This window comes from Actinomadura rayongensis (assembly GCF_009831215.1).
GTDB classification, from domain to species: Bacteria; Actinomycetota; Actinomycetes; order Streptosporangiales; family Streptosporangiaceae; genus Spirillospora; species Spirillospora rayongensis.
On sequence record NZ_WUTW01000004.1, the window covers coordinates 57,672 to 114,700 of the forward strand.

The following is a 57,029-nucleotide window of genomic DNA, read 5'->3' on the forward strand; positions in this document are numbered from 1 at the left end:
GTCCACCCCGCCGACCGCGTCCACCACGCCGACGAACCCGCTGAACCCGATCTCGGCGTAGTGGTCGATGTGGACGCCGGTCGCCCCCTCGACCGTCCGGACGAGCAGCTTCGGCCCGCCGAACGCGAACGCCGCGTTGAGCTTGTTGGAGCCGTGCCCGGGGATCGGGAGGTAGGAGTCGCGCGGGAGGCTGACGAGCGTGGTGCCGCCCGAGCCGTAGTGCAGCAGCATCATCGAGTCGGTGCGGCGGCCCGCGGCCTGGCCCGTCCCGAGCTTGTGCCGCTGCTCGCGGGACAGGCCCGCGCGGCTGTCGGAGCCGACGATCAGCCAGTTCGTGCCGGGCGTGTCGGCGACGCGGCCCGCGTAGTCGGTCAGGACGTCCTCGCGCTTGAGCCGCGAGTCCAGATAGAAGTAGCCGCCGACCACGACCAGCACCAGCACGAGCGCCAGCACCCCGAGCACCCGGGGCCAGCGCCGCCGCCGCGGATACCCGGACGGGCCGTCGTAGGAGCCCTGCCCGTGCCCGCGGAGCTGATCCCCGTAGGCGTACGGGTCCTCCGGCGGGACGGAGGCGGACCTGCTGTGCGCCACGGGAACGACCTTCCTGCGAACCACCCGGCCCGGACGCCGGGAACGTCCCCCAACACTAGACATTCCCGCCGCGTGCCCGCGTCCCTCCGGCGCATGATTCACCGGCCCGTGACGTCATCTTCGCCGCCGACCCGCCACGGCCCGCCGTCAGACGAAAGGCGCAATCACAGGTAGTTCCCGGGTTCGAGGTCGCGGACCGGCGGGGAGGCGGCCAGGTCCTCGGCCCGCAGCTCGCGCACCTCGTCCGCCCCGGGCGTGCCCGCGCCGGTGATGCGGCGGCCCTGCTGCGCGATGGCCGCGTCCAGCAGGTTGCGGACGAACCGGGCGTTGCCGAACGACGCGCCGCGCGGCTCCTCCGCGATCCTCCGCCGGACGGCCGGCAGCACGTCCTCGGCCAGCGTGTACCCGTTCGCGGCGGCCATCGACTCGAAGATCGTGACCAGCTCGGCCGTCGAGTAGTCCGGGAACCGCAGCACCTTCGGGAACCGCGACGCCAGCCCGGGATTGGAGTCCAGGAAGGCGCGCATCTCCGCGTCGTACCCGGCGACGATCACCACGAGGTCGGACCGGTGCTCCTCCATCAGCCGCAGCAGCTCGGCGACGGCCTCGTGCCCGAAGTCGCGCCGGTCGCCGCCGGCCGTGCCGAGCGTGTACGCCTCGTCGATGAACAGGACGCCGCCGAGCGCCCGGTCCACCGCGGCCCGCACGCGCGGCGCGGTCTGCCCGATGTACTGGGCGACGAGGTCCGCGCGCGTCACCTCGACCAGGTGCCCGGACGACAGCAGCCCGAGCCGCAGGTAGACGGCCGCTATCAACCGCGCGATGGTCGTCTTGGCGGTGCCCGGGTTGCCCATGAACACCATGTGCCGGGTGGGCGTGCCGAGCGGTATCCCGGCGTCGCGGCGCATCTGCTCGGCGCGGGCCTCGGCGACCAGCGCCGCGACCTCCTGCTTGATCGCCGACAGCCCGATGAGCCGCTCGATCTCCGAGAACGGGTCGCCGGGGACCGTCTCGAAGTCGGGCGCGGGGCTGTCGGGGACGTCCACGAGCAGGATCTCGTCCAGCGACTCGGTCTCGTCCACGACCCCGTCGGCGAGGACGCGCCGCCCCTGCCGGGCGATCGCGCGGTCCAGCAGGCTGATCGCGAGCCGCGCGTTGGCGAGGCCCCGGTCGCGCGGCGCCGCGCGGACGACCGCGCGGACCTTCTCCAGGACGCCGTCCGCGAGCGCGAACCCGCCGTCGGCGGCGCGCGCGGCGAACAGCTCGGCCAGCTCGTCGTCGGTGAGGTCGGGGAAGCGCAGCGTCCGGACGAACCGCGCCGACACCTCCGGGTGCGACTTCAGCAGCCCGTTCAGCTCGGCCTCCGGCCCGCCGAGGACGACGACCAGCTCGTTGCGGTGCGTCTGGACGGCCGTGAGCAGCACGTCCAGCAGCTCCTGCCCGCGTCCGGCGTCGGAGGCGAAGGTGTGGGCGTCGCGGACGAGCAGCACCCCGCCGACGGCGCGCTCCACCACGCGCCGCACCCGCAGCGCGCTCTCGCTGCTGTACTCCCCGATCAGGTCGGCGCGGTCGACCTCGACCAGATGGCCGCTGGCGAGGACGCCGAGGTCGGCGTAGATGCGGCCGAGGATCCGCGCGATCTTGGTCTTGCCGGTGCCGGGGTTCCCGGCGAACACCAGGTGCCGGGACCGCTCGGCGATGCCCATCCCGGCCTCGCGGCGCATCCGGGCGGCGCGGGTCTCGGCGACGAGCGCGTGGATCTCCCGCTTGACCGGCTCGATCCCGACGCACGCCTCCAGCTCGGCGAGCGGGTCGGTCTCGACGGCCCCGGCCGGGACGAGCCGCTGCGGCAGGTCGCCGAGCCGCACCTCCGGCGGCACCGCGCCGGGCCGCGACCGCGCGGTGGCCGCGCACTCCTCGGCCAGGTGCTCCACGAGCCGCGCGCCGCGCAGGTTGAGCAGCGGCGGCGTCCGGCTGAGCAGGACCCCGGCGGTGCGGGCGACGTCGGGCGCGACGGTCGCGCCCCGCGCGGTGACGGCGCGGCGGAACAGCTCGGTGAAGTGGTCCTCGGCGAAGTCCACCGTGCGGGCGGTGCGGAACGCGCGCACGAGGGCCGGGTTCAGGTCGAACAGCCGCAGGTCGCCGTCGGGACGGCAGAGCGCGACGACGTCCAGCCCCGGGCAGCGGGCCATCAGGCAGCGCAGCTCCTCGACGGCCGCCGCGCCGCAGGTCTCGTGCCCGGCGAGGCGTTCCAGGTCGTCCACGACGAGCAGCAGCCGGCTCTCGACGCACTCGCGGACGCGCGCCTGCAGCCACAGGACGGCGTCGCTGACGGTCAGCGAGGCGAAGACCTGGTCGGAGATCCACAGCGCCTCGCGGACGGCCCCGGCGTCGACTAAGGCCAGCTCGACCAGCTCGGCGGCCGTCCCCTTGCCGGTGCCCTCGGGTCCCGCGATGAGCAGCCGGACGGGCCGGTCGGCCGTCAGCCGCTCGGTCAGCGCCCGCTGCAACGCGGCCGTCAGCTCGGGCTGCCCGACGAGCACCCCGGACCCGGCGTCGGGGGCGGCGATCTCGGCCGGGGCGGGCGCGGCCTCCTCGCGCGGCCGGGGCACCTGGAGCGCGGACGTCAGGATGTTCGCGACGGGCCGGTGCCCGAACAGCCGCCGCACGTCGAGCTGGAACGCCCGGACGGGCAGCGGGCTGCGCGGCGCGGTCGCGGCCTCGGGCAGCCCCTGGAGCGCGCCGATGACGCGGGTGCCCATGTCGAGCCAGGCGCGGCAGGCGTCGGCCTCCCCGGCGACGAGCCCGCGCGCGAGCCACGACCGGACCTCGCGCTGCCAGGTCTCCACGACGAAGCCGCCGCGCAGCGCGCGCGTCCGGTCCTCGACGGCGGCGTAGACGGCGAGGCCCGCGGCGGGCGCCAGCTCGGCGGGGACGGCGGTGAGCCCGGCGGCCAGCAGCAGCCGGGCGAGCGCGGCGTCGAACGCGTCGAACCCGCCGAGCGCGGCGAGCAGCCGCTCGTGCGCGGCGGCCAGGCCCGCGCAGGCCCAGCCGAGGTAGGCGACCGGCCCGGCCAGCTCGGGCAGGACGGCGAGGGTCTCGTCGGGCAGCCCGGCCGTCCACTCGTCGGCGAGCGCGGCCTGCGGGACGGTCAGCGCCCGCTGCCGCAGCACCGGGTCGGCGGCGCGCCGGTCGAACACCTCCAGCAGCGCGCGGCGCCGGGCGTCGACCGGCGCGAGCCCGGCGAACAGCTCGACGCCGTCGCGGGCGAGGTCGAAGGTGACGGCGCGCAGCTCGGCGTCGTCCCCGGCGGGCTCGGGCAGCCACAGGCCCGGCGGACGCCACCGGCCGCCCTGGGTGAACCAGGCGACGGCGTCGCGGACGGGCGGCTCCGGCGCCGCGAGCAGCCCGGCCAGCAGCTCGTAGTCGACGTCGCCGCGCGAGCCCCCGCGCACGGCGGCGGCGCCGAGCAGGAACGTCAGCAGCGACCATGCCTCCGCACCGGCGGCCGTGGTCGTCGGGGCGTAGATGTCGCGCAGCGACCGCGTGAGCCGGCGGGCGCGCGGATCCCGGTTATAGACCGCGACCCGCTCGCGCAGCTCCTCGTACAACCCGTCGGGGACCCGCCACGGACCGTGCGCGTACACGTCGAGCACGGGCTCGTCCGTGAGGAGCAGTTCGAGGTGGTCGGGCAGACGGGGAGCGCTCACCGATGGCAATCCTTCACGTGCGAGGGCCGCGGTACGTAGGTTTCTGGTGAGCAGATTACGACCCTCCGCGACCGGACACAGCCCCCCATGACGCGAAGACCGACCGCCTCGCGGCGTTAGTCCGCAATGGTCGTGCTGGAAGTTTCCGTACCGGCCGTCAGAGCGGCAGCGGCGTGGGACGCTTCGGCTCCCGCCCGTCCCCGGACGAGCGGCCCGTCGCGCGGCGGCCGATCCACGGGAGCAGGTAGGTCCGCGCCCAGTGGAGGTCCTGGCGGCGCTGGGTCAGCCAGTCGGGGGCCGCGCCCGGCTCGGGCCAGGGCTCGTGCCAGCTCCCGTCCACGTCGAGCCCGATGGCGTCGGCGACGCGCAGCGCCATCCTGCGGTGCCCCTCGGGCGACAGGTGCAGCCGGTCCTCGTACCAGGCGCGCGGGTCGTGGAACGCCGATGCCGACCACAGGTCCACGACCGTGCAGCCGCGCACGTCGGCGATGGCGCGCAGGTGCATGTTGAACGTGGCCGCCTTGCCGCGGATGCGCCCGCCGGCGCGCAGCTTGCCGGTGTCGAAGCCGGTGAAGATCACGACATGGGCGCCGGTGCCGCGCAGCCGCCGGACGGCGTCGTCGAACACCACCGCGAGCGCGTCCGGGTCGGCGCCGGGACGGATCATGTCGTTGCCGCCCGCGCAGAACGTCACGAGGTCGGGGTCCAGCGCGACGGCGCGCGGCACCTGGTCGTCCACGACCTGGCGGAGCAGCTTGCCGCGCACGGCGAGGTTGGCGTAGCGCAGGCCGGGCCGCTCGCGCGCGAGGTGCTCGGCGAGCCGGTCGGCCCAGCCCCGGAAACGGTCGGGCGCGCCGCTCGGGTCCGGGTCGTTCAGCCCCTCGGTGAAACTGTCACCGATCGCGACATAGGTCGTGGCCTGCTTCGCTTCCCTCATGACGGTCCCTCCGGGCCTGGTTCTATCACCACCGACGTAATGATGCAGTCTGCATACATCCTTACGCGACCGTAACTCCCGACCCGCGGCCCGGCCAGAATATTCCCGGGGTCAGCTCCAGCTCGGGGAAACGTTCCCGGACGGCGCCCGCGAACCGCCGGACGCGTGCAGCGTCAACGCGTGCTGCACGAGCGTGATCAGCACCCGCTTGGTGGACTCGCGGTCGCGCGCGTCGCACTCCAGCACCGGCACGTGCGCGCGGATCGACAGCGCCTCGCGGATGTCCTCGACGGCGTACTGGAACTCGCCGTTGAACCCGTTGACGCCCACGACGAACGGCAGGCCCAGCTCCTCGAAGTAGTCGACGGCGGCGAAGCAGTCCTCCAGCCGCCGGGTGTCCACCAGCACGACCGCGCCGATCGCGCCGCGCACGAGGTCGTCCCACATGAACCAGAACCGCGTCTGGCCGGGCGTGCCGAACAGGTACAGGATCAGCTCGCTGTCCAGCGACACGCGGCCGAAGTCCATCGCGACCGTCGTGGTCGTCTTGTCCGGGACGGCCGTCAGGTCGTCCACGCCCGCGCTCGCCGCCGTCATGACCGCCTCGGTGGTCAGCGGCATGATCTCCGAGACCGAGCCGACGAACGTCGTCTTGCCGACGCCGAACCCGCCGCCGACGACGATCTTCACCGAGGTCAGCTCGCCGCCCGGGCCGCCCGGCGGCCGGTCAGAGGTTGCGAAGTCCACTGAGCACCCTTTCCAGAAGCCGGACGTCCGCCTGCGCGCCCGGCGGACGCGACTGGTGCAGCCGCAGCAGTCCCTCGGCGGCCATGTCGGCGATGAGGACGCGCGCGACGCCGAGCGGCAGCCGCAGCAGCGCCGACACCTCCGCGACCGACCGCGCCGACCGGCACAGATCCATGATCGCCCGGTACTCGGGCGTGAGCACCGCCACGTCGCGCGGCGGGAAGGGCGCGGCCGTCACCAGCGCCTCGACCGCGAGGTCGTAGCGCGGCCTGGTCCGGCCGCCGGTCACCGCGTACGGGCGCACCAGGGAGCTGCCGTCGTCGCCGCCCGCGTCCGGCCCCGCCGGACCGCGCCGGCGGTGGCCACCTTGTTCCATCGCACTGACCTTCCGTCCTCCGGTCCGGGACCGGTTCAGTACCGGTTCCGGCCGGCGCCGAGATCGGGCAGCGGCCCGGCGTCCTCCGGGCCGCGCAGCGCCGGGGTCAGGACGCGCCCGACCCGCTCCACCAGCAGCGTCATCTCGTAGGCGACGAGGCCGAGGTCGCAGTCGGGCGCCGCGAGGACGGCGAACACCGACCCGTTCGCGATCGCCATGACGAACAGCAGCCCGCGGTCCATCTCGACCACGGTCTGGTTCACCCCGCCCGCCTCGAAGATCTTGGCGGCGCCCTGGGTCAGGCTCATCAGGCCGGACGCGATGGCCGACAGCTGGTCGGCCCGCTCCGGCGGGAAGCCCGCCGAGTACGCCATCGGGAGCCCGTCGGAGGACACCACCACGGCGTGCGCGACCTTCGGGACGCGGTCGGCGAAATTCGTCACCAGCCAGTTGAGATCCTGCCCGCTCACCGGGAGCCTCCTGTCTCTCCGTCGTGGTGCGACGGAACGTCGTTGTCGCCCTCCGCGCCGGCGCCGCGCGTCTCGGCCCGGCCCCGCCGCACGCCGCGCTGGAGGCCCGCGAACCGCTCGCGGACGGCCGCCGCGGAAACGCCATGCTCCCGCTCCGGCGGCGCGGGCGGCGCACCGGGGTCCTGCCGCGTGACCGCGCCGGGCACCCGGTTGCGGCCGGGGACGCGTTTGGGCAGGCCGGCGGCCGTCCGTCCGGTCCCGGCCGGGCTGGCGGCCGACTCGGCGGCGCGGAAGCCCGCGTCGGCCGGGGACTCCCAGCCGCGCGCCGGGTCGTCGCGGGGCGCGTCGGGACGGCGCAGGAACCACTCCGAGCGCATCGCGTCGAAGATCGGGGACCGGTGCCCGGGCGGCCCGGCCGACGCGGTCGGCGCGGTCGGTTCGGGCCGGGCCTCGGGCTGCCGGGGCGGCGGCGGTCCGTCGTCGGGGAAGGTCTGGAGCGGGCCGCTCTCCCAGGTGAAGGGGCGGGTGCGGGGCTCGGGCGCGTCCTGCGGCTCGGCCGGACGGAACAGGTCCTCGCCCGGCGTTCCCGGCCGGTCGCGGCCCGGCAGCCGCGCCCCCGGGGTGCGGACCGGCAGGTCGGACGCGGGCCGCCGCTCGCCGCCGGACGGCGCGGGCCGCGTCCCGTCCCCGACGGCCGGGAGCGGACCCGTGCCGAACGCGGGCAGCGGCCCGGTCGCCCCCGTCGGGAACTGGCCCGTGTTCCGCACGGCGGGGAACTGCCCGGTGTTGCTCGGCAACGCGGGAAACTGGCCCGTGTCCGACGGCACGGCGGGGAACTGGCCGGTGTCGCCGCGCTGCGCGGGGAAGCGGTCGGTGTCGTCCGTCCCGACGGGGAACTGGCCGGTGTTGCTCGGCAACGCGGGGAACTGGCCGGTGTCCACCGACACGGCCGGGAACTGCCCGGTGCCGCCGCGCTGCGCGGGGAACTGGCCCGTGTCCGACGACACGGCCGGGAACTGGCCGGTGTCGCTCCGCTGCGCGGGGAAGCGGTCGGTGTCGTCCGCCGTGACGGGGAACTGCCCGGTGTTGCTCGGCAACGCGGGGAACTGGCCCGTGTCGCCCGTCAGGGCGGGGAGCGGGCCGGTGCCGGCGGGCCGGCCGAGGGCGGGCGGGCCGCCCGTTCCGACGGACGTCCCGGACGCGCCGAGCAGCGCGGGCTCGGCCTCGGGCAGCCCGGCGCCGGTGCCGTAGCCGCGCGTCCCGGGCTCGGCCGACGCGATCACCGACGCGGGCAGCAGCACGAACGCGGTCGTCCCGCCGCCCTGCGCCGCGCGCAGCTCCACCCTGATCCCGTGCCGGACGGCCAGCCGCCCGACCACGAACAGGCCCATGCGGCGCGCCGCCGAGAAGTCGATGACGGGCGGGCTGGCGAGCCGCCGGTTGGCCTCGTCCAGCTCGTCGTCCGCCATGCCGACGCCGTTGTCGGTGATCTGGAGCATCGCGCCGCCGCCGCTGAGCTGCTGCCCGGAGATCGTCACCTTGGTGCGCCGGTCGGAGAACTCGGTCGCGTTGTCGACCAGCTCGGCGAGCAGGTGGACGAGGTCGTTCACGGCGGCGCCCGCGACGGTCATGTCCGTCCGGACGGTCAGCGCGACCCGCTCGTACTGCTCGACCTCCGACAGCGACGCGCGGACGACGTCGATGAGCGGCACGGGCTTCGTCCGCCGCCGCACCTGGTCCTGCCCGCCGAGGACGAGCAGGTTCTCGCAGTTGCGGCGCATGCGGGTGGCGAGGTGGTCGAGGCGGAACAGGTGGGCGAGCTGGTCCTCGTCGCGCTCGCCCTGCTCCAACTCCTCGATGAGCTGGAGCTGCTGCTCGATAAGCGTCTGGCTGCGCCGGGAGAGGTTGACGAACATCGCGTTGATGTTGCCGCGCAGGACGGCCTCGTCGGCGGCGAGCCGGACGGCCTCCCGGTGGACCTCGTCGAACGCCCGCGCGACCTGCCCGATCTCGTCGGCGGTGTGGACGTCGATGGGCTCGACCTCGATGCCGCCGCTGGCCGCGCCCGGGTCGCGGAGCTGGTCCACGAGGCGCGGCAGCCGGTTGTCGGCGACCTCCAGCGCGCCGACCTGGAGCCGCCGCAGCGGGCGGACCAGGGACCGCGCGACCGCGAGCGTCGCGAACGCGGCGAGCACCAGCCCGACGAGCAGCAGCGCGGCGTCGGTGAGCGCGGCCTGCCAGGCGTCGTGCTTGAGGCCGCGGCTGCGGTCCACCAGCGACTGGATGACGCTGCGCTCGGCCGTGCGCATCTGCTCCAGCCGGGTGCTGCTGGCCTTGACCCACTGGGCCGCGTCGCGGGGCCGCAGCGGCGCGACCGACAGGTTCGGCGCCGTGCCGGACCGGATCATCGCCTGCTGGTACATCAGCTCGGTCTGGCCGATGTCGGCGCCGGTCACGACGTCCTCGTAGCGCCGCCGCTGGGCGGTGGACGCCGTCTCGCCGAACAGGGCGATCTGGCTCTCGCGCTGGGCGTGCAGGGACTGCAGCGCCTCGCGCTCGGTCGGCGTCGCGAACCGTCCGGCGAGGATCGCGACGTCGAGCCGCGCGCGCTCCTGCGAGGCGAAGTCCTTGGCGCGGGCGAGGGCGGCGAACGCGCGGGCGTCCTCGGCGAGGACGGCGTCGGGGCTGCCCTGCGCGACGAGGTCGTCCAGGTCGACGAGGGAGCCGATGAGCTGGCTGTAGACGTCGAGCGTCAGCGTCACCGACCTGCTGTCCCGGCCCGACTGCCTGCGCACCGTGCCGAGCGTGTCGAGCCGGTACCGCAGGTCGCGCAGCCGGGCCCGGGCCTGCTCGGAGTAGTCGCCGTCGTGGACGGGCGCGAGCGTCGACCGGACGGCCGCGGCGGCCCGGTCGGTGGCGCGGACCTGCTCGTTCAGGGCGGTGAGCGCGGCGGGACGCTTGCGCCGGGACAGGCTGAGGTACTCGACCGTCAGGTCGCGTTCGTCCTCCAGTTCCTGGACGAAACCGGCCGTTCGATCACTGAGCGTAGCCAGCCGCTCGATGCGCGTGTAGACGGCCGCCTCGGTCATCGCGTCCCGCAGGCGCAGCCCGGCGAGGGCGCCGGCGACCACTCCGGGAATCAGGACGAGCAGCACCAGGCGCGTCGCGACCCGGCGGTCGCCGAGGCGCAGACCACGTCCGCGCGGCCGGTGTTCGGGCTGGTAGACGGGGTCGTCGCGGAGGGGATCCGCGGCTGGTCCGGGGACCTGGACCCGTTCCGTGGCCGGTCGCACTTCCCTCCATCACCTTTCCTGGCGTCGGGCCGCGACGGGGGATCTCGCACGCGGCCCGGCCCGTCGGCGCCCGTGACCCTCGAAGCCTCCGGGGGCTGGGTCATTGGAGCACAGAGTAATCCCTGCGACCAACCCGAAGTCCGCCATTCCACACATTGACAACGTTGACAGAGTTTCGGACTGTTTAACGCTGTGTGTCCGAATTGGATCCGACCTGGATAAACAGCGACCTTGGAGCGGTTTACGCTCCACCGGGCCGCGTCGGCGTCGTCGGCCGGTTACTTGGCGTCGGCATAGCAGTCGACCACGGACGCCTCCATCGGGAACACGACGGGCGTGCCGGGGAACAGCAGGTCGCGGGCCTCGTCCGCCGCCGCCGGGACGGCCGCCGCGACCGCGTCCGCCAGCTCCGCCGGAGTGTGGACGATCACCTCGTCGTGCTGGAAGAACACCAGCCGGGGCGGCCCGAGCGCGGTCAGCCGGCGGCGCAGCGCGCCGAGCAGCGCCAGCGCCCAGTCGGCGGCGGTGGCCTGGACGACGAAGTTGCGCGTGAACCGCCCCCGGCCGCGCGTCGCCGCCGCCGCGCGGTCCCCGCCCGCCGACGTCAGCGCGCGCCACTCGGCCGACGGCGGCGGGCAGGTGCGGCCGAGCAGCGACCGGACGAGATGCCCCCGCTCCCCCGCCCGCGCGGCGGCCTCGACGTACTCGAACGCGTCCGGGAACCGCTGCTTGAGGACGGCGAGCAGCCCGGCGGCGTCGCCCGTCCCGCCGCCGTACATCGCCGAGAGCAGCGCGAGTTTGGCCTGGTCGCGCGGGGCGACCGCGCCGCCGGACGGGAAGGCGCCGGCCAGCGCGGCGTACAGGTCGCCGTGCGCCGCGGCGGCGGCGAACGCCCGGTCGCCCGCGAGCGCGGCCAGCACCCGGGGTTCGAGCTGCGCGGCGTCGGCGACGACGAGCTTCCAGCCGGGATCGGCGACGACGGCGCCGCGCAGCGTGCGCGGGATCTGGAGCGCGCCGCCGCCGTGCGTGGCCCACCGGCCCGACACGACGCCGCCGACGATGTACTCGGTGCGGAACCGGCCGTCGCGGACCCACGCGTCCAGCCACGCCCAGCCGTGCGCGGTGTGCAGCCGCGCCAGCTCCTTGTACTCCAGCAGCAGCGGCACCGCCGGATGGTCGGTCTGCTTCAGGACGTGCGCGCGCGTCGACGTCACCGGACGGCCCGCCGCCGCGAACGCCTTCACGAGCTGCGCCGGGGAGTCGGGGTTGACGCGGCTGCCGAACGCGGCGGCGATCCGGTCGGCGAGGTCCTGGAGGTTCTTCGGCCGCATCCCGGCGGCCGGACGCGGCCCGAGCCGTTCGGTGAGCAGCGCGTCGTGCCGGGCCGCCGACCAGGGCAGGCCGTCGGCCGCCATCTCGGCGGCGACCAGCGCGCCCGCCGACTCGGCCGCCGCGAGCAGCGCGAACCCGGGCAGCCCGGCCATCCGGCGGCGCTGGTCGGCGTACACCTCGACGACGCGGTCCACGTCGTCGGGCTCGGGACCGGTGTCGAACAGCGAGCGCTGCGGACGTTCGGCCAGCGGCGGCGGATCGTCCGGGACGGGCTCACCGCGCAGCCGCGCCGACGCCGCCGCGACCGAGCGCGGCTCGCCGTACCGTCCGGCGTGGCCGAGCAGCAGCGCCTCGGTCAGTTCCAGGTCGTGGCAGCGCGCGACGCGGACCCCGGCGCGCAGCAGCGCCGGGTACAGCCGGGCCGTGGCGGGCCACACCCAGCGCGGCGCGCCGACCTCGCGGGCCGCGACCGCCGCCGCGAGGTCGGGCACCGGCTCGGCCGGCCCGGCGGGGACGCCGTCGTCGGCGAGCGGGCGCAGCACGCCCCCGCCGTCCGGCCCCGCCGCCACCGCGATCCTCATCCGCGCATTGTCGCGCGGGGGTACGACGAAAACACCGCCGAAAACACCGCCGGAAACGCCGCGGCCCCGGCGTCCGCGCGGGACGCCGGGGCCGGGAGGAATCGGATCAGGCCGCCAGCGGAACCTGCTGGCCGGGCGCGGTGCCCGGGTAGCGGTCCACGACCTTGTTCAGTTCGATCTGGTAGTACAGCACGCCGAAGCCGAAGATCCCGAGCAGGAAGGCGAGCCCTCCGTTGCAGGACGGCTGCAGGCCCGCCGCCCGCTGCGCCTGCGCGATGCGCCCGGCGAGCTTGACGTACATGATGAGCGGCCAGATGCCGAGCGTGATGAAGCCGAAGATCAGCGACAGCAGCGCGTTGGTCGCGGCGTCGCCGGTGCGGCGGTCGTAGTTGAACAGCTCGGCGTGGACCTTGTAGAACCACACGAGGCCGTAGATGCCGAACGTGATGATCGGCAGCCCGAGCCAGGCGCCGAGCGGGTTGCGGCGCTTCATGCTGTAACCGGCGGCGACCGGGGCCGGCGCGTGCTGCGGCGCCGGCGCGGGGGCGTATCCGCCCTGGTAGGCCTGCTGCTGATGCGGCTGCCCCTGCTGGGGATGGCTCATTCTGTGCTCTCCTGAGACGCGGTCATAACGCGGCCGACCGTCCGGTGTCGCCGGGTCATCCTTCTTGGGTCGAGGGACGACTGTAGGGGAGGCGGCCCGGCTTGTCCGTGGATTAAGCAACAGATTCGGGAAACCGCCTACATTTCGTTATCTAGCGGACGTACCCGGAATCAGAGGGATTCGCACCTCGTCCTCGACCGGAGGACGCCGTTCGTGATCGGCGCAGCCCGTCACGCCGAAACAGCGAATGCGCAGCTCACCGGCCGTGACGTCGAGCCGCAGGACGCTCTTGAAGAACGGCGGCGAGTCCCAGTCGGCGAGTTCCGAGCGGAACCACTGCGGCACCTTGCGCACCGGCAGCCGCAGGAACCGCGACCGGCGCCGTCCGCCGCGCGGCACGCCGAGCGCCACCGCGACGAACCGGGCGCGCAGCGACGGCGGCACGTCGTCGTAACCGCGTCCGGGCCGGATGCCGAGCCGGTGCCGGACGGCGGCGGTCGCCTCGCGCGGGGACAGCTCGAACAGGCCGGGCATCCGCGTCCACTGGCCGTACAGCTTGGAGTAGCGCGACAGGGAGTCGCCGCGCAGCGGGTAGCAGCGGAAGTCGTCCTCGGCGACGGTCCTGGTGCGGCGGATGACGTGGGTGGCGTGCATGAACGCGCCGCCGCCGCCCGCGACGACGTACTGGATCGTCCGGTCGCCGACCTTCACCGGGTAGCGCTGGTAGTTGTGGATGTCGCCGCCGATCGCGGCGACGTAGTTGCAGGCCGGGTCGCGGACGATCGCGTCGACCGTCCCGCCGCCCTCGATCGGCCCGGGACGGTGCCGGTCGTCCACCACCAGCGGCTTGCCGGTGACCAGCAGCTTCGGCTTCGGCCCCGCCGACACGCCCCGCAGCCACGCGCCCTGGTCGCGGTCCAGCGACCCGTCGATGCCGGTGTCGATGCCGACGATCCGCAGGTGCGGCGTGTCGATCGCCCAGTACGGACCGGGCTGGACCGACCGCTGCGCCGACGACCCCCGGTAGGCGTCGCGGGCCGCGTCCAGGACGCCCTCGTCGGTCTCCCCCGCCGCGCGCCACAGCAGCCGCGCGGCCCCGGCCAGCGGCCCGCCGAACGCCGGCCGCGCGTGCCCGCCGCCCGGTTCGTCGCGCAGGTCGCAGAAGACCCGGACGAACCCGCGCAGCCCGTCGTACCAGTCGTGGTTGCCGGGCACCGCGTAGATCGGGCCCGGGTAACCGCAGTAGGGACGGAAGAACTTCTCCGGGTAGTCGGCGGAGTCGCCGGTCGGATAGATGACGTCGCTCGCGATGACGAGGAAGTCGGTGCCCGCGCCGATCCGCTCCAGCGCCGGGACGACCGCGTACTGCGACCGGTCGCCCTCCCCGGTGTCGCCCATGAGGACGAAGGAGAACTCCTCGGCCGTCCGCTGGAGCGTGAACGCCGCCGGGGTGCCGCGCTCGGCGAGGGCCGCGACCCACGCGCGGCGGATCTCGTTCGACGGGTCGCCGAACAGCCGGGCGACGACGTCGTTGCGCGACCGCCACAGCGTGGACGGCCGGTACCAGAACAGGCGCCGCGTGCGGGGCGGGACGAGCGCCTCGAACGAGCCCAGCGCCGCGCACGTCCAGCCCGCGCCGGCCTCGGACGTCCGCGAGTTGCCCGACGCGGGCTCGGGCTGGGCCGCCACGGCGGATCGTCCTCCGAGAGGTGCGGAACGGCCGCCCGCAGGAACGAGCGGGCGGTACCCGGACAGGCCGGGCACCGCCACTGTATTTCAAAAGCCCCGGCCTGCGGGGCTCGCCTAGCGGCTCGCCCCGCAACCGTGACTTGGGCGAGTGCTGCATCGCTTCGCGATCTTCCCGCCCGTGGGGACTCGCCTTCGGCGTCGTCCCCACGGGCGCTCAGTTAACGCACTCGCGCGACGGCTGAGGCGGCTTGCCATGAGCCTCAGTGCGCTCCCTTTCCGGTGAGGGCGCGGACCTCCAGTTCGGCGAAGCGCTCGTCGGTGCGGGCGCGGGACAGGACCGTGCCGAGGTAGGCGCACAGGAACCCGACCGGGATGGAGATCAGGCCGGGGTTCTGGAGCGGGAACGGCGCGACGGTGTCGGCGCTGAACAGGGCGTCGGGATTGCCCTTCGGCAGCGTGTCGGACGCGCCGCCCCAGCAGATCGGGCTGAGCAGGACGAGCCCGACCGCCGCGACGAGCCCGCCGTAGATCCCGGCGACCGCGCCGCTCGTGTTGAACCGCCGCCAGAACAGCGAGAACAGCAGCGTCGGCAGGTTGGCCGACGCGGCGACCGCGAACGCCAGCGCGACGAGGAACGCCACGTTCAGCCCGCGCGCGAAGATCGACAGCACGATCGCGACCGCGCCGATGACGAGCGCCGACAGCCGCGCGACGCGGACCTCGTCGCGTTCGGTGCTCGTCCCGCGGCGCAGGACGCTCGCGAAGATGTCGTGCGCGAACGACGAGGACGACGCGAGCGTCAGCCCGGCGACGACCGCGAGGATCGTCGCGAACGCCACCGCCGCGATGACCGCGAGGAACACCGCGCCGCCGGTGGTGCCCGCGCCGCCGCCGAGGTGCTCGGCGAGCTGCGGCGCGGCCGTGTTGCCGCCCTTGTCCTGCGCGGCGATGGCCTTGCCGCCGACGAGCGCGGCGGCGCCGAACCCGATGACCAGCGTCATCAGGTAGAACACGCCGATGATGCCGATCGCCCAGTTGACCGACGCACGTGCGGCGCGGGCGTCGGGGACGGTGTAGAAGCGGATGAGGATGTGCGGCAGCCCGGCGGTGCCGAGGACGAGCGCGAGCCCGAGCGACAGCAGGTCCAGCTTGGACCAGGCGTCGGTCGCGCCGTACTTCAGGCCGGGCTCCAGGAACGCGGCGCCCTTGCCGCTGCGGTCGGCCGCCGCGCCGAGCAGGTCGGACGGGTTGAACCCGTACTTGGCGAGCACCCAGACCGTCATGACGAGCGCGCCGCTCATGAGCAGGACGGCCTTGACGATCTGGACCCAGGTCGTCCCCTTCATCCCGCCGACCGTCACATAGAAGATCATCAGCGCGCCGACCAGCACGATCGTCCAGACCTTCGCGGCCTCGCTGGACGTCCCGAGCAGCAACGAGACGAGCGCGCCCGCGCCGACCATCTGCGCGAGCAGATAGAAGATCGACACGACGATGGTGGAGATCCCGGCCGCCGCCCGGACGGGCCGCTGCCGCATCCGGAACGCCAGCACGTCCGCCATCGTGAACCGGCCGGAGTTGCGCAGCATCTCGGCGACGAGCAGCAGCGCGACGAGCCAGGCGACGAGGAACCCGATCGAGTAGAGGAACCCGTCGTAGCCGGACAGCGCGAACATGCCCGCGATGCCGAGGAACGACGCGGCGGACATGTAGTCGCCGCCGATGGCCAGGCCGTTCTGGAGCGGGGAGAAGGAGCGTCCGCCCGCGTAGTAGTCGGCGGCGGTCCGCGTCTGCCGGCTCGCGCGGATCGTGATGTAGAGGGTGATCGCGACGAACACCGCGAACAGCACGATCGAGATCGTCCGGTGCTCGTTCTCCGAGGCCGCGAGGACGTGGGGGGCGCTCATGACGCGTCCTCCGTCGCGCCGACGGCGGCGGCCAGTGGTTCGAGTCTGCGGCGCGCGTATCGCTCGTACGACCAAGCGATGAGGAACGTCGAGACGAATTGCAGCAGCCCGAAGACGAGCGCCACGTTGATGTTGCCCACGACCTTGGTGCCCATGAAGCCGCGCGCGTAGGCCGACAGCACGACGTACAGCAGGTACCAGACGAGGAACGCCGCCGTCATCGGCAGGACGAAGCGGCGGAACGCGGCGCGCAGCCGCGCGAACTCGGGGCTCTCGGCGAGGGAGAGGAACGCCGCTTGATCGGGAGCGGGCGGTGTTCCGGGCGAATCGGTTGTCACATGCACCTCCGGCGTAGGTCGCCATCGGCGTCTACCCGGACGGGAAGTCGGTCACACCGGGTGACGCCGTGCGGACCCTTCGGGTCCTAACGGCCCATCAGAGCAACAACCGGCGCGGTCCGTGGAGGGTGGGAGATGAGACCGAAGCGGGGACGATGCCGAAACGAGACCCACGTCACACTGGATGCGCTCCGCGCGCGTGTCCCGGACGCGTTGAGGCGCGGCCTCCGCAGCGGAGGCCGCGCCGGGATCCGCGCCGCTCGGCCGCGCCGGAGCGATCGGGTCAGCGTCCGCCGTCCGGCCGGCCCCGGTCCGCGGCCCGCGCGGGGAGCCGCCGGACGGGAACGGGCCCGGCCGCACGCGGCGGCCGGGCCCGGATGAGCGTGGCGGGCGCCGGCGCCACCCCCGTCGACACCGGCGCCACCACGGCGGGGTGGCCTGCGGGCATCATGAGTCCCCCCAGAACGGCGTGCGTGACGCCTCTCATGATGCCTCCAGCAGACGACCCGAAAGCCCCCAACCGGGACTTACCAGGAACGCTACCGAGGCCGTTGTCATGGGGGCGTAAACCGCCATGCCGGTGGCCGCCAAGCTTTCACGGCGCGAGGATCGTCAGGGCCCCGGGCAGCACGCGGACGGTGACGGGCAGCGTGCCGGGCAGTTCGCCGTCCGCGCCGTAGGGCAGCGCGCGAGCCGCCTCGATCCGCACCTCGCGGCCCCGCACGACGCGCACCTGCGGGCGGTGGACGTGGCTTCCGTCGGCCAGTTCGCGCATGACGGAGAAGAACATGGTCTTCGGGCCGTCGCCGACGATCACGACGTCGAGCAGGCCGTCGTCCACGCGGGCGTCGGGCGCGATGCGGCGGCCGAAGCCGTAGTAGCCGGAGTTGGCGGCGACGACGGTGTAGCCGCGCTCGCGGTACTCGACGCCGTCGACCGTGACGCGGTAGTCGGCGGGACGCCAGCCGAGCACGGCCCGCAGCGCGCCCGCGTAGTAGGACGCCGAGCCGCGCAGCAGCCGGGACCGGTTGGCGTGCCGGCCCGCGACGGCGTCCACGCCCGCGTAGACGCTGCCGAGCACCGGGACGCCGTCGGCCTCGATCGCGTCGACCGCGCGGGGCGCGCCGGTCAGCAGCAGCGGGGCGAGCGCGTCCGGCGCGGCCGGGATCCCGAGCTGGCGGGCGAAGTCGTTGCCGCGTCCGGCGGGGACGATCCCGAACACCGAGCCCGTCCCGGCGAGCGCGCCGCCGACCGCGCCCGCCATGCCGTCGCCGCCCGCCGCGAGCGCGACGCGTCCGGCGCCCGCCGCCGTCCGGGCCAGCTCGGCGGCGTGCGCGAGGCCGCGCGTGTGCTCGACGGCGACGTCGGCGCCCGCGTCGCGCAGCCGCCGGGCCAGCGGGTGGACGGCCGCCGCGCCGCCCGCCGCCGGGTTGACGACGACCGTGAAGCTCCGCGCGCCCATCACGCGTCCCCGGGGATCAGGATCCCGGGGTTGAGGATCCCGGACGGGTCCAGCGCCGCCTTCACGGCCCGCAGGACGTCCGCGCCGAGCGCGCCGATCTCGCGGCCGTACCCGGCGCGGTGGTCGGTGCCGACGCCGTGGTGGTGGGAGACCGTCCCGCCCGTCGCGACGATGGCGGCGGTGGCGGCGTCCTTGGCTTTCGCCCAGTGCGCGACGGGGTCGCCCTCCCCCTGTGCGGACACGACGGTGAAGTACAGCGATGCTCCGGTTTCGTACACGTGCGAAATGTGGCACAGGACGAGCGGCGGGGTCCCGGACTCGGTGAGCGTGGTCGTCAGTGCGTCCCGGACGGCCGCGTACAGCGCGGGGATCCGGGACCAGAACGCGGCGGTCTCCAGCGTCTCGGCGAACGCCCCGGCGTCCAGCAGCGCGTCGCGCAGGTAGGGCGCGGCGAACCGGCCGCGCTCCCACTTCTCCCCCGGCTCGGCGCCGAGCGGTTCGCCGCCCGCCTCGGCCAACTGGGCGCGGGCTGCGGCGCGGGCGGTGGCGATCTCCGCGTCCGTGCCCTCAAAGCCGAGGACGGCGAGGCATCCGGCGGCGGCGTCCAGTGAGGCGCCGACCGCGGACGGGTCGGCGAGCCCGACGAGCGTCTCGGTCTCGTCCGACAGCCGCAGCACGGCGGGCCGGGGGCCGTCCTGGGCGAGGCGGCGCAGCGCGGCCGTGCCCGCCGCGAAGTCGGGGAACCGCCAGCCCTCGTAGGCCGTCCCGGCGGGCCGGGGCCGGATCCGCACGGTCACCGACGTGATGACCCCGAACGCGCCCTCCGAGCCGAGGACGAGCTGGCGCAGGTCCGGCCCGGCGGCCGAGCGCGGCGCGCGGCCGAGGTCGAGCGTCCCGGCGGGCGTGGCGACGGTGAGGCCGACGACCATCTCGTCGAACCGCCCGTACCCGGCGGACGCCTGGCCGCTGGACCGCGCCGCCGCGAACCCGCCGATCGTCGCCCACTCGTAGGACTGCGGGAAGTGGCCGAGCGTGTAGCCGCGCGCGTTCAGCAGCGCCTCGGCGGCGGGGGCGCGCAGACCCGGCTGGAGGACGGCCGTGCGCGACTCCTCGTCCAGTTCCAGCAGCGCGTCCATGCGGCGCAGGTCCAGCGCGACGAACGGGCGGTCCCCGCGCGGGGCGAGGCCGCCGACGACGGACGTCCCGCCGCCGAACGGCACCACGGCGACGTCCAGGTCGGCGCAGGCGCGCAGGACGTCCAGGACCTCGTCGTGCGCGCCGGGCAGCACGACGGCGTCCGGCGCGGCGGCGGCGTCGCCCGCGCGCAGGCGCAGCAGGTCCGGCGTGGACTTGCCGCGCGTGTGCCGGACGCGGGCCTCGGCGTCGGTCCGGACGTGCGGGACGCCCACCACCGCGACCAGCGCGGCGTAGGCGGCGTACTCCAGCCGGGACGCGGGCGGCGCGACGTCGGCGAGGTCGGCCGGGGGCGCGGCGGCGGGCCGGACGCCGAGCAGGTCGCGCAGCAGCCCGGCCGCCCCGTCCGGCAGCGGCGCGGCGGCGCCGGGATCGCCCCAGCCGCGCCACAGCATGTCCTGGGTCATCGTTCTTCCTGTCCGTCGGATGTGCTTACACTGTGACACGTGACGTCGAATCGTAACAACAGGACGGACGAGGACGCCGTCCTCGACGCCGCGCGCGACTGCGTGCTGGCCGTCGGGGTCCGCCGCACGACCCTCACCGACATCGCGCGCCGCGCGGGCGTGTCGCGGATGACGCTGTACCGCCGCTGGCCGGACGTCCGGACGATCGTCGCCGACCTCATGACCCGCGAGTGGACGGCCATCCCGGTCGAAATGCCGACCGGGGGCGACGCCCGCATCCGGCTCGTGGACGCCCTGGTGGACGGCGTGGCGGCCTTCCGCGCCCACCCGCTGCTGCGCAAGATCCTGGAGGTCGACCCCGAGCTGTTGCTCCCCTACGTCCTGGACCGGCTCGGCGCGACGCAGCGCCGGTTCCTGGAGCTGTTCGAGGACGCGATCCGCGCCGGGCACGCCGACGGGTCGATCCGCGCGGGCGACGCGGCGCGGCAGGCGCGGGCGCTGCTGCTCGTCGTGCAGTCGTTCGCGCTGTCGGGCCCGGCGGCGACGCGCGACGCCGACCTGCCCGCCGACGGCCTGGACGACGAGCTGCGCCGCGTCCTCGACGGAGCTCTGGCCCCGTGACCGGGCCTCGCGCGTCCTCGCTGAACGCCGCGCGGCGCGCCCGCGAGCTGGCCGCGCTGCCCGGCGAGGTCGTGGACGTCCTCGTCGTCGGGCTCGGCGCGACCGGCGCGGGCGTGGCGCTGGACGCGGCCTCGCGGGGCCTGTCGGTCGCCGCGATCGACGCGCACGACCTGGCGTTCGGGACGTCGCGGTGGAGTTCCAAGCTGATCCACGGCGGGCTGCGGTACCTGGCGTCCGGGCACGTCGGGATCGCGCGGGAGAGCGCCGTCGAGCGCGGGATCCTCATGACCCGCACCGCGCCGCACCTCGTCCGGGCGCAGCCGTTCGTGCTGCCGCTGACGCCCGCCGTCCCGCGGGCGCAGGGCGCGCTGGCGGCGGCCGGGCTGGTCGCGGGCGACGCGCTGCGGGCCGCCGCGGGGACGCCCCGCGCCGTCCTGCCCGGCCCGCGCCGTCTGCGGCCAGCCGCCGCGCTCGGGCTCGCCCCGGCGCTGGCGGCGGCGGGGCTGCGCGGCGGGCTGCTGTCGTTCGACGGACGGGTCGCCGACGACGCCCGGCTCGTCACCGCGATCGCCCGGACCGCCGCCGCGCACGGCGCCCGGATCCTCACCCGCTGCCGGGCGCTCGCGCTGGCGGGCGACGGCGCCCAGGTCCGGGACGAGCTGACCGGCGCCGAGTTCGGGATCCGCGCCCGCGCGGTCGTCAACGCGGCCGGGGTGTGGGCGGGCGGGCTCGTGGACGGCGTCGCGCTGCGGCCCTCGCGCGGCACCCACCTCGTCCTGCGCGCCGAGAGCCTGCCGGGCCTGCGCGCCGGGCTGCACGTGCCCATTCCGGGGGCGGCGAATCGGTTCGTGCTCGTCCTGCCGCAGGGCGACGGCCGTGTGTACGTGGGCCTCACCGACGAACCGGTGGACGGGCCCGTCCCGGACGTCCCCGAGCCCGCGCCCGGCGAGATCGGCTTCCTGCTGGACGTCCTCGGCTCCGTCCTCGCCGCCCCGGTGCGCCGCGCGGACGTGGCGGGCGCGTTCGCGGGCCTGCGCCCGCTGCTGGACGCCGGCGGATCCACGGCCGACCTATCCCGCAGGCATGCCGTTCTCACCTCGCCGAACGGGGTTGTCACCGTCGTGGGCGGCAAGCTGACCACCTACCGGCGCATGGCGCAGGACGCGGTCGACGCGCTGGTGCGCGCCGGGAGCGTCACGGCCCCGCCGTCGCGGACGGACCGGATCCCGCTGGTCGGCGCCGGGGCCGGCGCAGGGGCCGGCGCAGGGGCCGGCGCAGGGGCCGGCGCAGGGGACGCGCCCGCCCGGCTCGTCGCCCGCTACGGCGCCGAGGCCCCGCTGCTGGCCGCCGATCCGGAGCTGCTGGAGCCGGTGATCCCCGGCTCGCCGGTGCTGCGCGCCGAGCTGGACTGGGCCGTCCGGCACGAGGGCGCGCTGTCGGCGGACGACCTGCTCGACCGCCGCACCCGGCTCGGGCTGGTCGCCGCCGACCGGGCCGCCGCGCTGCCGACCGCATCGGCCCTGCTCGCGCGCGGGTGAGGAGCCCGGGTCCTGCGGGTATGGCGTGTCTCACCCGGTGCCGGTGTGACGCGAGAGGTGAGGCTAGCCTAACCTCGTGCTGACACCGGATCACCGGTGGAATCGACGGGGGGAAGGGTCTCGTGACGCGCGACAACGGCTGCGACCACTGCCCGGGCAGCCACTCGGGCGAGCGGCCCTGCCTGGCGAGCGCCACGACCGGAGCCCGGTCCTGGCTGCTGGTCGAGCACCCCGGGCCGTGGCCCGAGCGCATCGAGGACCTGCCCGCCGGGCCCATGGGCGACGCCGTCCGGGCGGCCCGCGCCGCCGGGGTCCGGCCGCAGCTCGTCCGGCGGCCCGGACGGCGCCGCGCGGTCCCGCCCGTCCAGGTCTACGCGGGGTACTCGGCGCCCGGCGCGGACGTGTGGCTGGAGGGCCGCGAGCTGGCCGACCCCGCCGAGCTGGCCGGACTCGACTTCGCCGCGCTCGCCGCCGGGCGCAGCCCCGGGCTCGGCGACCGCGTCCCCGAACCGCTGCTGCTGGTCTGCACGCACGGCCGCCGCAACGCCTGCTGCGCCCGCACCGGCGCCCCGCTGGCCCGCGCGCTCGCCCGCCGCTTCTCCGACGCGGTCTGGGAGACCACGCACGTCGGCGGGGACCGGTTCGCCGCCAACCTCGTCTGCCTGCCGCACGCCCTGTACTACGGCGATCTCGGCACCGCCGAGGCCGTGGCCGCCGTGACGGCCTACCAGCGCGGCGAGGTCGCGCCGGCGCGGCTGCGCGGACGCGCCGGGCAGGCCGAGCCCGTCCAGGCCGCCGAGCACTTCGTCCGGGCGCGGACGGGCGTTCTCGGGATCGACGCCGTCCGCGTCGAATCACTGACCGGGACTTCTCCGTATGAAGCGGTCGTATCGGCCGGAGAAGCCCGTTTTCGGGTCGTGTTCGAGCGCGCGAAGGCCGCCGCTCCGTGCGGGCCGGACTGCCGGGAGAACCTGGAAACCTTCATTGTTAGGGACCTCACCCTTCTCAACGCCGCCGCCCTCGTGTAATCTCTCGAAGGCCCCATTCGTTGGGCTTCCCTGTCGCACGGCCCCAGCTTCCGGATCACCGGGCGGGGAACAGAGCGGCAACTTCAGACGTTGGACTATTCGGCGCTTCGGACGCATCACGGGCGAAGCACGTCGAGCGTCCATGTCCGCAATTGCTCGGTAAAACCAATCAAGGTGGGTGTTCCATGGCTCAGGTACGTCGGCAGGCAAACCTCCCTCGTCCCTCATGGGGCTGGCAGGACGCCGCGGCGTGCCGGGGAGAAGACCTCGTGCTCTTCTTCGGCCCCGACGGTGAGCGCCAGCCCGAACGTGAGATCCGCGAGCGCAAGGCCAAGCAGATCTGCATGGGTTGTCCCGTCCGCTCGGAATGCCTGGACTACGCCGTGTCCCGTCCCGAGAAGTACGGGACGTGGGGCGGCCTGAACGAGGACGAGCGCGCCTCCGAGCGCCGTCGCCGGATGCGCCGCGCGAACGCCGCCTGACGGCTCGCGCGGCGGACGCGGTCCCTCCGGCCGCGCACGCATCCGCACGATCACCCCGGCACGCCACCGGATCAGAAAACGTCACGGCCCCGCTCGCGCGGGGCCGTTCGCGTCTCCGGGGAAAATCGGCACCGCGCGGGACGCACGGGCCGGAAGAAAGATCACGGGAAGCGCTTATACCGCACGGCCTACTGGCGCGTAGGCCATTTCACGCAATCGCAAAGAACGGCTTTCGCGGCGCCGCTCACCCGCGCAGCGCGGCGACCACCTCCGCGTCGGTCGTCTGGGTGAAGTCGTCGTACCACTGGCCGACGGCGAAGAACGGGACGGGCTCGGCCAGCGTGACGATCTCGTCGGCGTCCGCCCGCAGCGCCCGGACGGTGTCGGCCGCGCCCACCGGCACCGCCAGCACCAGCCGCGCGGGCCGCCGCGCCCGGACGGCCCGCAGCGCGGCGCGGGCCGTGGAGCCCGTGGCGAGGCCGTCGTCCACCACGACGACCGTCCGGCCCGCGATCTCCGGCGGCGGGCGGTCGCCCCGGTAGGCGGCCACGCGGCGGTCCAGCTCGGCCCGCTCGGCCTCGATCACCGGGGCCAGGTCGGCGGGCGTCAGGCCGGCCTCGGCGAGCAGGGCCGGGTCGAGCGCGGGCTCGCCGCCCTCGGCCACGGCGCCCGCCGCCAGCTCCGGCTGGCCCGGCACCCCGATCTTCCGGGTGACGAGGACGTCCAGCGTTCCGTTCAGCGCCCGCGCCACCTCGGCCGCCACCGGCGTCCCGCCGCGCGGCAGCCCGAGCACGAGCGCCCCCTCCAGATTGCGCGGGACGAGACGCTCGGCCAGCTCCCGTCCCGCCGTGACACGATCGGCGAATGGCGCACTCACGCCCGCGCCCCTACCCCGCAGGTGTCAGTTCTCGAACCTTCAGGCGGCGGTGAGCCAGCGGACGGGGTTGTCGCGCAGGATGCCGTCCAGCGTCGCCTCGTCCACCCCGGCCGCGCGCAGGGCGGGCAGGAACGTCGTGAACAGGTAGCCGAAGCCCGGGCCGCCGTAGCGGGTGATCTGGCCCATCCGGGCGACGCCGGTGCTCAGCAGGATCCGGTCGGCGTGCCCGGCCTCCAGCAGCTCCATGACGGCCCGCACGCGCGCGCCGATCGCGGCGGCGTCGTCCCCGGCGAGGACGAGCGACCCGAACGCGACATAGGCGCCGCTCTCGGCGATCTTGCGGGTCGCGCCCGCGTCGTCGGCGCGGTCCTGGCGGCCGACGGCGATCCGGGCGGGATTCGTCCCGGCGGTCGTGAGGATTTCCAGCTCGGCGAGCCCGGCCCGGCCGTAGGTGGCGATGGCGAGGCCGGAGTAGCGGGACGCCTGGGCGGCGGCGCGCAGCGCGCGCTCCTCGTCCCGGCTCGGCACCTCGTTCCAGGTGCCGACCTCGCCGATGACGCCCGGCAGCGAGCTGGTGCCGTCCATCCCGAAGCCGATCTCGGCGAGCAGCCGCTCGGCGAGCCGGTCCACGTCGGCCTCGCGGACGTAGGCGGGGTGGAACGGCTCGACGAAGAACCCGGTCGCGGAGACCACCGGGACGCGGGCGCCGGCGCTGATCCGCGCGAGCGCGGCGGCGTTGCGGCCCATCCCCCCGCAGGTGAGGTCGATGACGAGGCCGAGGCCCCGGTCGGTGCGCAGCCGCGTCAGCTCGGCGGTGACGGCCTTCTCCTCGTCCAGCCAGCGGCCGGGGTCGGACGGCGTCGCCGCGGGGCGCGAGGGCCAGCGCAGGTCGAGCTGGAGATGCTCGTGCGCCAGCACCGGGCCGGTGATGGCGGACGTCGGAATCGTGCCCGTGACGGTGCGCAGCCGCCCGGGCTCCTCACGAGGGGTCATGTAATCCGACATTACGACATGTTTGGCCATTTCAAACGGCGTATCGGGTTTGTTTTACCCTAGATCGGGGAGGCGCCGCCGTCCGGGGTTCCGGCGGCGCGGACGGCGCGGGCGCGGGCCGTCCCGGCGCTCGGCCAGCGGCGGTCGATCTCGGCGTTGAGCGCCGCGCCGATCAGCACCGCGAGCGCGGCCACGTACAGCCAGCCGAGGACGGCGATGGCCGCCGACAGCGACCCGTACACCGACACCCCGCTCAGCGAACCGGCCAGGTAGGTGCGCAGGAAGAAGCTGCCGAAGACGAGGATGACGAGCGCCAGCACCGCGCCGGGGACCTCGCGCCACCAGTTCGTCCTGACGGGGACGCTCATGTGGTACAGCAGCGCCAGGAAGAGGACGGTCAGCGTCACGACGACGGGCCAGTACAGCAGTTCGATGACCAGGCCCCCGTCCGGGACGGCCCGGCGCGCCAGCGACGGCCCCGCCACCAGCAGCGGGATCACCACGATCATCACGACGAGGCCGACGAGGTAGAGCAGGAACGCCCGGACGCGCGTCCGGATCATCCCGCGCACGCCCGACAGCCCGTAGGCGATCGTGATCGTGTCGACGTACACGTTGGTGGCGCGCGATCCGGCCCACAGCGACAGCAGGAACCCGACCGAGACGAGATCCGGCCGGCCGCCCTTGATCACGTCGTCGACGAGCGGCACGACCACGTCGTGGACGGCCGACGGCGTCAGCACCCGCTGCGCCTGCTCGATCAGCCAGGCGCGGCTGTCGGCGATCGTGTCGGCGCCGAGCAGCCCGGTGAAGTGGCCCATCGTGCCGACGAGCCCGATCGCGAGCGGCGGCAGCGACAGCAGCGCGAAGAAGGCCGCCTCGGCGGCGAGCCCGGTGACCCGGTGCCGGAACGCGGTCACGGTCGTCCCCCGCACGAGCGCCCAGCCCGTCCGCGCGACCCGCCGCACCCCCACCGGCAGAGAACCCCAGCCCCGCTCGACCCACCGCCGCACCGCACGCGCCCACCCGAAGCCGCCCCGCACCGCCCCCGGCCGATCCGCACCCGCCCGCTCGGCACCCGCCGACTCGGTGCCCGCACGCTCGGCGCCCGCACGCTCGGCGGCCGGGCGGTCGGTGTCCTGCCGGTCGGTGATCTCGTCCCCCCTGGTCGCGTTCCGGTCGGCGGCGCCGTCCGGACGGTCCGGGTCCGGTGGGCCGGACGGCGGACCCTGCGGGCCGGGTGTTCCCGAAACGGTGGTCACAGCGCCTCACGGTAGGGGGTCTGCTCGCGGTCTACCCGCTTTGACGGCGCCCACCGCGATCCGGATCATGATCGTTTCGCGGGACGGGGGGCGCCGTTCCGGACACCGGGGACGATCGGCGACAATGGACCCATGATCTGTGTCGCCTGCCGCGAAGGCCACCACGGCGAGTGCCGCGGCGGTTCGTGGTGCGACTGCCAGCACCAGCCGCCGGTCACCGAGCGCGACGACGCCGCCGCGCCCGCCCCTGGCGGACGAGAGGCCGCCCCGGCTGAACCTCCGGTGAACTGGAGGCGGCAGGGATGACACTTCTCACCCGTCCGCATTCCGGACACAACTGGACAGTGGACGGATCCGCATGTCAGAGTCGACGCATGACTGCTGCGGACCCCCTGCTGGTGATGCGCCGGCACGTGGACTTCCTGCGCGTCCGCAGCGCGATCTGTCTGTGACGCCCCGACCACGCCCCCACCGTTGAATCGCGGGCGCGTGGCGCATCGGCGTCACCCGATGACACCTTCCTGCTCAGCGTCGAGCCGGCCGTCAGCGAGCCGCCGTGCGCTACGCGTCCTCCACCCACCTGGATTAGGACGCGCGCCGTGCCACCTGCGACCAAGCGCAAGCGAGGCGAGGGCCAGTGGGCCCTCGGCTACCGCGAACCCCTCAACAAGAACGAAGAGAACAAGAAGAACGACGACGGGCTGAACGTCCGCCGCCGGATCCTCGACGTCTACTCCAAGGCCGGCTTCGACTCGATCGACCCCGCCGACCTGCGGGGACGGTTCCGCTGGTTCGGGCTCTACACGCAGCGCAAGCCGGGCATCGACGGCGGCAAGACGGGCGCGCTGGAGGACGAGGAGCTGGACGACCGCTACTTCATGCTCCGCGTCCGCATCGACGGGGGCCAGCTCGACGGCGCGCAGCTCCGCACGCTCGCCGACATCTCGGTGAAGTACGCGCGGGGCACCGCCGACATCACCGACCGGCAGAACATCCAGTACCACTGGATCCGGATCGAGGACGTCCCGGCGATCTGGGAGGCCCTGGAGGCGGTCGGCCTCAGCACCATGGAGGCGTGCGGTGACACGCCCCGCGTCATCATCGGGTGCCCGGTGGCCGGGATCGCGGCGGACGAGGTGATCGACGGCGGCCCGCAGATCCGCGACATCTACGACCGCTACATCGGCTCCCCGGAATTTTCCAACCTGCCGCGGAAGTTCAAGACGGCCGTGAGCGGCTGCACGGCGCACTGCACGGTCCACGAGATCAACGACGTGGCCTTCGTCGGCGTGGTCGACGACGAGAGCAACACCGGCTACCAGGCGTTCGTCGGCGGCGGCCTGTCGACCAACCCGATGTTCGCCAAGAGCCTCGGGGTGTTCGTCCGGCCCGACCAGGTCCACGAGGTGTGGAAGGGCGTCATCTCGATCTTCCGCGACTACGGGTACCGGCGGCTGCGGCACCGCGCCCGCATCAAGTTCCTGGTCAACGACTGGGGCGCGGAGAAGTTCCGCGAGGTGCTGGAGAAGGACTACCTCGGGTACGCCCTGCCGGACGGCCCCGAGCCCGCCGCGCCGCTGCCGAACCGCGACCACGTCGGGATCCGGCCGCAGAAGGACGGGAACTTCTACGTCGGGTTCGCGCCGCGCGTCGGCCGCGTCAACGGCGAACTGCTCGGCGCGATCGCCGACCTGGCCCAGCGCTACGGGTCCGGACGGGTGCGCACGACGGCCGAGCAGAAGATGGTGATCCTCGACGTGCCCGAGGAGAACACCGCGCCGCTCGCCGCCGCGCTCGCCGAGCACGACCTCCAGGTGCACCCGTCCACGTTCCGCCGCAACACGATGGCCTGCACCGGCATCGAGTACTGCAAGCTCGCGATCGTCGAGACCAAGCAGCGCGCGATGGACCTGGTCGACGAACTGGAGAAGCGCCTCCCCGGGTTCGACCAGCCGCTGTCCATCAACGTCAACGGCTGCCCGAACGCCTGCGCCCGCATCCAGGTCGCCGACATCGGCCTGAAGGGCCAGCTCGTCGTGGACGAGAACGGCGACCAGGTCGAGGGCTTCCAGATCCACCTGGGCGGGCAGCTCGGCGCGACGTTCGGCAAGAAGGTCCGCGGGCTGAAGACGACGTCCGACGGGCTGACCGACTACGTCGAGCGGGTCGTCCGCAACTACGACGCCCAGCGCGCGGACGGCGAGTCGTTCGCCGCGTGGGTGCGGCGGGCCGACGACGCCGACCTGAAGTGACCGTGCCGGGGCGCTCCCGCCCCGGCGAGCGAAGGGAGATCTCATGAGTGAGCGTGCCGCTCCCTTCTTCTGCCCTTACTGCGGCGACGAGAACCTCGTCCCGCTGGAGGCGGAGGGGACGTGGTCGTGCCGAGACTGTGTCCGTTCCTTCCGCCTCTCGTTCCTCGGTGTTGGAGCGCCCCAGCCTGTGAAGGAGGATCCCCGGTGACCGTGCTGGAGATCGACAGACCCACCCTCGACCTGGAGGACATCGTCGAGTCCGCGGCGAGCGCCCTGGAGGGCGCCCCCGCACTCGAGGTGATCCGCTGGGCGTCCGCGACGTTCGGCGACCGCATCTGCCTGACGTCCTCGATGTCGGACGCCGCGCTCATCCACCTCGTGTCGAAGGTCAAGCCGGGCATCGACGTCCTGTTCGTGGACACCGGCTACCACTTCGCCGAGACGATCGGTACGCGCGACGCCGTCGAGGCCGTGTACCCCGTGAACGTCATCAACGTGACCCCGTCGCGGACCGTCGCCGAGCAGGAGGCCGCGCTCGGTCCGCGCCTGTACGGCCGCAACCCGGACCTGTGCTGCCACCTGCGCAAGGTCGAGCCGCTCGGCCGCGCGCTGGAGGGCTACATGGCGTGGTTCAGCGGCATCCGCCGGGACGAGACCGCCAGCCGCCGCGACCGCCGCGTGGTCGAGTGGGACCGCAAGCGCGGCATGGTGAAGGTCAACCCGATCCTCGGCTGGACGCAGGAGGACATGGACAACTACATGTCCGACAACGGCGTCCTCGTGAACCCGCTGCACTACGACGGCTACCCGTCGATCGGCTGCGAGCCCTGCACGAGCCGCGTCGAGCCCGGTGACGACCCGCGCAGCGGCCGGTGGGCCGGGATGGGCAAGACCGAGTGCGGCATCCATCTCTGACCGTCCCACCGATGGTGGCGGTGGCGCACGGGAGCCGTGACCCCCGCGCCGCCGCCACGGTGGCGGACCTGCTGGACGAGGTGCGCGCGCTGCGTCCGGACGTGCCCGTCCACGGGTCGTTCCTGGACCACGCGGCGCCCGCGCCCGGCCGGGTGCTGGCGGGGCTGGCGGACGGCGGGGCGCGGGCGGCGGTGGTCGTGCCGCTGCTGCTGACGTCCGCCTACCACAGCAAGATCGACATTCCGGGCGTGCTGGCGCGGGCGCCGCACCGGCTGCGGACGCGCCAGGCCGCGACGCTCGGCCCCGATCCGCTGGTCCTCGCGGCGCTGGAGCGGCGGCTGGCCGAGGTGGGCGCGGACGATCCGGACATCCCGGTCGTGCTGGCCGTGGCGGGGTCGCGGGATCCGGCGGCGAACGCGTCCGTCCGCGCGCTGGCCGCGCGCTGGCGCGGGCGCACGGCGGTGGCGGCGTTCGCGTCCGGGACCGGGCTCCGGCCGGACGCGGCGGTGGCGGCGCTGCGGGCGTCCGGGGCGCGGCGCGTGGCGGTGGCGTCGTGCTTCCTCGCGCCCGGGTTCTTCGCCGACCGGGTGCGGCGGGAGGCGGGCGCGGACGTGGTGTCGCCCGTCCTCGGCGCGGCCCCGGAGATCGCGGAGCTGGTCGTCGCCCGGTACGCGGCGGCCCTGGCGGAGACGTCGGCCCGGGCCGTGTGACGGACGCGCCGGAGCGGGTAGGCGCCCGCCCATGAGCGAACGCGACGACCCCGGGCACGCGCCCCGGGAGACCGACGACGAGTGCTACGCCCCCGTCACCCGGGGGTCGGACTGGCGGGGCCGGACGGTGCCCGGCGCGGGAACGCCCGGCACCAGCGGGACCGGCGTGCCCGGCGTGGCGACCGAGTGGGCGGACGCGCGCGACGACTGGCGGGCCTCGCTGCGGCCCGACGAGGAGGGCGTGGAGCGCGCCGAGCGGGAGGACGACTCGCGCTGAGCCGGTATTGACGGGCCGTCCAATGCGCGGCTAGCGTCGGTCCGCCCTCCCGAAAGGAACCACGTCATGGCCCTTCTGCGCACCGCCGGACTCGTCCTGGCCGCCACCGGCGCCGCCCACTTCGCCGCGCCGGGGGCCTTCGCGCCCGTCACCCGGATCGCCTTCCCGGAGAACACGCGGGCCTGGATCCAGCGCAACGGCGCGACCGAGATCGCGCTCGGCCTCGCGCTGACCGCCCGGCGGACGCGCCGCGCCGGCCTCGCCGGGACGGCCCTGTACGCCGCCTGGCTCGGCGCCCGGACGGCCCGCAACGCCCGCTGACCGCGCGACGGCGGTGCCGCCCGGGCGGCACCGCCGTCGGCGGGGATCATCAGTGCAGCGGGCAGGTCTCCTCGGACTGGGAGATCTCGTTGTTCGTCGCCGGCTTCGGGCAGAGGAACTGGTCGTAGCGGGTGTCGTCGTCGACGAACCGCTTGAGCCACGACACCGCGTACTTGGCGATGTTCTTGTTGTAGCCCGTGAACGTGAAGTGGTTGGCGTTCTTCAGCTCGATGAACGCCTTGTTCGTGCTCTCGGGGATGCCGGCGTAGAACGGCTTGGCGAACGAGCCGGTCGGCGCCAGCCAGTCGTTGTCGTCCGCGAGGATCAGGCTGGGCACGGTGATCTTGCTCTGGTCCAGGCCGACGTGCCAGGGCGCGAGCGCGACGTCCGCCTTCAGCGACGGCCGGTTGTACGTCGACTCCAGCGCGCCGCCGCCGCCCATCGACCAGCCGACGACCCCGAGGCGGCTGGTGTCGATGCGGTCCACGACCTTGCTCTTGGTCGTCAGGTAGTCCAGCGCGGCGAGCAACTGGTTGCCGCGGGCGGTCGGCGAATCGATGAAGCCCTTGCTGTCGAGCGTCATCACGACGAACCCCTGGGACGCCAGCGTCGGCCCGTACCAGCGGATCCAGTCCTGCGGCGACAGGAAGCCCGGCATCACGGCGATCGCGCCGAACGTGCCCTGGCTGGTGTCGGTCGGGTAGTAGATCGTCCCGTCGTTGAAGCCTTCGCCGCTGTTGGCGGGAACGTTGACCTGCGCGGTCGCGAACGGACCCTTCTGCGCGCTCACGCTCGCCTCGGTGGGCGCGGGGCCGCGCTGGAACGGGTTGGTGTCGGCGTGCGCGGGGGCGCCGACGGCGGTGACGGACGTCAGCGCGGCGAACGCGGCGACCGCCGTCAGGGCGGTCTTGGGGCGCGCGTGGCTCCAGAGGGGCATGGGGGCGGTTCCTCTCATAAGTACTTACTTGTACTCGTGGGAGGCCATCATGACCGCATGAGTGGTATGCCGGATACGACGCGGTGTACGTATCGGCGACCGTAATTTGGCAGCGGAGAGCGATACAGGCGCGGGCTCAGTCGGCGGCGCGGGGCTCGGTCACCGGACGGCGCCGCGCGTCCTGCCGGTCCCCCGCGACGATCCGCACGTCGCCGAGGATGGAGTTCGCGCGCACCCGCACCACCGGCAGGCGGCGGTCGGGCTCCTGGTCGCCGACGAGCACCCGCCGGTCCCCGAGGACGGCGCGGCCGGTCATCTCGACGCGCACGCCGTCCGGGACGATGATCCGCACGTCGCCGAGAACGGCCATCGCGCTGACCGTCACCTCGCCGCTCGGCACCTGGGCGGCGCGCAGGTCGAGCACGACGTCGCCGAGGACGGCCAGGGCCTCGAGGTCCTGGTCGATGCGCCCGGCGGGCCGCGCGTCGCAGTCGCCCATGATCGCGGTGAAGCGCCGCACCACCTGGCGCGGCGCGGGCGCGGCGCCGGGCGCGCCGAGCGCGGGCAGGTCGCCGGTGACGCGCTCCAGCTCGCCGCGCGTGCGCGCCGCGTACGCCGCCGCCGTGCGGTCGGTCAGCTCCTGGAAGGTCAGCCGTCCCTCGACCGACGCGACGCGCAGCCGCTCCACGACGGCCGCGCGCTCGGCGCCGGACGCGCGGACCGGCGCCGTGCGGTCGGACGAGGGGACCGGTCCGTGCTGCGGGGTGGGCGCGCTCATGATTCCGAAGGTATGCCCCCGCGGGCGCCGGGCAATCCGCCGCGCGGACGAGATGGGGCCGCGCCCTAGGGAGGAGGGGGTTGCCCTGAAGGAATGAACTGAGGTTCAATCCTTGCCATGCCCTATCGGAGGACGCCCGGCGTGCAGGCGCGGCTCAGCGCGTCCCGGGACCGCGTCGTCGCCGCCGCGCTCGACCTCGTCGCCGAGCACGGCTACCGGGGCTGCTCGGTCGGCGCGGTCGCCGAGCGCGCGGGGATGGCGACCGGCAGCGTCTACCGCCACTTCCCCGCCAAGGCCGACCTCATGGCCGAGGTGTTCCGGACGGCCTCCCGACGCGAGGTCGACGCCGTGGCCCGCGCCGCCGAACTGGAGACCACCGCCGCCGCGCGCACCACCGCCGTGATCGAGACGTTCGCGGGCCGCGCGCTGCGCTCGCCCCGGCTGGCGTACGCGCTGCTCGCCGAGCCCGTCGACCCCGCCGTCGAGGCCGAGCGCCTGGTCTTCCGCCGCGCCTACGCCGCCGTCTTCACCCGCTTCGTCGCCGCCGCGATCGCCGCCGGCGAACTGCCCGACCAGGACGCGGCGCTCTCGGCGACCGCGCTCGTCGGGGCCATCGGGGAGGCGCTGGTCGCGCCGCTGGCGGCGGGCTCGATCGCGCCCGGGACCGTCCCGTCCCTCATCGCCTTCGCCCACCGATCGCTGGGAGTACGACCGTGACGACGCACACCGTGTTCAACCAGGTCCCGCCGCTCGTCGGCCACGACCTGGCCGACGACCCCGCCCTGCTGTCCGGCCTGGAACGCGAGGGCGCCGCCTGGGCCGCTTCGGAGGTCCACGAGCTGGGCGTCCTGGCGGGCACCGAGCAGGCGCAGGAGTGGGGACGGCTGGCGAACGAGCACCCGCCCGTCCTGCGCACGCACGACCGCTACGGCCACCGCATCGACACGGTCGAGTTCCACCCGGCGTGGCACGAACTGATGAACGTGGCGGTCACCCGCGGCCTGCACGGCGCGCCGTGGGCGGACGACCGTCCGGGCGCGCACGTCGCCCGGGCCGCGAAGTTCTTCGCCTGGCGCGTCGACGCGGGCCACGGCTGCCCGGTCTCGATGACCTACGCGGCCGTCCCCGCCCTCCGCCAGGCCCCCGACCTGGCCGCGCTCTACGAGCCGCTGCTGACCGAACCCGTCTACGACTTCGGTCTGCGCGCTCCGCTCGGCAAGCGCGGTCTGCTGGCCGGGATGTCGATGACGGAAAAGCAGGGCGGCTCAGACGTCCGGGCGAACACGACGACCGCGACCCCGTCCGCTGACGGCACCTATCACCTGGTGGGCCACAAGTGGTTCACCAGCGCCCCGATGTGCGACGTGTTCCTGACGCTGGCGCAGGCACCGGGCGGCCTGACGTGCTTCCTGGTCCCGCGCGTCCTCCCCGACGGCACCCAGAACCCCCTGCGGCTCATGCGCCTGAAAGACAAACTGGGCAACCGCTCGAACGCCTCGTCAGAAATCGAATACGAGAACGCGGTCGCATGGCGCGTGGGCGAAGAAGGCCGCGGCGTCCGGACCATCATCGAAATGGTCAACATGACCCGCCTGGACTGCGTGATCGGCGCGGCGGCGGGAATGCGCCAGGGCCTCATCACCGCCGCCCACCACGCCGCCCACCGCAAGGCGTTCGGCTCCTACCTCATCGACCAGCCGCTGATGCGGAACGTCTTGGCGGACCTGGCGATCGAGTCCGAAGCGGCGACCACCCTCATGACACGCCTGGCCGGCGCCGCGGACCGCGCCGTCCGCGGCGACGCCCGCGAAGACGCCTTCAAACGCCTGGCCTTGGCCGTAGGGAAATACTGGGTCTGCAAGCGCTGGCCGTCCCACACCGCAGAAGCCCTGGAATGCCTGGGCGGCAACGGCTACGTAGAAGACTCCGGCATGCCCCGCCTCTTCCGCGAAAGCCCCCTGAACGGCATCTGGGAAGGCTCAGGAAACGTGGCAGCCCTGGACGCGCTACGAGCGGTCATGAAGCAGCCCGAATCTCTGGAAATCTTCTTCGACGAACTGGACAAGGCCACCGGAGCCAACCCCCACCTGGACACCGCGATCCAAAAGGCCAAAGCCAGCTTCGCCGACACCGCCACCGTGGAAATCCGCGCCCGCCGCGTGGTCGAGCACCTGGCCCTGACCCTCCAGGCGTCCCTCCTCGTCCGCCACGGCCACCCCGCCGTCGCCGAAGCCTTCTGCGTCACCCGCCTGGGCGACGACTGGGGCAATGCCTACGGCACCCTGCCCCCGGGCCTCGACCTCTCCCCCATCCTCGAACGCTCCGTCCCGAAGATCCCCTGACGACCGTGAAGGGTCGGCGGCCCCGGGAGCCGGCCGTCGACCCTTCAGCCGGTCGGGTCAGGAGAAGGTGACGTCGTCGTACTTGGTGGAGGTCGCGGTTCCGGTCGTGTTGTCGTCGTGGTTGACGAGCGTCAGCCGATAGGCCCTGCCACCGGTGATCGTGGCCGTGGCCTGCCGCCAGACGCCGTCATTGGTGCACGTCTTCGGCAGGACGGTGCTGGTGGTCGACGTCTTGAAGTCGTAGATCGTCGCCGTCGCCCAGTCGGTCGTCACCGTGCCCGTGCAGGCCGCCCGGTACCAGAAGGACACCGAGTGCGCGCCGTACGGGGCGATGAACGTCTGGACGATCTGGGAGTCGCCGTTGGTGGGCGTCGCGGCCCCGAGCTGGACGGACTGCGCGCCACCGTGCGGGCCGGTCGTGCTGAAGCCGGTGGTGCCGGTCGGGTTCCAGCCCGCGAGGGTGGCCGCCTCGAAGTCGCTGTTGGCGACCGAGCAGTTCGGCAGCGAGAACGTGCCGATCCTGGTGCGCCAGGAATTGCTGCCCGACACGAGGTACTCGTTGGCGTACCAGAAGGTGCATCGGTCGAACGGGTCGATGTTCATCGACGTGTAGTCGCCCCAGCGGTCCCGGTCGTCGTCCGTCGTCTGGGAGCCGCTTCCGGCCTGGATGGTGCCCTCGCCCTGCGTCATCTGACCGAGCGGGTCACCGGCCAGGCGGCCGGTGAAGCGGATCGACGGGTAGACCGTGCCGCTGCTCACCGTGTAGCCGAGCCCCATGTTGCCGACCTTGTCCTGCGCGATCGATCCCTGGAAACGCCAGGCGGAGTCGGGCGACCAGGTGCCCTGCTGGTAGACCGACGGCGTGCCCCCGGCGCCGATGCGCAGTTCGTACCAGCGGACGCCCGACGGCCCGCCTGCCGGGGTCACGGTGTGGTCGAACACCAGCGACTCGTGGTCGCCGAAGTTCCGGTAGGCCAGCCGGAACATCGCCCGGTCCGACAACGCTTCGAGCTGCTGTGGCGTGCCCGGCTGCGGGACGCAACCGAAACAGGTGTACGGCCAGGTCGCCACGGACAGGCTGGTCGGGCCGGTGAGTGTCGTGTTGCTCGGATTCGTCCAGTCGACGTGGAACGTGTAGTAGTTCAGCGTGTTCTGCGAGGAGCCCAGTCCGACGAGAGGGTTGGGCGCTCCGAGCGGCGGTGTGCCGCCGTCCACGTCGGCGGGCAGCAGGCTGTAACTGGTCGTCGCGAAGCACTGCTGGCCCGCGGCGGTGCCGTTGATCATCGCGGTCCGGTCCAGCGCGCAGACCTCGGCGTACGCGCTGCCTCCGTCCGGGAAGTAGTTCGACGTGAGGTAATAGGCGTCGGGCCACACCCCGAACTTCGGGTAGTCCGGGAAAAGAGCCGCGGGGAAGGCGTAGCGGTTGTACTTTCCGGTCGCGTCGGAGCTGGTGCTGACGGCCACGCAGACATAGAAGTCTCCACCGACCGCGTACTCGGCGACCACCCAGCGCCCGGCGGCGTTGTCGTACCGGATCACGCTGTCACCGGTGAAGCTGTTGGTGCATTCCCCGGCGTCGAAATCGTCCCAGAAGGCCGTGCTGTAGTTCGGCCCGAGCAGCGTGTTACCGGTCTTGTCGAAGACGGCGTAGCTGTTGTTGACAATTTCGGCGACCTGGCTCGTGCCGACCGCGAGATTGGGGTCGGGCGGAGTGTTGTACGCCGCGTTCGGCCCGGGCATTCCCGCGCCCAGGCCCTCGAAGCCCTGGAGCTGCGCGGCGGCGGTCGTGACCCTGCCCGTCTGGCGCACCGGGTCCGTGGTCGGCCCGGAGGGGTTCGGCTCCAGTTGGCCGTCCTCCTCGTCGCCTTCGGGCCGGACGCGCGGCTTCACGCCCTTCATCGCCCGCAACGGCTTGCGGGACGTGTCGTGCGCGATCTCTTTCACTATTCTCGGTTTGGGTTTCGCCACGATCTTCGCCTGGGTGACCGGTGCGGTGCCGAGCGAACTCAACACCAGTACGGCGGCCAGGGCCGCGACGCGTCGTGACCACGAAGTGAGCGGCATGTGACTCCTTCGTCGGAATGATGATCGCTACCAGCCATACGATCAGCCGCCGCGCCGAAAATTTTCAAGATCCGAAACTGTCCTCAACCGGACATGTCATATCCGTTTTCTCCGCCGGGCCACAGCGGAGCACGCTCTGTGCCGGGTGGTTTTGCAAGGGGGTCAACCCTCTTTCGGCGGGGCGGGACACCGCGATCCAAGACGCAAAGAATGCCTTCACCGACACGGCGACCCTCGAAACCGCGCGCCCGTGGATTGCGGCGGCGGGAGAGAATTTCGCTCAGGAGCGGGCGGCGCGGAGTTCGACGGCGTCGAGGAAGAGGGCCAGGGCGGTCTCGAACTGGTCTTCGGCGTCGGCCTCGGCCAGGTGCTCGGACACCGCCGCGATCGACGGGTAGCGGTCGGCGGGCAGGGCGCGGTATTCGCGCGACCAGGCTTCGTGGTCGCGGGCGCGGGCGGATTCGGGCAGCGTCAGGTGGACGGCCTCGTAGGTCGAGTAGGCCAGCGCGGTGTCGACCAGCGCGCGATAGCAGGAGGCGGCCTCCCGGCCCTGCAGTCCGGCCTGGAGCAGGGCGCCGAGGACGATCTCGGCGCCGGCGAACTCGGCCGCGCCCCGGGACGTGCGTCCGGCGACCAGGGCCGCCGAGTGCGGGTGGGCGCGGCAGGCCCGGCGGACGCGGCGGGCCAGGTCGGTCAGCGTCTGCCGCCAGTCCGCGGAAGCGACGAAGCCGTGGAGCGATTCGGCGAGCAGCCGGTCGGTGAGGGCGAGCAGCAGGTCGTCCTTGCCCCCGAAGTGGCGCAGGACGGCCGTGTGGTCGACGCCGAGCTCGGTGCCGAGCCGCCGGAACGTCAGCGCCTCCGACCCCTCTCGTTCCATCAGCGCCATGGCCGCGTCCATGATCACTTCCGGGGTGAGAAAGCCCAGGGAGCGGCGCCGCCGCACGGGCCGGGGGGCTGCTTCGGTCATCGTCCCAGGGTAGCGGCCGACCTTGAGCACCACCGTTGACACCACTGGTGCTTAGGTGTTTCGATCGGGCCTCCCCCCCACCGAACGGAGAACCCGACATGCTCAAGCGAGGTGCCTTCGCGGCCGTCTCGGCCGCCGTCCTCGTGACCTCGGCGCTGACGGCTCCGGCCCGCGCGGACGACGCTCCGCTCCCCCTGCCGCTCCTGCCGCACGTGCCCTTCTACCCGACGACGACGGTCGCCCCGTCGGCCACTCCCGAACCGCTCGCCGTGCGGAACGCGCCCGTCAACCCGAGATACTCGTTCGGCGGACGGACCAGCACGCTGGACGACTTCCTCGCCCGGTCCTCGACGCTCGGCTACCTCGTCCTGCGCGGCGGGACCATCGTCGACGAGCGCTACTTCGCCGGCTACGACGCCGCCAGCCGCTTCAACTCCTGGTCGGTCGGCAAGTCCATCACCGCCACCGCCGTGGGCGCCGCCGTCGCCGACGGCCGGATCGCCTCGGTCGCCGACCCGGTGACGAAGTACGTCCCCGAGCTGCGCGGCACGGGCTACGACGGCGTCGCGATCCGCGACCTCCTGCAGATGGCGTCCGGCCACAAGTACGACGAGACCGACTACGCCAACCCGTTCAAGGGCTCGACGTTCACCACGATCCGGATGGTGCTCGGCGCGTCGCTCACGAGCCAGGCGCGCGAGGCCGAGCGCGACGTCCCGCCGGGGACCCGCTGGAACTACGATTCGATGAACACGTTCGTCCTGGGCTGGCTCGTCGCCAAGGCCACCGGCACGCCACTGTCCACCTACGTGCGCGAGAAGATCTGGCAGCCCGCCGGGATGCAGAGCCCGATGCTGATGGGCCGCGACTACCAGGGCAGCGACATCGGCTACTGCTGCTACCACGCGACTGTCCGCGACTTCGCCCGGTTCGGCCTGCTGTACCTGCGGGACGGCCGCGCGGGCGGACGCCAGGTCATCCCGAGCGGGTGGAACAACGACTCGACCCGGGCCACCGCGCCCTACCTCCAGCCCCACCACCTCACGCCCGCCGCGCCCGACAGCGCCGAGAACGCCTACGGATACGGCTACCAGTGGTGGCTCGGCGACCAGGGCGACTACGCCGCCATCGGCATCCTCGGCCAGTTCGTCTACATCTCGCCCCGGCGGGACGTCGTCATCGTCAAGACCAGCCAGGACCTCAACTCCGAGCTGCACATGGCCGAAGCCCTTCCGGCGTTCCGCGCCGTCGCCGACGCGGTGGCCGCCCGCTGATCGCCCGACCGAGCCAGAGCCGGGCCGCGCGCCCGGCTCTGCCTCTTCGTTCGTCCGCAAGGTCCGAGACCTGGAACGGCACAGCAGGCGCAACGCCCGCCCGCCGGCACCGAACAGGGACCGGCGGGCGCGTCACAGGTTGTAGCCGCCGGAGACCTCGATGTCCTGCGCGGTGATCCAACCTCCGTCGGCGAGCAGAAAGGCGATGACCGCGCCGATGTCGTCCGGTTCACCGAGGCGGCCGAGGACGGTCCGGGCGGCGAGGGGCGGGATGACCTCCGGGTATTTCGCGAAGGCGTCGTCCGCGATGCGGGTGCGGGTGGCGCCGGGGCGACGGAGTTGACGCGGATGCCACGTGTGCCGAGTTCCTTGGCGAGATAGCGGGTCAGGACGGCCAGGCCGCCTTTCATCGACGCGTAGGCGGAGTAGCCGGGTTCCAGTCCGGTCACGAGCGCCGAGTTGCTGGTCGTGTTGACGGGCCTGGACGACGGCGTCCTTGAAGGCGGGGAAGGTGTCGCTCCGGCCGACGTCCAGCGGGAGGGCGACGGCGGTGCCGCCGTCCTTCTCGATCATCGCGACGGTTTCCGCGGCTCCGTCGGGACGGGCGCTGCACGTGACCGGCGCGCAGGGCGCGGCGGTGCGGCAGCTCGGCCTCGGCGACAGCGGCCTCAGCCGGGTGAGCCGCGCCGTCGCCTGGATCCGCGACCACTACGCCGACCCGATCCGTGTGGACGGCCTCGCCCGGCTCTCGCGCATGATTCAGCCGCGAATACCGCCGCCGGTTCGGTGCGCCGCCCGGAAAGGACGCGCTCCGCCGACGCGAGACCGGGTGAGCAGCAGCAAACGCCGACGGATTGCCTGCGTGACGTGAACCCCCGCCCGGCACCAATTCGCGCGGTCTCGAACCGATCCTCGGCCTCAGCGAATCCGGAACGGTTTCTGGGAGCAAGCATGGGAGACCGCCCCGACGACCCCGCAGAAGCGCTCGTGACCGCACGAAGCCACCTCGGCCAGGTGCCCAACTCATCCCCGCCTTCGCCCACCGCTATCTCCCCATCTGCCACGGCACCTACGGACACCCGGTCCTTTCGGTCCACCAGACCGACGTCGACTTTCCCGCCCCCCCCTTTCGCGAGAGAAGCGGGGGCCGCTTGTGGACTGGGGCGGCGCGGTGTGGGCGGGGGGCTCCAGGATTGCGGGCATGGGTGGAGGGAAGCGCTGGTGGCCTTGGCTGGCGGTCTTGGTGGCGGCGGCCGGGGTGCTGGGGTTGGGCGTGGTGACGTTCGCGCCGCTGTCCGGCAAGGACGGACTGCAGATTTCGGCGAACCGCGCCCAGTTGACCGGGGGGTTCGTGTTCGCCGTCGCGGTGCCGCTCGTCCTGGTGTTCCGGTGGGCGTGGCAACGCTCCCGCCAGTTGCGCGTAGCGGCCGCCCCTACCGGTGACGTGCTGGCCCGGGCCAAGGACGTGCTGGCCGAGACGGTGGCCGGGCAGTGGAAGGACGAAACGCGGTTGCGGTCGCTGCAGGACCCCGATCCGATCCCGGTGCGGTGGCGCACCCCGGCGCCGATCCCGGGCGCGCCCGCGCTGATGGACCATCCCGCGCTCATCGACCCCGCCGCCGGGCCGGTGAGCGGGCCAGTGGGCGGGTCGGCGGGCGGGGTGTGGTGGACGGCTTCCAGCTCCGACATCGCCGCTCTCGCGGACCGGTTCCGCCGCACCCGACGGCGCCGGCTGGTGATCCTGGGCGGGCCCGGGACGGGCAAGACCACGCTGGCGATCCAACTGCTACTGCACCTGCTGGCCACCTGCGACCAGCACCCCGACGAGCCGGTCCCGGTGCTGCTGCCGGTGGCGGGCTGGGACACCGAGCAGTTCCCCCGCCTGCACGACTGGATCGCCGACCGGCTCGCCCGCGACTACCCGGCCCTGCGCTCACCCGACCTGGGCACCGCCGTCGCGCATGCACTGACCGGCCGCGGGCACGTGCTGCCGGTCCTGGACGGGCTCGACGAGCTGCCCCCGCACGCCCAGACCAGCGTGATCACGGCGTTGAACCGATCCCTGGGCGGCGGCGACCAGCTCATCCTCACCAGCCGCACCACCGAGTACACCGACGCCATCGCCGCGGCCGGAGACGTCATCACCTCCGCCGCCGTCCTGGAACCACTCCCGCTGTCCCCCGCAGCCGCCGCCACCTACCTCACCCACTGCCTGCCGCCCTCCCCAGGACCCGCCTGGGAACAGACCCTCACCAAGCTACGCACCACACCCGCCACCGGCCTGGCCTCCCTCCACCAGGTGCCGCCCGGACCGGCCGGGGTGCTGGCCCGGGTGACCGCCACCCCGCTGGGCCTGTGGCTGCTGCGCACCGTCTACATCACCCCCGGCACCGACCCCGCCGCCCTGACCGACCAAGTCCGCTTCCCGACCCCCGCCGCGCTCCAGGCCACCCTGTTCGACCAGCTCATCCGCGCCCTCATCACCACTCGCCCACCCAGCGACAACCCCGCCGACCCGTTCCGGCCACGCCACCACCACGACCCCGCAGAGACACGACGTTGGCTGGGGTACCTCGCCCTCCACCTCACCAGCCGCCAAGGAACCCGCGACTTCGCCTGGTGGCGACTCGCCGCCACAACCAACACCATCACCCCCGTCACCCAGCTCACCATTACTCTCCTCACCACCCTCACAACCGGGCTCGCGTTCGGGCTCGCAGGCGGGCTCGCGTTCGGGCTCGCAGGCGGGCTCTCGGGCGGGCGCCCGATCGGGCTCTCGGTCGGCCTCGCGTTCGGCCTCGCATTCGGGCTCACGTTCGGGCTCGTGAACGGGCTCGCGGGCGGGCTCACCGCGAGATCGTGGGCGCAGGACTCGCCTGGCTATGCGGACCTGAAGATCCGCCAACGCTCGGCCGAACTCAGACGCCACCTCGCGGCCGGGCTCTCGTTCGGGCTTTCAGTCGGGCTTTCAGTCGGGCTTTCAGTCGGGCTCGCGTTCGGGCTCACAGGCGGACTCATAGGCGGACTCACAGTCGGGCTCGCGGGCGGGCTCGCGGGCAGTCTCGCGGGCGGGCTGCTGCAGTGGGCCGAGAGACCAGCCCAAGGTCAGCGCGCTGCAACGCCGATGAGTAGTTGGCGCGCCGACCGAACCCTGAACCTGCTCCGCACCAGCGCCAGCGGGCTTGCGGGCGGGCTCGCGGGCAGCCTCGCGTTCGGGCTCACGGGCGGGCTCGTGATCGGGCTCGCGATCGGGCTCGTGATCGGGCTCAGGATCGGGGATCATCGGGCTTGGCCGGCATATCTGATCGCTACCGGGAAGCTGGCCCGGGCCGGCCTCCTGCCGCGCCGACTGATGCCGTTCCTGGACGACTGCCACCGCCTCGGACTGCTACGCGCGGTCGGCCCCGTCTACCAGTTCCGCCACGCCGAACTCCACGACCACCTCGCCGCCACCTATCAGCCGCCCACCTGACCGAACACGACACGGCACCGGGCTCCGCCGGCTCCACGGAGATCGGACACGGCAGTGACGACCCCTTCACCAGGATCTGGTGCCAGCCCTCGCAGGCACGGTCCAGCCGATCGACGGCGCGTCGGCAAGGTCGTGCGGAACGGCCTCCCGGCGCAGCGACCCGAAGAGGGCTCGGGCCCGCGCTCGGTCGTCCCGGGCGTAAAAGTCCCTTGGCGTCACGTCCTGTCGGTGCTGCCGATGTTGCCGGCTGCTGCCGCGGGGGCCGGGAAACGGCTAAAAGTGCTGGGTCACCCAGTAGAAGAATCCGGCACCGACCGCCCCTCCGAGAGCGTAGGCAAGGCCGCGCACGGCGGCGAAAAGGGCCGCCTGGATCAGACGGCCGACCTTGCGCTGGAAGCGGTGCCGTCGGTGGGGGGTGGTGGACATGGATGTGCTCCTTGGGACGGTCCGGACACTGGTCGTGCCGGTGCGAGTCCCATTGATGCAGTACCCGGAGGGGTTGCACCACGCCGCAACGACTCCGGACAAGGGGTTGCGGGGGATGGCAACAGATTGGAAGATCAGGGCCGGGTTATCAGCGATGGAGTGCATAACGGGCATTCACCGCGCGGACCGGAAGGCCGACCGACGAACGAGGCCCCAGGACCGGGTTGCACGGTGCGGCAACCCGGTCGAACTCGTCAAATGGAGCACCCGCGCCAGGTCGGCGCGCCACAATCAGGGGCTATGACCGGATCAACCCTTCGACCGTTGCCAGCCGCCGCATCTGGTGCGACCCGGCTGGCAGAACTGGACCCCAGCCTCAGCCCCGAAGTACAAGCATGGGTTGCAGAGCTGCGGAAAGTCTGGGCGGCGACTGGAATGTCGCTGAAGCGATTCGCCAGTGGGCATCCGATCGACAAGGGGACTCTGTCGCGCTACCTCAACGGCAAGCGCGTGCCGCGCGACTCCTGGTTCCTGGACAAGTTGCTGACGATCTTGGCCGAACACGGCAATGAGGTCTCTCCGGAAGTCCGAGAGCATCTCAACGGCTTGCAGTTGCAGGCCCTGCAAACGGCTCATCCGCACGAGTACCGAGTTCGCCAGGTCAACGACGAACTCGAACTGGCAGAGTTCGCGCAGCGTGAGGCCGACCGCTACGCCCGCGGGCTGGAGGCGCATCTGGCCGACCTGACCCACCGATGCAACGACCTCACCGACCAGCTGAGCCGGCTTCGAAGCGCGTGGGACGCCGAGCGCGCCGACCTGCAAGCCGAGAAGAACGATCTCGAGCAGGAGATCTTCGAGCTGAGACGTCGTTTGGAACACGCCCGCCAGCGCATCGCCGCCGCGGAGCGACACCGTCATCATCTCGAGAACCTCTTGGAGAATCTGGATCCGCCGACCTCGACTCCGGAATTTGATCTTCCGGCACGGATCACTCCCAACGACATTCGCGAAGCACGTTTCGGCACCGTCCGATTCCGTCCGGGCTACGACGAGGAGGAGGTCGATGTCTTCCTCGACAAGGTTGAAAAAGAGGTCGAGCTGCTCCGCGCGGACCGCGAGGAGCTGGCGAAGGAGAACGCCGAGCTCCGCGCGCAACTGGGCAGTGTTCTCTACCCGGAGAACTTGGACGGGCAGGCATAGGCAAGGGCACAGGTGGGACGATCCGGACCGCCTTCGAATGCATCCGTAACGAGACCAGACGCCGCAGGGGGTTCCGGACGTTCGCCTGCCGGATGTTCAAGCAGCCGTCCACCGGGCGCGTCGTCACCGGACGGAGTCGTCCTCACGCGACAGGCCCGGCAGCCGTAGCGAGTTTGGACTGCGTCCCGGCCTCGTTGAGGTCATCGAGAAGGCTCAGAGGGTCCTTGAGTCCCCGCCACCATCAGTCCCGCGCCGTGCGGGTCGATACGCCTTGATCCGTCCGGCGGTGGAGCTTCCACCGGCCGCGGTGCCCCCAGTTCACCCACCCGGCTCCGAGCGGATCCGGTTCCCTGAGCCTCATCTGACCGAGGCCCTCCCGGCGCTCCGCTTCCCCGGGCTTCACGGGGCGAAATCCTCCCGGCGTTTCCGCGCCGTCGCCGACGCAGTGGCCGCCCATTGCTGGAACGATCCACCAGCTCGCCGGGACGAGGAGCAGCGACACCGCGCCGAACAGGAACAGGACCTGGAACTCCACGTCCGGCAGCAGGATCCGGCCGAGCAGCGGCGAGGCGCTGCCGCCGATCCCGATCGCGCCCATGCCGATCGCCAGGTGCAGGGGTGCGGCGGCGCGGCGGGGCGTTGTCGGTGACGTAGGCGCCGATCAGCGCGGCCAGGGCGCCGATGCCGACGCGCTGGTTCGCCGTCGCGCGGTTCTGCACCGGGGCTGGCACGACGGCGACCCGGGCCTCGGCCCGACGTACGTCTTCCACAGCCCCGACGGCCACGAGCTGGAGATCTACTGGGAGAGCGAGTGGTACGCGGTGCCGCCCGAGCTGGCGCCCGCGCTGAAGAACCAGGCGCAGGCGTACCCGGGGCGCGGCGTATGCGTCCGCCGCCTTGACCGCGTGAACTTCTTGGCCGCCGAGGTCGAGCCGAGCACCGGGTTCGTCCGGGACGTGCTCGGCGGGCGTCCGACCGAGCAGATCCGGCTGGACGACGGGACGATCGCCGGCCGCTGGCTCACCTTCACCAACAAGTCCTACGACCTCGTCTACACGCGCGACCGGACGGGCTCGCGTGGGCGCCTGCACCACATCGCGTTCGCCAACGAGACCCGCGAGGCATCCTGCGCGCCGCCGACGTGTTCCTGACAAGGGCGTCTTCATCGAGACCGGCCCGCACAAGCACGCCATCCAGCAGACGTTCTTCCTCTACCTCTACGAACCGGGCGGCAACCGGATTCGCTGTGCCACCCGGGCGCGCGGCTCGTGCTCTCCCCGGACTGGGAGACGTTCACGACGGAGGCCGAACGCGCCAAGGGTCAGGCGCGGGGGCTCAAGACGATCCACACCCACGGCACGCCGCCGGTGGAAGCGTGACCGCGCGGCTAGACGCGCAGGCCCGTCCTGCCCCGCTCCCCGATCTCGCGCATGGCGGTGATGACGCTGGCCAGGTGCTCCCGCATGGCCTGTTCGGTCGCCACGGGATTCTGGGCGCACACCGCGTTGATGATCGCCACGTGCTCGGTCAGGCCGACCGCCGAACGTCCCGGATGCATGGCGAGCCGGGACTGGTGCCGGACGCTCTGCGCCCGCAGCCGCTCCAGCCCGCGCGTCGCCGTCTCCTGCCCGCTGATCTCCCGGATCTGCCGGTGCAGTTCCTGGTTGGACGCCGCCATGGGAGCGGATCGCCTCCCGGCGTCAACCTCGTCTTTGCCGACGCGGCCGCGCTGGACCGCGTCGGGCGAACTGCACGCGCACCTCGCCGTAAATCCCATGGAACGCCACGGATCGTGACGAAACGGTGCCCTTTTGTGCGGGAAACGGCGCTAGGCTCGCCCGCGGAAAAGGAGTGCTCCCCATGAAACGAATTGCCTTTGCGGCAATATGCATAACGATGGCTGGTTTGGCCTGTTTTGTCGGGTTGACGGTCTCGCGGTCGTCCACCGTGACGCCCTCGGCCGCCGCCGCGCCGTCGTACACGTTCAAGGCGCAGCGGATCACCGGTCCCCGGCCGCCGAAGTCCGGGATCGACCACAACGTCGTCGCCCTCGGCACCGTGCGGCTCGCGATGTCGGCGAAGCAGACCGCGTACGTGGTCTCCGCGCTGCGCGCCAACGCGGCCACCGTCCGGACGATGGTGGACAACGAGGTGCGCTGCACCTGGCCGGGCGGAAGCAAGAACCTGGTCATGGGGCAGAACGTCTACGCGGGCACCGGCAAGGACCCGAAGTGGGAGGACGTCTGGATCGTCACCAAGTTCCTCCTGCACCCGGGCGTCGCCGCGACCGCCACCTGCACGACGTACGCGCGGGTCGCCTCGCTCTACAAGCAGCCGTCCTCGGTGATGATCGCGGGCGGCTCGCTGCGGTTCGCCGACACCTCGGTCGCCAACGCCGCGAGCGGGAAGCCGCTGGAGTACGACATGCCGTACGGCGACCTGCCCGTCGACGCCAGGCGCCGGACGCTGCGGCAGCCCGCGCTGCCCGTCACCGCCGCGCCGCCCGGGTTCCGGGAGCTCAGCGCGTTCGGCGACGTGGACTTCCAGGTCTGCCAGCGCAATGTGGCCTGCGACAAGAACGGGTCCACGACGGCCAAGTTCACGCTGATCGTCGCCCAGTGGGACTCCAAGGGCACGCACCTGTGCCACAGCGACGCGACGACCAGCGTCACGAAGACGGTCCCGTACTGGGTCCACCACGCCGTCGTGCCGCTCTACAAGCCGCACTTCAAGGTGTCCACGGCCGCCGGCTGCGCCCCCAAGTTCAGCGTCTACGTGCGCGTGGACTGGCTGCGCGGCCAGCCCGCGGCGGTGCAGGGCACGGCGGTCGGGCTGCCCGACCGGCGCGGCTCCGCCACGACGCACCGCTCGGCGATGAGCCACGCCTACCTCGTCCCGGCGTGACCTGACCTGCTCGGCCCAAGGACGACGAGCGGGCGACCTCGTGTCTCCTCGTCCCGGGGTGAAATGACCCGGTCGGTCCGCGTCCGCGCGGGCCGGCCGGACGTCAGGCGCTCAGCGTCACCGCGCCGCCGGACAGGGCGGCGAGGTGGGCCGCGAAGCCCGGGTAGCTGGTGGCGACCGAGTCCCAGCCGTGGATGACGGTCGTGCCCTCGGCGACGAGGGCGTTGATGCAGGCGGACATCGCGATGCGGTGGTCGCCGTGGCTGTCCACGACGCCGCCGCGGACCGGGGCGCCGCCCTCGATGATCATGCCGTCCTCGGTCTCGTGCGCCCGTGCGCCGAACGCCCGCAGCATCCGGACCGTGCTGGCGATCCGGTCGCTCTCCTTGACGCGCAGCTCCTGGGCGCCGCTGATCGTGGTCGTGCCGGACGCGGCGGCGGCGGCGACCGCGAGGATCGGGACCTCGTCGATGATCGACGGAATGTCCGCGCCGGAGATGTCGATGCCGGTCAGGCGGGTGCTGCGGGCGCGGATCAGGCCGGTGGACGCGTCCACGTCGATGTCGGCGCCCATGCGGCGCAGGACGTCGACGAACCCGGTCCTGCCGAAGCCGAGGTAGACGTTCTCGACCGCCACCGACGCGTCCGGGACGATCAGGGCCGCGACGGTCCAGAAGGCCGCCTGCGACGGGTCGCCCGGGACGTCCACGTCGGTCGCGCGCAGCGGGGACGGCTCGATCGTCACCCGCGTCCCGTCCACGACGACGTTGCCGCCGAAGTCCGCCAGCATCTCCTCGGTGTGCCGCCGGGTGGGCGCGGGCTCGCGGACGCTCGTGGGGCCGCTCGCGCCGAGCCCGGCCAGCAGGATCGCCGACTTGACCTGCGCGCTCGCGACCGGCGAGTCGTAGTCGATGCCGGTGAGCCGCCCGCCCCGGACGCCGAGCGGCAGCAGGTCGCCGCCGCGGCGCCCGTCGATCGCGGCGCCCATCGCGCGCAGCGGGACCGCGACGCGGCTCATCGGGCGGGCGCGCAGGTACTGGTCGCCGGTGAGGACCGCGTAACCGTCGCGTCCGGCGCACACGCCCGCGAACAGGCGCGTGGCGGTGCCGGAGTTGCCGAGGTCGAGTGGTTCGTCCGGCTCGTCCTGGAGGCCGCCGCGCACGCGCAGGCCGTCGCCCGCCGGTTCGATCCGGACGCCGTAGCTCTCCAGCGCCAGCCGGGTGCGCCGCACGTCGTCGCCGCCCGACAGCCCGGTGATCAGGCTCTCGCCCTCGGCCAGGCCCGCGAGCAGCAGCGCCCGGTGGGAGATCGACTTGTCGCCCGGGACGCGCAGGCTCCCCGACAGGTGGCCGGGCCCTGTCAGCGACACCGTCCTCGCGGCGTCGACGTCCGACGATACGTCCGGTGCCACCACTGCCCGACCTCCCTGGAAACCGATTCCGCCCGTGCCCCGCAACCCTACCGATTCGCCGCGCACGGCCGGGCCGGGACGAGCCCCGCGACCTCGGACACCAGGTCGTCCACCGGACGCTCGGCGGACAGGACGAGCTGCGGGTACGGCAGCAGCGGCCGGACGCGGTCGAACGCCGCCGCGTACCGGGTCAGCTTCCGCTCCGCGCCGCCGCCGTGCAGCAGCCGGTCCCCCTTCGGGCGCGCGGTGATCCGGCGCAGCGCCTCGGCGGCGGGCAGGTCGAGGTGGACGGACACGTCGGGCGTCGGCAGCCGTCCGTAGATCGCGGCGAGGACGTCGAGCTTCGCGGCGTCCCAGAACGCGGCGACGGCCAGCCACCGCACGACGTAGGTCTCGGTGAGCAGGACGTGCCCGGACCCGGCCGGGTGCAGCGCCGCGTGCGCCTGCGCGACCATCTCGACGGCGTGCGCGACCTCGGCCTCGTCCGCGCTGACGAGCTGCCGCCAGTTCGCGGCGCCGCGCCCGACGGCGACGTCGTCCAGCAGCCGTTTGCCCATCGACCGCAGCGTCAGCGGCGAGCACGGCAGTCCGGCCGCGGTGACGGCGGTGCGGAGGCGGTCGGCGAGCGTGGACTTCCCGGCGCCGTCCACGCCGGTGATCTCGATCAGCATCGCGCGCGTCCTTCCGCGAGGGCGGCCCCGGCGTGCCGGAACGCGGCCTCGTAGCGGGCCAGGACGGGTTCGGAGTCCTCGTACAGGTCCCGTCCGGCGAACTCGATCAGATCGGTCATGCAGCGATCGGTGCCGGGGAAGTCGCCGGGCACCGCGCGCACCGGCCCGGGGAGGCCGTCGTCCAACAGGCCGGGATCGGTGAAGAGAGGCGTGCGGTGCAGCGCCTTCGCGGGCCGCCGGACGGCCAACCCGGCCGCTTTCAGCAGTTGGACGACCCGGTCGGCGGGCGTCTCCGGGTCGGTCCAGCGGCAGTGGAACTTGTAGAGCGTCCCGTGCGCGTGGTCGCGGCCCAGCGGACGCAGCGCGGGGAGCAGCGCGCCGAGCAGCGCGTCCAGCCGCGCGAGGTTCCGGTTCCGGACCGCGACGGTCGTCGGGAGGCGGTCCAGGTGGTCGTCGCAGAGGATCGCGGCGGCGGGCGACGGACGCAGGTTGTGCCCGAGGCCGGTCTCGGCCAGCGCGCGCAGCGCCGGGTCGGCGACGTCGGCGAGCGCCCGGTGCTTGGGCTGGCCGAAGACGAGCGCGCGTTCGTAGACGTCCCGGTCGGTGGTGAGCAGCACCCCGGCGAGGCCGCCGGAGACCATCTTGGTCGTGCCGAGGCTGAACGCCGCGACGTGCCCGGCGGACCCGACAGGACGGCCCCGCCACCGGGTGCCGTGCGCGTGCGAGCAGTCCTCGACCAGCGCGAGGCCGTGCCGGTCGGCGAGCGCCCGCGCGTCGTCCAGCGGGACGGGACGGCCCCACAGGTGCGTCACGACCAGCGCCCGCGTGCGCGCGGTGATCCGCCGGGCCGCGTCCGCCAGGTCGATGCGGCCGTCCGCGGGCAGCGAGTCGCACAGCACGGGCCGCAGCCCGAGCGCCAGCAGCGGCGTCGCGGTGGCCCGGAAGGTGTTCGACGGGACCAGCACCTCGGCGCCCGGTTCGAGCGCGAGCCCGTGGTAGGCGCCGGCCAACGCGGCGGTCCCCGAGTTGCACAGCACGGCGGACGCGCCGGGGAGCAGGACGTCCGCCAGCCGCCGTTCGCACGCGGCGATGTCCGGATCGTCGCCCGTGGTGGAGTACATCGTCCCGGCGCGGACGCGGGCGGTCACGCGGGCGACGGCGCGCTCGGAGTAGAACGGCCAGAGCCGCGGCCCGTCAGAACCCATCGCCGCGCTCCTTCAGTCGGTCGATCACCAGGTCGGCGTGGATCCCGGTGATCCGCCCGCCCGTCCGGTCGTGCTCGGTGCCGGTGAAGAACCGCCAGCTCGGGACCGTGGGGTTCACCTCGATCACGGCGTGGCCGTCGGGGGTCTCGACGAGGTCCAGCGACGCCAGGTCCAGGCCGAGGACGCCGAGCGCCCGGCCGACGAGCGCGAGCAGCGCGGCGTCGGGCTCGTGCGGCTCCCACCGGGCGGGGTCCATGAGGACGCGGGCGCCCTGGACGGCCGCGCCGAGTTCGGCCGTCCGGTGGTAGGAGCAGACGACGACGCGTCCGCCGATCACGATGACGCGCAGTTCGCGTCCCGGGCTCGGCAGGAACCGCTGCGCGCACAGTTCTCCATAGCGGCGGAGCAGGTGCCAGCCCACGGTCTCCTCGCGCAGGCCGAGCGACCCGTCCCGGTACCGCCGTTCGGGGCCGAGCGCCGCCATCCGGGTCACGTCGAGCGACGCGTGCCCGTGGACGGGCTTGAGCACGATCTCGCCCCAGTCGGCGAGGCAGCGGGCGATCTCGTCCAGCGTCCGGACGGTCCGGGTGGCGGGCACCGGCACGCCCGCGCCGGCGAGCAGCGCGGCCTGCCGCACCTTGTTCTTGGCGCGCCGCAGGGAGTCCACGGTGTTCAGCACCCGCGTCCCGCCGTCCTCCATGACGCCGAGCCAGTCGTACAGCAGCGCGAGATCGCCTTCGTGGCGGTTCAGCACGCGCGGCCGGACGAGCGCCAGGTCCGGCAGCGCGGGACGTCCCGCCGACGGGTCGGGGAAGCCTTGTGCGATCAGCCGCGTCCAGTCGACGGTGTCGGCGGTGATCCCGCGTTCGCCGAGCGCGTCGCAGAGCAGCCGTCCCTCCGCCGACGGCTCGCCGCGATCGAGGACCCACACGTTCGGTGTCATCGCGTCCCTTCTCCCACGTGGTAGGCGGCGGCCTGCGCCGTGAACAGTTCGGCATAGCGCGGGGAGGCGGCGAGCAGGTCCGCGTGGGCGCCCGCGAGCGCCCCGCCCGCGGCGTCCAGGAACACGACGAGGTCGGCGCGCACGGCGGTCGTCATCCGGTGGGTGACGAGGACGGTGATCGTCCCGGTCGCGGCGGCGCGGCGGCGGGCATCCCGGACGTAGTGCCCGACGACGGCCTCCTCGGCGGCGGGGTCCAGGCCGGCGCCGGGCTCGTCCACCAGGTGCAGCAGCGGCCGGTCGCGCAGCCGGCCGCGCGCTATGGCGAGCTGCTGCCACTGGCCGCCCGACAGGTCGACGGCGCCAGGCAGGGTGCGTCCGACGGGGGTGTCCAGGCCGTCCGGCAGGCCGCGCGCCCAGGCGCCGTCGCCGCAGGAGCGCAGGGCGTCCCAGGCGGCCGGGGCGTCGTCCAGGCGCGGCAGGTCGCCGACGCCGATGTTCTGCCCGGCGGTCAGCTCGTAGCGGACGAAGTCCTGGAACGTCACGGCGATGGCCGCGTGCCAGTCGTCGCGCGCGAAGCCGGCGATGTCGGCGCCGTCGAGCAGGATCCGGCCCCGCGTCGGGGCGTAGACGCCGGTGAGCAGCTTGACGAGCGTGCTCTTTCCCGCGCCGTTCTCGCCGATCAGGACGACGAGGGAGCCCGCGGGGACGTGCAGCGTGACGCCGTCCAGCGCCGGGGGGCCGTCGTCGTAGGCGAAGCCGACGCCGTCCAGGTCGAGGCCGTGGACGATCCGGGACGGCACCGGCGGCGCCGTCCCGGGCGCCCGCTCCCCCGCGAAACGCCCGCGCAGCCAGAGGTAGTCGCGCATCACGTCCCCGACGGACACGAGCCTGCCGAGCGCGGCGGCGGCCTGCCCGCTGACGAGCTGGGACCGCCGCACGACGGCCGCGACCATGAGCAGCTGCCCCACGCTGGCCTGGTGGTCGGCGGCGCGGACGACGACGAGCCCGAGGCCCGCCGTGAAGACCGCCGCGTACACCGCCCAGCCCGCCGACCGCAGGACCGTCGGCCGCGCGGTCCGGCGGCGCAGCGCGGCGACGCCCCGGTCGGCGACGGCGCGGTGCCGCCGGAGGAGTTCGGCGCCGAGCCCGTGGACGCGCAGCTCGGCGGCGGCCGTCGGCGAGGCGGCGAGGTCCAGGAGGGCGGTCGCGGTCGTCCGGTCGGCCGCCAGGTCCCGTTCGGCGGCGGTCCGCGCCCGCGCCGCCACGCGTTCCAGCGCGACGGGCAGGACGGCGGCCAGCGGCAGCGCGGCCAGCGGCGGGTAGACGAGCCCGAGGACCAGCGCGATGCCGAGCGCCCGCAGGACCGCCTGGAACAGCGCGAGCAGATGGCGGGGACCGGCGGCGAGCAGGACGCGGCCGTCGCGGACGGCGCCCAGCCGCCGCCGGTACTCCGCGCCCTCCAGCCGCCGGAGCCGGGGTTCGGTCGCCGCCGCGTGCGCGACCTGCTCCAGCAGCCGGAGCGCGACATGGTCCGACAGGCCGAACCCGATGTTGGCGGCGAGGACGGTGACCGTCCAGCCGACGCTGAACAGGACGGCCGTCAGCACCGCGCCGCGCATCACCTCGGCGTCGTCGTGCTCCAGGTAGCCGTCCACGATCTGCTGGAAGCCGACCGCGTACGCCGACATCGCGAACGCGCCGACGATCCACACGACCAGCGCCGCGACCATGTGGCGGGGCGCGGCGCGGAACCCGAGCGCGAGGACCCGCGGCCAGACCGCGCGCCTCACCGGGCCGTCGCCTCTCCGGCGAACCGCGCCGCCTGCGCGGTGAACATCGCGGCGTACCGGCCGTCCAGCGCGAGCAGCGTGTCGTGGTCGCCGCTCTCGGCGACCTTCCCGTCGTGCAGCACGTGGATGCGGTCCGCCCGGCGGACGGTCGAGAAGCGGTGCGCCACGATGATCGTGGTGAGGCCGCGCGTCATCGCCAGGAACCGCCGGTGGAAGTCGGCCTCGGCCGCCGCGTCCAGCCACGCGGTCGGCTCGTCCAGGACGAGGATCCGCGCGCCGTGTTCCGCGGCGTACAGCGCCCGCGCGAGGGCGACGCGCTGCCACTGGCCGCGCGACAGGTCGCGTCCGCCGGGGACGCCGAGCGGCGTGTCCCAGCCGTCCGGCAGCCCGGCGACGAGGTCGGCGGCCCCGGCGCGCTCGGCGGCGGCCCGCAGCGCCGCGCGGCTCGCGCCGACGCCGATGTTGTCGGCGAGGGTGAACGGGAGCCGCGCGAAGTCCTGCGAGATCAGCGCGCAGCGGCGCTGCCAGTCGGCCGGGTCGAGGTCGGCGAGGTCGGTGCCGTCCACGGTGATCCGGCCGCCGGACGGGTCGTGCAGCCGGGTGAGCAGCCGGATCAGCGTGGTCTTCCCGGCGCCGTTCGCGCCGACGATCGCGGTCGACGCGCCGACCGGGATGTCGAGGTCGAGGCCGTCCAGGACGGGCCGGTCGCCGAACGCGAACCGGACGCCCTCCAGCCGGATCGTCCGCCGGGGCAGGTCGCCGACGGGCCGCGCGCCGCCGAGCGGGACGGCGCTGCGCGCGATCCCGGCCTCCAGGCGCTCGACGTCGGGAAGGGAGGCGAGCATCCAGGCCAGCGCGATGTCCTCGGTGGAGATGCCGCCGACGGCGGACGTCGCGACGATCGCGGGGAAGTACGCGGCCAGCTCGGCGAGCCCGATCCGGTGGTGGGCGACGGCGTCGGCGAGCACCCAGCAGGCCGCGAGGTTGGCCGCGACGACCAGCCCGGCCGTCAGCGCGACCGTGCGGTAGACGCGCGCCCGGACGCTCCACGCCGCCGCCATCGCCAGCAGCCAGTGCTCGCGCAGACGGTCCACCGTCCACCGTCCGAGGCCGTAGGCGCGCACCTCGGGCGCGGCGGCCGGATCGGTGGCCAGCTCGAAGAAGTAGACGGCCCGGCGGATCTTCCCGGCGTCCCCGCCGAGCGCCGCCACATGCTCCGTGATCACCGTGCGCAGGGGGCGGCGGACGGCCAGCCACACCAGCAGCAGCCCGGCGCCGAGCCACCAGCGGAACGCTCCGACGAGGACGCAGGCGGCGAGCCCGCCCAGCCGGTCGCCCGCCAGCGCGACCTGGGTGAGCGGCGCGTTCGCGGGCTGGAAGCCGGTGAGCGCGCCCTTGGCCCCGGCGAGCGCGTCCAGATTGCCCTGGTCGGTGAGGTGCGCGATCCCGGCGGGCCGGATCAGCGCCGTCATCAGCCGTTCCTGCAGCGCGAACGTGAGCCGGGCGCGGGCGATCCCCGCCACGTGGTCGCGGACCGTGTCGCCGACGAGCAGGACGCCGATCGCCGCCCCGCTCACCGCGATCCAGGGCCAGGTCGCCTGCCGGTCCCCGGCCGCCGCCCGGACGATCCGGCCGACGCCGACGAGCAGCACGACCGGCGCCAGCGCGCCCACCGCCGCGCAGGCGTAGAGCAGGACGGCCTGGCGCGGCGCGCCGTCCCAGAGCATGCGCTGCGCGCGCCACCGGGGCGAGGACCGGGGCGCCCACCGGGTCGGGAGCACCGGCTCAGCCGTCCGCGCCGCGCGCGATCATCTCGCCCACCTCGGCGACGCGGGCGTCGCGGGCCCGGTCCTCCTGCTCGGCGAGGTCCTCGTCGCGCGCCATCGCGGCCTGAAGGTCCACGTCGGCGAGGTCGAGGACGCCGATGTCGGCGTAGGCGGCGCGGACCCGGTCCGTCCACAGGCCGATGTCGCGGACGCACGGGACGATCCGCCCGAACAGCGCCCGCTGGAACATCCGCAGCGCCTCGCGGTTGGGCCGCGTCTCCGGCGACTTCGACCGCTCGTAGCCGAGCGCGACGATGACGTCCGTCCACAGGAACCGGTCGCGCATCCGGTAGCACGCCTCGATGACGAAGTCCTCGCGCTCGGCGCGCTCCCTGGCGTCGATCTCGCGGTAGTAGTCGCGCAGCGCGAGCCGTCCGAACGCGACGTGCCGCGCCTCGTCCTGCATGACGTAGGCGAGGATCTGGCGGGCGAGCGGCTGGGTCGTCATGTCGCGCAGCAGCCCGAACGCGGCCAGCGCCAATCCTTCGATGAGCACCTGCATTCCGAGATAGGGCAGGTCCCAGCGGGAATCGGTCAGCGTGTCGTCGAGCAGGGACGCCAGATTCTGGTTGATCGGATATTGCACGCCCACCCGCTCGGTAAGGAAGCGGCTGAAGATCTCGGTGTGGCGCGCCTCGTCCACCACCTGCGTCGCGGCGTAGAGCTTGGCGTCGATGCCGGGCACCGACTCCACGAGCCGGGACGCGCAGATCAGCGCCCCCTGCTCGCCGTGCAGGAACTGGCTGAACTGCCAGGCCGCGCCGTGCAGCCGGAGTTCGGCGATGTTCTTCGGGCCGAGCTTGGCCCAGGTCGGCGAGCCGTAGAGCGGGACCATGACGTCCGGCATCCCGAGCGGGTCGTCGGGATCGGTGGGGACGTCCCAGTCGATCCGCCGCTCCTGGTCCCACTGCTTGTCCTTGCCCTTGCGGTAGAGCGAGAGCAGGCGTTCGTTCCCGGCGTCGTAATCCCAGGAAAAGGTGGCCCGGCCGTTCATCGCCACGGACCACGTCGCGTCGGTCGCGGACATCATTCCTCCGGGGCGCAGGCCCGCTGCTCGAGTTCTTCCAGCATCCGGCTCGTGTTCGTGCGCAGCGACTCCCGCGCGATCGGGTCGAGCATCCGCGCCATCAGCGGAATGCCGATCTCGAACTCGATGCGCAGGGACGCGCGGGTGAGGCCGCCGCCGAGATCGGTCAGCAGCCATTCGCCCTGGAAAACGCTGAGGTCGCCGTCGAGCTGCTCGAAGTCGATCCGGTGCCGGGACGGGTCGACGCGCCCCTTCTCGGACCAGCGCAGGATCGACCCGCGCAGGATCACCGACCATTCGGCGGTGCGCACGTCGTCGCGGACGTCGAGCACCTTGATCCACTCGACGTCGCTCATGTAGTCGGCGAAGCGCTCCACGTCGAGGAGCAGGTCCCAGAGCCTGCCGATCGGCGCTCGGAGGTCTTTCGTGACGGAGACGGTCTGCATCGCGGGCCTCTCGGTTCGGGCGGGCGGTCAGGACGCGGGCGGGACGGCCGTCGTCCAGGACTCGGGGAAGACGGGCGCGAGGTGCATCGCCGCGACCACGTCGAAGCCGTCCCTGGCGAGGCGCAGCGCCGCGAACATGCCCGCGGGCGAGCGCAGTTCGGGCAGGTCGCCGGCGATGCCGTTGCCGGCCGTGACGCCGTCGACGAGCGCCGCGAGACGGTCCCGCCAGGCCGCCGCGCCGGCCGCGTCGCCGAGCCGTCCGGCCCGGTCGAGCAGGTCGGCGGCCTCGGCGCGCTCGGCCGGGTCCAGCCGGGCGAACGGGTCGAACGCGACGCCGCCGACGGGCCACGACGGTTCGCCGCCGCGTCCGGTGCCGCGCAGCGCGCAGCATTCGAGGACGACGGCGCGTCCGGCGTGCCCGGCCACCTC

Annotated in this window: 50 protein-coding genes and 1 pseudogene (2 of these 51 cut by a window edge); 17 read left to right on the forward strand and 34 right to left on the reverse strand. The window is 73.6% G+C overall.

Annotated features, from left to right (window positions below):
• From GQ466_RS19515 to GQ466_RS19580, 14 genes are all read right to left on the reverse strand, one after another.
• Positions 1 to 591: the 5' portion of an LCP family glycopolymer transferase gene (locus GQ466_RS19515; RefSeq protein WP_161104431.1), read on the reverse strand. 468 nt of this gene lie to the left of the window's left edge; only the first 591 of its 1,059 coding nucleotides appear in the window; it begins with the start codon at positions 589 to 591; its stop codon lies off the left edge, out of view.
• A 164-nt stretch (positions 592 to 755) separates the two neighbouring features.
• Positions 756 to 4,301, reverse strand: a complete 3,546-nt coding sequence (locus tag GQ466_RS32885) for an AAA family ATPase (protein ID WP_161104432.1) — start codon at positions 4,299 to 4,301, stop codon at positions 756 to 758.
• A 157-nt stretch (positions 4,302 to 4,458) separates the two neighbouring features.
• Positions 4,459 to 5,238, reverse strand: coding sequence for an SGNH/GDSL hydrolase family protein (locus GQ466_RS19525; RefSeq protein ID WP_161104433.1), 780 nt, complete (start codon positions 5,236 to 5,238; stop codon positions 4,459 to 4,461).
• Between the two features lie 111 nt (positions 5,239 to 5,349).
• Positions 5,350 to 5,937 carry a GTP-binding protein gene (locus GQ466_RS19530; protein ID WP_161104797.1) on the reverse strand — a complete coding sequence of 196 codons (588 nt, stop codon included), beginning with the start codon at positions 5,935 to 5,937 and terminating at the stop codon, positions 5,350 to 5,352.
• Between the two features lie 28 nt (positions 5,938 to 5,965).
• Entirely contained in the window at positions 5,966 to 6,361 is a 396-nt protein-coding gene (locus tag GQ466_RS19535) for a DUF742 domain-containing protein (protein WP_161104434.1), read from the reverse strand.
• Positions 6,362 to 6,396: 35 nt separating this feature from the next.
• Positions 6,397 to 6,831: a roadblock/LC7 domain-containing protein gene (locus tag GQ466_RS19540; RefSeq protein ID WP_161104435.1), complete on the reverse strand. Its 435-nt coding sequence runs from the start codon at positions 6,829 to 6,831 to the stop codon at positions 6,397 to 6,399.
• On the reverse strand, positions 6,828 to 10,124 hold the full coding sequence (locus GQ466_RS19545) for a nitrate- and nitrite sensing domain-containing protein (RefSeq protein ID WP_161104436.1): 3,297 nt from the start codon (positions 10,122 to 10,124) through the stop codon (positions 6,828 to 6,830). The genes GQ466_RS19540 and GQ466_RS19545 overlap by 4 nt, the downstream gene beginning before the upstream one ends.
• Positions 10,125 to 10,402: 278 nt before the next feature.
• Positions 10,403 to 12,037 carry a bifunctional 3'-5' exonuclease/DNA polymerase gene (locus GQ466_RS19550; protein WP_161104437.1) on the reverse strand — a complete coding sequence of 545 codons (1,635 nt, stop codon included), beginning with the start codon at positions 12,035 to 12,037 and terminating at the stop codon, positions 10,403 to 10,405.
• 106 nt (positions 12,038 to 12,143) lie between these two features.
• Entirely contained in the window at positions 12,144 to 12,641 is a 498-nt protein-coding gene (locus GQ466_RS19555) for a DUF4234 domain-containing protein (RefSeq protein WP_161104438.1), read from the reverse strand.
• A gap of 147 nt (positions 12,642 to 12,788) precedes the next feature.
• Complete coding sequence (locus GQ466_RS19560; protein WP_161104439.1) at positions 12,789 to 14,330, reverse strand: metallophosphoesterase; 1,542 nt, start codon at positions 14,328 to 14,330, stop codon at positions 12,789 to 12,791.
• 260 nt (positions 14,331 to 14,590) lie between these two features.
• Positions 14,591 to 16,237 carry a solute symporter family protein gene (locus tag GQ466_RS19565; RefSeq protein ID WP_161104440.1) on the reverse strand — a complete coding sequence of 549 codons (1,647 nt, stop codon included), beginning with the start codon at positions 16,235 to 16,237 and terminating at the stop codon, positions 14,591 to 14,593.
• Positions 16,234 to 16,575 (reverse strand): DUF485 domain-containing protein, encoded by a 342-nt coding sequence (locus tag GQ466_RS19570; protein ID WP_161104441.1) that lies wholly within the window; start codon positions 16,573 to 16,575, stop codon positions 16,234 to 16,236. The genes GQ466_RS19565 and GQ466_RS19570 overlap by 4 nt, the downstream gene beginning before the upstream one ends.
• A gap of 595 nt (positions 16,576 to 17,170) precedes the next feature.
• Positions 17,171 to 18,037 (reverse strand): diacylglycerol kinase family protein, encoded by an 867-nt coding sequence (locus tag GQ466_RS19575; protein WP_161104442.1) that lies wholly within the window; start codon positions 18,035 to 18,037, stop codon positions 17,171 to 17,173.
• Positions 18,037 to 19,638 (reverse strand): FAD-binding oxidoreductase, encoded by a 1,602-nt coding sequence (locus tag GQ466_RS19580; protein ID WP_161104443.1) that lies wholly within the window; start codon positions 19,636 to 19,638, stop codon positions 18,037 to 18,039. Before GQ466_RS19580 ends, GQ466_RS19575 begins: the two co-directional genes overlap by 1 nt.
• Before the next feature lie 39 nt (positions 19,639 to 19,677).
• On the opposite strand from GQ466_RS19580, the gene GQ466_RS19585 reads away from it, so the two are divergent.
• From GQ466_RS19585 to GQ466_RS19600, 4 genes are all read left to right on the forward strand, one after another.
• Positions 19,678 to 20,259: a TetR family transcriptional regulator gene (locus GQ466_RS19585; protein WP_161104444.1), complete on the forward strand. Its 582-nt coding sequence runs from the start codon at positions 19,678 to 19,680 to the stop codon at positions 20,257 to 20,259.
• Positions 20,256 to 21,797: an FAD-dependent oxidoreductase gene (locus GQ466_RS19590; RefSeq protein ID WP_161104445.1), complete on the forward strand. Its 1,542-nt coding sequence runs from the start codon at positions 20,256 to 20,258 to the stop codon at positions 21,795 to 21,797. Before GQ466_RS19585 ends, GQ466_RS19590 begins: the two co-directional genes overlap by 4 nt.
• Before the next feature lie 122 nt (positions 21,798 to 21,919).
• Positions 21,920 to 22,825 (forward strand): sucrase ferredoxin, encoded by a 906-nt coding sequence (locus tag GQ466_RS19595; RefSeq protein ID WP_161104446.1) that lies wholly within the window; start codon positions 21,920 to 21,922, stop codon positions 22,823 to 22,825.
• Between the two features lie 185 nt (positions 22,826 to 23,010).
• Positions 23,011 to 23,307: a WhiB family transcriptional regulator gene (locus GQ466_RS19600; RefSeq protein WP_081640018.1), complete on the forward strand. Its 297-nt coding sequence runs from the start codon at positions 23,011 to 23,013 to the stop codon at positions 23,305 to 23,307.
• A gap of 244 nt (positions 23,308 to 23,551) precedes the next feature.
• On the opposite strand, the gene GQ466_RS19605 is transcribed toward GQ466_RS19600, so the two are convergent.
• The 3 genes from GQ466_RS19605 to GQ466_RS19615 are packed head-to-tail and all read right to left on the reverse strand — an operon-like array spanning position 23,552 to position 26,439.
• Positions 23,552 to 24,184 carry a phosphoribosyltransferase family protein gene (locus GQ466_RS19605; protein ID WP_161104447.1) on the reverse strand — a complete coding sequence of 211 codons (633 nt, stop codon included), beginning with the start codon at positions 24,182 to 24,184 and terminating at the stop codon, positions 23,552 to 23,554.
• Positions 24,185 to 24,223: 39 nt separating this feature from the next.
• Complete coding sequence (locus GQ466_RS19610) at positions 24,224 to 25,177, reverse strand: phosphotriesterase family protein (protein ID WP_161104448.1); 954 nt, start codon at positions 25,175 to 25,177, stop codon at positions 24,224 to 24,226.
• Positions 25,178 to 25,236: 59 nt separating this feature from the next.
• A complete protein-coding gene (locus tag GQ466_RS19615) occupies positions 25,237 to 26,439 on the reverse strand; it encodes a YihY/virulence factor BrkB family protein (RefSeq protein ID WP_337193549.1) in 1,203 nt (400 codons plus the stop codon).
• 599 nt (positions 26,440 to 27,038) lie between these two features.
• On the opposite strand from GQ466_RS19615, the gene GQ466_RS19620 reads away from it, so the two are divergent.
• The 5 genes from GQ466_RS19620 to GQ466_RS19640 all read left to right on the forward strand — a co-directional run bounded on the left by GQ466_RS19620 (position 27,039) and on the right by GQ466_RS19640 (position 30,914).
• Complete coding sequence (locus GQ466_RS19620) at positions 27,039 to 28,691, forward strand: nitrite/sulfite reductase (protein WP_161104449.1); 1,653 nt, start codon at positions 27,039 to 27,041, stop codon at positions 28,689 to 28,691.
• 204 nt (positions 28,692 to 28,895) lie between these two features.
• The gene (locus tag GQ466_RS19625; RefSeq protein ID WP_161104450.1) at positions 28,896 to 29,606 is read left to right on the forward strand and encodes a phosphoadenylyl-sulfate reductase; all 711 of its coding nucleotides are present in this window, start codon (positions 28,896 to 28,898) and stop codon (positions 29,604 to 29,606) included.
• 11 nt (positions 29,607 to 29,617) lie between these two features.
• Positions 29,618 to 30,316 (forward strand): sirohydrochlorin chelatase, encoded by a 699-nt coding sequence (locus tag GQ466_RS19630; RefSeq protein WP_161104451.1) that lies wholly within the window; start codon positions 29,618 to 29,620, stop codon positions 30,314 to 30,316.
• A 31-nt stretch (positions 30,317 to 30,347) separates the two neighbouring features.
• The gene (locus GQ466_RS19635; RefSeq protein WP_161104452.1) at positions 30,348 to 30,593 is read left to right on the forward strand and encodes a hypothetical protein; all 246 of its coding nucleotides are present in this window, start codon (positions 30,348 to 30,350) and stop codon (positions 30,591 to 30,593) included.
• Positions 30,594 to 30,659: 66 nt separating this feature from the next.
• Positions 30,660 to 30,914: a hypothetical protein gene (locus GQ466_RS19640; protein ID WP_161104453.1), complete on the forward strand. Its 255-nt coding sequence runs from the start codon at positions 30,660 to 30,662 to the stop codon at positions 30,912 to 30,914.
• A 49-nt stretch (positions 30,915 to 30,963) separates the two neighbouring features.
• Here GQ466_RS19640 and GQ466_RS19645 read toward each other — a convergent pair whose 3' ends face one another.
• Positions 30,964 to 31,851 (reverse strand): dienelactone hydrolase family protein, encoded by an 888-nt coding sequence (locus tag GQ466_RS19645; protein WP_161104454.1) that lies wholly within the window; start codon positions 31,849 to 31,851, stop codon positions 30,964 to 30,966.
• Between the two features lie 136 nt (positions 31,852 to 31,987).
• Entirely contained in the window at positions 31,988 to 32,629 is a 642-nt protein-coding gene (locus tag GQ466_RS19650) for a DUF1707 domain-containing protein (RefSeq protein WP_161104455.1), read from the reverse strand.
• A gap of 117 nt (positions 32,630 to 32,746) precedes the next feature.
• On the opposite strand from GQ466_RS19650, the gene GQ466_RS19655 reads away from it, so the two are divergent.
• Together GQ466_RS19655 and GQ466_RS19660 are read left to right on the forward strand one after the other, a co-directional pair.
• On the forward strand, positions 32,747 to 33,346 hold the full coding sequence (locus tag GQ466_RS19655) for a TetR/AcrR family transcriptional regulator (protein ID WP_161104456.1): 600 nt from the start codon (positions 32,747 to 32,749) through the stop codon (positions 33,344 to 33,346).
• Positions 33,343 to 34,971 (forward strand): acyl-CoA dehydrogenase family protein, encoded by a 1,629-nt coding sequence (locus GQ466_RS19660; protein WP_161104457.1) that lies wholly within the window; start codon positions 33,343 to 33,345, stop codon positions 34,969 to 34,971. The genes GQ466_RS19655 and GQ466_RS19660 overlap by 4 nt, the downstream gene beginning before the upstream one ends.
• Positions 34,972 to 35,028: 57 nt before the next feature.
• On the opposite strand, the gene GQ466_RS19665 is transcribed toward GQ466_RS19660, so the two are convergent.
• On the reverse strand, positions 35,029 to 37,035 hold the full coding sequence (locus GQ466_RS19665) for a hypothetical protein (RefSeq protein ID WP_202420802.1): 2,007 nt from the start codon (positions 37,033 to 37,035) through the stop codon (positions 35,029 to 35,031).
• Positions 37,036 to 37,315: 280 nt separating this feature from the next.
• Positions 37,316 to 38,002: a TetR/AcrR family transcriptional regulator C-terminal domain-containing protein gene (locus GQ466_RS19670; RefSeq protein ID WP_161104458.1), complete on the reverse strand. Its 687-nt coding sequence runs from the start codon at positions 38,000 to 38,002 to the stop codon at positions 37,316 to 37,318.
• A gap of 98 nt (positions 38,003 to 38,100) precedes the next feature.
• Between GQ466_RS19670 and GQ466_RS19675 the strand changes: the two genes are divergently transcribed.
• Complete coding sequence (locus tag GQ466_RS19675) at positions 38,101 to 39,276, forward strand: serine hydrolase domain-containing protein (RefSeq protein ID WP_161104459.1); 1,176 nt, start codon at positions 38,101 to 38,103, stop codon at positions 39,274 to 39,276.
• A 132-nt stretch (positions 39,277 to 39,408) separates the two neighbouring features.
• Here the strand turns inward: GQ466_RS19675 and GQ466_RS32415 are convergent.
• Positions 39,409 to 39,725 (reverse strand): annotated as a pseudogene (locus GQ466_RS32415) (SDR family oxidoreductase).
• Between the two features lie 101 nt (positions 39,726 to 39,826).
• Between GQ466_RS32415 and GQ466_RS19685 the strand changes: the two are divergent.
• Together GQ466_RS19685 and GQ466_RS19690 are read left to right on the forward strand one after the other, a co-directional pair.
• Complete coding sequence (locus tag GQ466_RS19685; RefSeq protein ID WP_202420803.1) at positions 39,827 to 40,147, forward strand: hypothetical protein; 321 nt, start codon at positions 39,827 to 39,829, stop codon at positions 40,145 to 40,147.
• Between the two features lie 330 nt (positions 40,148 to 40,477).
• The gene (locus tag GQ466_RS19690; protein ID WP_161104460.1) at positions 40,478 to 42,748 is read left to right on the forward strand and encodes an NACHT domain-containing protein; all 2,271 of its coding nucleotides are present in this window, start codon (positions 40,478 to 40,480) and stop codon (positions 42,746 to 42,748) included.
• A 273-nt stretch (positions 42,749 to 43,021) separates the two neighbouring features.
• On the opposite strand, the gene GQ466_RS19695 is transcribed toward GQ466_RS19690, so the two are convergent.
• Positions 43,022 to 43,174 carry a hypothetical protein gene (locus tag GQ466_RS19695; protein ID WP_161104461.1) on the reverse strand — a complete coding sequence of 51 codons (153 nt, stop codon included), beginning with the start codon at positions 43,172 to 43,174 and terminating at the stop codon, positions 43,022 to 43,024.
• Positions 43,175 to 43,474: 300 nt separating this feature from the next.
• Here GQ466_RS19695 and GQ466_RS19700 point away from each other — a divergent pair, with 300 nt between their 5' ends.
• Positions 43,475 to 44,377 carry a DivIVA domain-containing protein gene (locus tag GQ466_RS19700; RefSeq protein WP_237418180.1) on the forward strand — a complete coding sequence of 301 codons (903 nt, stop codon included), beginning with the start codon at positions 43,475 to 43,477 and terminating at the stop codon, positions 44,375 to 44,377.
• 241 nt (positions 44,378 to 44,618) lie between these two features.
• On the opposite strand, the gene GQ466_RS19705 is transcribed toward GQ466_RS19700, so the two are convergent.
• Complete coding sequence (locus GQ466_RS19705) at positions 44,619 to 44,975, reverse strand: hypothetical protein (protein WP_161104462.1); 357 nt, start codon at positions 44,973 to 44,975, stop codon at positions 44,619 to 44,621.
• Here GQ466_RS19705 and GQ466_RS19710 point away from each other — a divergent pair.
• On the forward strand, positions 44,974 to 45,528 hold the full coding sequence (locus GQ466_RS19710; RefSeq protein WP_237418181.1) for a hypothetical protein: 555 nt from the start codon (positions 44,974 to 44,976) through the stop codon (positions 45,526 to 45,528). The genes GQ466_RS19705 and GQ466_RS19710 overlap by 2 nt on opposite strands.
• 236 nt (positions 45,529 to 45,764) lie before the next feature.
• Here GQ466_RS19710 and GQ466_RS19715 read toward each other — a convergent pair whose 3' ends face one another.
• A complete protein-coding gene (locus tag GQ466_RS19715; RefSeq protein ID WP_161104463.1) occupies positions 45,765 to 46,154 on the reverse strand; it encodes an FCD domain-containing protein in 390 nt (129 codons plus the stop codon).
• 170 nt (positions 46,155 to 46,324) lie between these two features.
• On the opposite strand from GQ466_RS19715, the gene GQ466_RS19720 reads away from it, so the two are divergent.
• Positions 46,325 to 47,281 (forward strand): hypothetical protein, encoded by a 957-nt coding sequence (locus tag GQ466_RS19720; RefSeq protein ID WP_161104464.1) that lies wholly within the window; start codon positions 46,325 to 46,327, stop codon positions 47,279 to 47,281.
• A gap of 103 nt (positions 47,282 to 47,384) precedes the next feature.
• Here the strand turns inward: GQ466_RS19720 and aroA are convergent, their stop codons facing one another.
• The 9 genes in view from aroA to GQ466_RS19765 are tightly spaced (at most 47 nt apart) and all read right to left on the reverse strand, a layout consistent with a single transcriptional unit that may run on beyond the window.
• On the reverse strand, positions 47,385 to 48,692 hold the full coding sequence (aroA, locus tag GQ466_RS19725) for a 3-phosphoshikimate 1-carboxyvinyltransferase (protein WP_202420804.1): 1,308 nt from the start codon (positions 48,690 to 48,692) through the stop codon (positions 47,385 to 47,387).
• 47 nt (positions 48,693 to 48,739) lie between these two features.
• Positions 48,740 to 49,363 carry a nucleoside/nucleotide kinase family protein gene (locus tag GQ466_RS19730; RefSeq protein WP_161104465.1) on the reverse strand — a complete coding sequence of 208 codons (624 nt, stop codon included), beginning with the start codon at positions 49,361 to 49,363 and terminating at the stop codon, positions 48,740 to 48,742.
• Positions 49,357 to 50,568: a DegT/DnrJ/EryC1/StrS family aminotransferase gene (locus GQ466_RS19735; RefSeq protein WP_161104466.1), complete on the reverse strand. Its 1,212-nt coding sequence runs from the start codon at positions 50,566 to 50,568 to the stop codon at positions 49,357 to 49,359. Before GQ466_RS19735 ends, GQ466_RS19730 begins: the two co-directional genes overlap by 7 nt.
• Positions 50,558 to 51,511: an ATP-grasp domain-containing protein gene (locus tag GQ466_RS19740; RefSeq protein ID WP_161104467.1), complete on the reverse strand. Its 954-nt coding sequence runs from the start codon at positions 51,509 to 51,511 to the stop codon at positions 50,558 to 50,560. Before GQ466_RS19740 ends, GQ466_RS19735 begins: the two co-directional genes overlap by 11 nt.
• Positions 51,508 to 53,301 (reverse strand): ATP-binding cassette domain-containing protein, encoded by a 1,794-nt coding sequence (locus tag GQ466_RS32890; RefSeq protein ID WP_161104468.1) that lies wholly within the window; start codon positions 53,299 to 53,301, stop codon positions 51,508 to 51,510. Before GQ466_RS32890 ends, GQ466_RS19740 begins: the two co-directional genes overlap by 4 nt.
• A complete protein-coding gene (locus tag GQ466_RS32895) occupies positions 53,298 to 55,082 on the reverse strand; it encodes an ATP-binding cassette domain-containing protein (protein WP_161104469.1) in 1,785 nt (594 codons plus the stop codon). The genes GQ466_RS32890 and GQ466_RS32895 overlap by 4 nt, the downstream gene beginning before the upstream one ends.
• Before the next feature lie 4 nt (positions 55,083 to 55,086).
• Positions 55,087 to 56,154, reverse strand: coding sequence for a ferritin-like domain-containing protein (locus tag GQ466_RS19755; protein WP_202420805.1), 1,068 nt, complete (start codon positions 56,152 to 56,154; stop codon positions 55,087 to 55,089).
• A complete protein-coding gene (locus GQ466_RS19760) occupies positions 56,154 to 56,600 on the reverse strand; it encodes a type II toxin-antitoxin system RatA family toxin (protein WP_161104471.1) in 447 nt (148 codons plus the stop codon). Before GQ466_RS19760 ends, GQ466_RS19755 begins: the two co-directional genes overlap by 1 nt.
• Before the next feature lie 27 nt (positions 56,601 to 56,627).
• Positions 56,628 to 57,029 carry the 3' portion of a hypothetical protein gene (locus GQ466_RS19765; protein WP_161104472.1) on the reverse strand. It continues 126 nt past the right edge of the window, so only the last 402 of its 528 coding nucleotides appear in the window; its start codon lies beyond the right edge, outside the window; the stop codon is at positions 56,628 to 56,630.

Coding starts and splice junctions, on each gene's coding strand:
- GQ466_RS19640 (WP_161104453.1), top strand. CDS start 30,660: ATGGCCCTTCTGCGCACCGCCGGACTCGTCCTGGCCGCCACCGGCGCC.
- GQ466_RS19600 (WP_081640018.1), top strand. CDS start 23,011: ATGGCTCAGGTACGTCGGCAGGCAAACCTCCCTCGTCCCTCATGGGGC.
- GQ466_RS19645 (WP_161104454.1), bottom strand. CDS start 31,851: ATGCCCCTCTGGAGCCACGCGCGCCCCAAGACCGCCCTGACGGCGGTC.
- GQ466_RS19715 (WP_161104463.1), bottom strand. CDS start 46,154: ATGGGATTTACGGCGAGGTGCGCGTGCAGTTCGCCCGACGCGGTCCAG.
- GQ466_RS19675 (WP_161104459.1), top strand. CDS start 38,101: ATGCTCAAGCGAGGTGCCTTCGCGGCCGTCTCGGCCGCCGTCCTCGTG.
- GQ466_RS19565 (WP_161104440.1), bottom strand. CDS start 16,237: ATGAGCGCCCCCCACGTCCTCGCGGCCTCGGAGAACGAGCACCGGACG.
- GQ466_RS19550 (WP_161104437.1), bottom strand. CDS start 12,037: ATGAGGATCGCGGTGGCGGCGGGGCCGGACGGCGGGGGCGTGCTGCGC.
- GQ466_RS19760 (WP_161104471.1), bottom strand. CDS start 56,600: ATGCAGACCGTCTCCGTCACGAAAGACCTCCGAGCGCCGATCGGCAGG.
- GQ466_RS19535 (WP_161104434.1), bottom strand. CDS start 6,361: ATGGAACAAGGTGGCCACCGCCGGCGCGGTCCGGCGGGGCCGGACGCG.
- GQ466_RS19730 (WP_161104465.1), bottom strand. CDS start 49,363: ATGCTGATCGAGATCACCGGCGTGGACGGCGCCGGGAAGTCCACGCTC.
- GQ466_RS19690 (WP_161104460.1), top strand. CDS start 40,478: ATGGGTGGAGGGAAGCGCTGGTGGCCTTGGCTGGCGGTCTTGGTGGCG.
- GQ466_RS19710 (WP_237418181.1), top strand. CDS start 44,974: ATGCCGATCGCCAGGTGCAGGGGTGCGGCGGCGCGGCGGGGCGTTGTC.
- GQ466_RS19695 (WP_161104461.1), bottom strand. CDS start 43,174: ATGTCCACCACCCCCCACCGACGGCACCGCTTCCAGCGCAAGGTCGGC.
- GQ466_RS19655 (WP_161104456.1), top strand. CDS start 32,747: ATGCCCTATCGGAGGACGCCCGGCGTGCAGGCGCGGCTCAGCGCGTCC.
- GQ466_RS19670 (WP_161104458.1), bottom strand. CDS start 38,002: ATGACCGAAGCAGCCCCCCGGCCCGTGCGGCGGCGCCGCTCCCTGGGC.
- GQ466_RS19735 (WP_161104466.1), bottom strand. CDS start 50,568: ATGGGTTCTGACGGGCCGCGGCTCTGGCCGTTCTACTCCGAGCGCGCC.
- GQ466_RS19525 (WP_161104433.1), bottom strand. CDS start 5,238: ATGAGGGAAGCGAAGCAGGCCACGACCTATGTCGCGATCGGTGACAGT.
- GQ466_RS19555 (WP_161104438.1), bottom strand. CDS start 12,641: ATGAGCCATCCCCAGCAGGGGCAGCCGCATCAGCAGCAGGCCTACCAG.
- GQ466_RS19755 (WP_202420805.1), bottom strand. CDS start 56,154: ATGTCCGCGACCGACGCGACGTGGTCCGTGGCGATGAACGGCCGGGCC.
- GQ466_RS19705 (WP_161104462.1), bottom strand. CDS start 44,975: ATGGGCGCGATCGGGATCGGCGGCAGCGCCTCGCCGCTGCTCGGCCGG.
- GQ466_RS19700 (WP_237418180.1), top strand. CDS start 43,475: ATGACCGGATCAACCCTTCGACCGTTGCCAGCCGCCGCATCTGGTGCG.
- GQ466_RS19610 (WP_161104448.1), bottom strand. CDS start 25,177: ATGACCCCTCGTGAGGAGCCCGGGCGGCTGCGCACCGTCACGGGCACG.
- GQ466_RS19635 (WP_161104452.1), top strand. CDS start 30,348: ATGAGCGAACGCGACGACCCCGGGCACGCGCCCCGGGAGACCGACGAC.
- GQ466_RS19575 (WP_161104442.1), bottom strand. CDS start 18,037: ATGGGCGCGCGGAGCTTCACGGTCGTCGTCAACCCGGCGGCGGGCGGC.
- GQ466_RS19650 (WP_161104455.1), bottom strand. CDS start 32,629: ATGAGCGCGCCCACCCCGCAGCACGGACCGGTCCCCTCGTCCGACCGC.
- GQ466_RS19665 (WP_202420802.1), bottom strand. CDS start 37,035: ATGCCGCTCACTTCGTGGTCACGACGCGTCGCGGCCCTGGCCGCCGTA.
- GQ466_RS19740 (WP_161104467.1), bottom strand. CDS start 51,511: ATGACACCGAACGTGTGGGTCCTCGATCGCGGCGAGCCGTCGGCGGAG.
- GQ466_RS19580 (WP_161104443.1), bottom strand. CDS start 19,638: ATGACCCAGGACATGCTGTGGCGCGGCTGGGGCGATCCCGGCGCCGCC.
- GQ466_RS19630 (WP_161104451.1), top strand. CDS start 29,618: ATGGTGGCGGTGGCGCACGGGAGCCGTGACCCCCGCGCCGCCGCCACG.